Origin of the sequence: Kitasatospora sp. NPDC048296 (assembly GCF_043201815.1) — a bacterium.
Classification (GTDB): domain Bacteria; phylum Actinomycetota; class Actinomycetes; order Streptomycetales; family Streptomycetaceae; genus Kitasatospora.
Map to the genome: position 1 here is coordinate 1 of NZ_JBICZB010000054.1, position 57,671 is coordinate 57,671.

Genomic DNA, 57,671 nt, shown 5'->3' on the forward strand with positions numbered 1-57,671 from the left:
ACACCCCCCCCCCCCCCCCCCCCGGGACGGCGCCCCCCCCACCCCTCGCCGCCCGTTGCGGGCCCCAACAACCCCCCCCACCACTGGGGTCGCCGCTCGGCACGTGCCGAGCGGCGACCGTTCACCAGTGGCTCATCGCTGGACAGTCGGCGTTCGAGCGGGTTGATTTGCGGCGGCGGAAGCGGAGGCACGGGTCCGCACCTGTGCGCAGCAGAAGCACGGTACGGCGGTCCGGCGCACTGGCGAGCGCGCATCGGTAGGTACGGCGCAGGCCGTGTATCGGCTCTGCTCCGTCGACCTGGGGAGTGTTCGTGGGGCTGGACGCGTTCTGAGGGGGCCTTGACCCGACCCGAAGGCGGTCATGGTGTCGCGTGGTTCGGGTTGTCCTGTTGATCTGGGGCATCGGCCAAGCGACGGGCCTGATGCATGCGAGAGGGCGGACTACTTTGTCAGGTGATCGAACTCTCCTACCTTGGCGCCGTGCAGGAAGGCGCGGAACCTGTCAGGCGTGGTGGTGATGATGGTGTCAGGGTCGTCGCTCTCCCGGATCTTGACGGAGCCGTCGGGGGCCACTGCGAGGTAGATGCAGTTGGCGGTGTCGCCGCTGAATGAGGACTTCTGCCAGCTCTGAACGGCCATGATTGTTCCCGTCTCAAATGCTTTGGGCGATACGGCGGATGAGGTCGCGGGACGCGTCGGGCATGAGCGCACTGGCCTCCAGCCGATCCAACACGGCTCGATACTTGATCAGCTGCGGCTCGGTGTCAATGAACTCGAATCGGTCCCCATCGACCTGGACGCTGTCCAACCGTGCGACCTCGGCGGCGAAGTACACGATTCCGGCGCCGGAGCTGGGGTAGCTACCGGTGCCGAACGGGATTACCCGCAGGTCGATGTGAGGGTGCTCGCTCATGGTCAGCAGGTATTCCAGCTGATCACGGGCAACTTCTGGACCGCCGAAGCCCATGCGCAAGGCAGTCTCATGGACGATGGCCGACAACGGGATCGGTTTCTCGCCGTAGAGCACCGACTGTCGCTTGATGCGATGAGAAACGAGGTGTTCCACTTCGGGTGGCGACAAGGGCGGGACTACATCCCGGAACAGGGCGCGAGCATGCTCGGCGGTCTGTAGAAGACCAGGGATGTGAACCACCGAGGCGATCCTCATCGATTGCGTATGGTGTTCGACTTCAGCCAGGTCAAGTGCTCCGGCAGGGAGGATCTCGCGGTACTCCTCCCACCACCCCCGGGTGCGGCCGCCGGTCATACGGGTCAGCGCCTCGATCAGGGTGCCGTCCGCGCAGCCATAGAGACGGGCGAGGGCCCGTACCCGGTCCGCGCTCACCGGGTATCCCCCGGATTCGATGTTGCTGATGCGGGACTGCTGGGTGCCGTGCAGTTCCCCGGCCCGTGTGACCGACAGCCCTGCCTTCTCGCGCAACCGGCGCAACTCCGTGCCGAGTCGCCGTTGCCGGATGGTCGGCGGAATCTTGCTGGGCGGCATCCGCTGCTCCCTTACCTTCGCTCGCCGTGGCCGGCGCCATTCACCCGCAGGAGTGGTAGTGCTATGGATTCTCTATAGGCGGTGGACTACATGCTACCGACTGGCTAGCTTTGATGCTGCGTCAGAGTCGCGCGCTGCCAGAGGTGGCGTAGCGTCCAACTCCCCTTCGCACAGGAGATTTCCATGACTGCTGCGTCCTCGCAAAACACTCGTTCGCTGTTCGACCGGGAGCTGTGCGGGCTCGTGCTCGACACTGCGCCCCGGCTGTTCGCCGTCGCTCACGTGTGTGGCGATGGCGCTGGGGACGCCGACGGGTGGGTCGTGGCTTGGGGACTCGTCGACAGCGACGGGCTGACCCACGTGATCGGCGTCGACGGGCGGACGCGGATGACCCTCGCGTCGCCCGAGCGTGCCGTGCGTCATTTCGGCGGGCGGCCGGGGATCACCGCGCGGCTGGTCTGGCTCGCGCAGCCGGGCGCTGCCGCACTCGACAGGGCCGAAGCGGCCTGAACTTGCTTGCCCGTGCCTCCGGTTGTTTCTCTGTCGTCGAGTGAGGGCGGGTTGCCGCAGCCGTCGTTCTGTCTGTGGGCGGCGATAGCATCCGACTCGGCGTGAGCAGTACTGACGAAGCAACAGGAAGTGGGAGCGCTGTGGGCTTTCCTACGAGTGACATGCTCGCGGGGATGGGGAATTTCCTCATGTTCAACGCGCTCGGCGAGAGGTTCCGCACACGGCATCCCGATCTCGCTGAGCGTCTTCGGGTTCCGGACTCACCTGCGTTATATGTGCAGGTGCGGTTGACCGGCAGGAGATCCGCGGCCCTTGCCCAGGTGCGTTTTGACCGTCCGTACGACCACACCCCGGTCTGGGCGGTCATGGGGCCGAGGATCTCCGAGCCGCCCCGCATCTGGTGGGGCCTGACGGAGCCCGACGTCCTGGTGGACGCTCTCCACGCCAGGGCCGTTGCCGAGCTCGAAGGCGGCGAAGAGCAGAGCCCCTGGAGGTGGGACGAGCCCGCGACCGGCGAGGTGGTGGCGCTCGCGGATGACCTGGCGGCCCGGGGAGTGGACGTGCTGATGGCCGTCGCGCAGAACAGGTGCCGCGCGGTGGGGGCCGAACGAGGCACGAAGGCCGAGTACTTCGGGCGTGACCGAGGGGACTTCCTTGTTGTCCGCGGTGTGGGGTGTTTGATCACGGTGTCCCACAAGCCATTGTCGGGGTGGAGTGCCGACGTCCGGGCCGATGAGGGCGGGGCCTGGCAGCGGCTCGACCTGGGAGATCCCCTTCTGGGTGAGCCGTCTGTCGTCCCAGGGGTCGAGTCCAAACGTGTCGACCGGGCGAAGCTTGCGGGAGTGGTTGCGGATCTGGCCTGCCTTTCCCACGTCCCCACGGTGGATGACCGCTTCGGAGACCGGGATGACCTGTCGGCGCAGCAGTCATCGGCGGACACCCGCCCAGAGCGTTCGGTTCTCGTCGAGGCTGCCGCTCGCGACCTGGCCCGGATGGGATTCGCGGATGTCGTACCGGACAGCACGTGCAGCCGACTTGAGTCGGAAACCTTCCGTATCGAGTGGTGGAACCGGTCGAAGAGCATGGGCCTCGGCGATGTGCAGCGACTGTACGGTGCCGCCATGGTGGAAGGCCGGCGGCTGATGGTGGTGACGGAGAGCTCCGCCACACGCCCCGCGCTCGCCTTCGCGAACCAGGCGAAGGCGTTCCTCTTCGCGGTGGATCCCACCAGCCGCCGGCTCTACGCCTGCAACGACCTCGCCAGGGAGGTCGTCCTCGACAAGTCGAGCTGGGGCCCGGCGCGATCCCGGATGGATCGGCTGGGGTGAGGGAAGGCCGAGCGCTCGCCCGGTCGGGCGCCGGGTCATCTCTCTCGGCCTGCTGGGGTACCTGTCGGTGGCACAGGCCCTATTGTGCGTGCAGGATCTTCTAGAACGAGGGGTGGGAGCGGTCCGTGGAGGACGAGGTCCAGGAGTTCAAGCTGCGGTTGGCGGCCGGAGGGCCCGTCGCGCGAGGGCGGTTGCTGTCGGAGAAGGGCAGCAACGGCAGCCAGAAGTTCCTGGTGTACGCGGGGGCCCCCGCGCGGGCCAAGGTCATGCCGTCCTACGCGGAGCGGAGGGCGTCCTCCTGCCGCCTTCGGGCGCAGCTGATCGACGAGGGCAAGCTGCGACCCTCCGAGCGCTGGCCAGGGCACCTCGAACTGACCGAGGACGTGGAGTGCGGTTCCCCGTCCGCCGCCGCCGAGATCCTGCTGGGCCGATCGGCCAACGGGTGGACGCGGTGGCGAACGAAGGGCGACAGGCCACTGTCGGAGTTCATGCCGGGCGTCTGGGCCGGCCCCAATCGCGCCTGGCTGGTTCGCGGTTCCAACGTCTCAGGCCTCGACCTCGTCCAGCGGCTCTGGCTGCCGGAGGGGTTGATCACCCTCGCCGCGTCCCGGCTGCGGCAGGGAGTCGGGCAGGGTACGAGCAAGGAGCAGCTGCGCGCGTTCGTCCAGGAGGACTACGAGTCCACGGCGACGTACAGCCAGAAGCAGGACCTCGTCGAGGAGCTGCACGCCTTCCTCTCCCGGATCAAGCCCGGCGACACCGTGTGCACCATCTCGGGTGGCCTGGTGTACGTGGGCGAGGTGACCGGGCCGGTGGAGCAGACGGTCTCGGACGACGACCGGTCGAACCTGCGCCGGCCGGTGGAGTGGCAGAACGAGGGGTACCCGTACTCCGACCTACCCGAGGAGCTTCAGCAGAAGCTGTCCGTGCAGCACGACGTCGTCGACCTCACTTCCGTGCAGGCCCTGCTCAAGGGGCTCGGGCTGAGCGACCAGGAGCTGGAGGAGGAGGCCGAGGCCATAGAGCGTGACCCGAGCGCGGAGATCCTCATCGCCCGGCGTGAACTGGAGCTGCCCGCGCCGACCCCCGAGCTCGCCCGCGAACTGCTCGTCCACGACGTGCAGTGGCTCCAGGAGGTCCGCGACCTCCTCTGGGACGAGCGTCAGTTGGTGCTCTACGGGCCGCCCGGCACGGGCAAGACGTACCTCGCGCTGAAGCTCGCGGAGTTCCTGGGCGGTGGGCCCGAGCAGGTCAAACTCGTCCAGTTCCACCCCTCCTACGCCTACGAGGACTTCTTCGAGGGTTTCCGCCCCAAAGAGGACCCGGAGACCCGTGAGGTCGCCTTCCGCCTCACCGCCGGCCCGCTACGCGAACTCGCCGACCTCGCCTCCCGCGAGGGCAACCGGCACGTGCCGCACTTCCTGATCATCGACGAGATCAACCGGGCCAACCTGGCGAAGGTCTTCGGTGAGCTGTACTTCCTCCTGGAGTACCGCAACAAGTCGGTCCGGCTCACCTACTCGGGTGACGACTTCGCCCTTCCGCCGAACCTCTTCATCATCGGCACCATGAACACCGCCGACCGCTCCATCGCCCTGGTCGACGCGGCGATGCGGCGGCGGTTCGCGTTCGTCGAGCTGTCGCCGCGGACCGAGCCGACCAGCGGTCTGCTGCGACGCTGGCTCGCCGCCCAGGAGCGCGACAGCGGACCGGCGGACCTGCTGGACGCGCTCAACTCCCGGATCGACGAAGCGGATTTCCGGATCGGCCCCTCGTACCTGATGAAGCCGGGCGTCTACCGGGAGGGCGGCCTGGACCGTACGTGGAGGACCAAGATTCTCCCCCTGCTGGAGGAGCACCACTACGGCGAAGGCGTCGACATCGAGAAGCGGTACGGCCTGGCGGCGCTGCAAGCCGAAGTGAACGCGCGGTACGACAGGTTCGTCATGCAGCCGGGCGACATCGTCTGGGAGGACCAGCCCGAGCCCGGCGCCGAGTCGTGACCGTCGTCGAACTGACCGAGTACGCGCCGGCGGTGTCCGTCCCGCTCCCGGACGCCGCCGGAAGGGCACTCGCCGCCGCACGCATCCTCGACACCGCCGCCCCCGATCCGTACCGGTCGGGCCATTGGACGCTGCGGGCCGGCAGCAAGGTCGGCGCGGTGAGCGTGCCCGTGCCGGGGGGTGAACCCGTCACCGTGCGGATCACCCCCAAGGTGCCGATCGCCCGCCTCTTCTTCCTCATCGGGTACAGCCTCGACCCGCGCGGCTGGCGCGAGGGCCAGGTCGAGGTCGGCGATCACCGCGACCTGCTGCCGGCCCTCGCCCACGCCGTGGAACGCCAGGTGGACCGTGCGCTACGCCAGGGTCTCCTGCAGGGCTACCGCGCCATCGAGGACACCGCCCTGGTGGTCCGCGGCCGGATCCGCGAAGCCGAGCAGATACGCCGCCGGTTCGGGGCCGCCCTGCCCGTGGAGATCGCGTACGACGAGTTCACCACCGACATCGCAGAGAACCGCATCCTGCGTGCCGCCGTCGAACGCCTGCTCCGCCTTCCGGGCGTACCCCAGGACGTACGCCGCCGCCTGCTGCACCAGCGGGTTCGCCTCGCCGACGTCTCCCCGCTCGTACGCGGCCAGGACCTTCCCGGCTGGCACGCCACCCGCCTCAACGCCCGCTACCAGCACGCACTCCACCTGGCCCGCGTGGTCCTCGACGGATCGTCACCCGAGCACACCGCCGGCGAACTGCGCATCGACGGCTTCCTGTTCAACATGAACAAGCTCTTCGAGGACTTCGTGACGGTCGCCCTGCGCGAGGCGTTCCGCGGGACGGACCGCACCTGCCGGCTCCAGGACCCGCACCACCTCGACGAGGCCGGTGAGATCCGGATGAAGCCCGACTTCGTGCTCTACGGTCGGGAGGGCACTCCGCAGGCCGTGGCCGACGCCAAGTACAAGGCGGAGAAGGCCGGTGGCTACCCCGACGGCGACCTCTACCAGATGCTGGCCTACTGCACTGCCCTCGGCCTGCGAGAGGGACACCTCGTCTACGCCAAGGGCAATGCTCCACACGCCGCCCACGTGGTGCGGCACGCAGGCCTCGTCATCCACCAGCACGCGCTGGACCTGGACCGGCGGCCGGCCGATCTGCTCGGTGAAATCCGTTCCCTGGCCTGGCAGATGACCCCAGGGGCGACGGTATGATCACGACCGGAACAGACGCCATGGGGTAGGGAGTCCGTCGGTGCCGCAGCTCGCGTTCGCGAACAGCTTCTGGGAGAGCTACGACGTCCTGGAGAAGCCCGTCAAAGCCGGCGTCCGGAAAGCGATGCAGAAGTTCCAGCAGCTCACCGTGCCCGAGCTGCACGCGGACAAGGGTCTGCATCTGGAGTCCGTCGACAAGGCGCGTGATCCGCGGATGCGCACGATCAGGATCAACGACTTCTGGCGCGGCGTCGTCCTCGCCCCTGACGACGGCAGCGATGTCTTCCTGCTCATCAACGTCGTGCCGCACGACGACGCGTACACCTGGGCGGCCAAGCGGCTCTACACCGTCAACACGGCCACCCGTGCGCTGGAAGTCCGCAACGTCGTCGCCATCGAGCAGCTGACCCCGGCCCTGGAGAAGGCGGCGACGACCGCGCCGACGCTGTTGTTCGCGGAGTATTCCGACACTGTGCTGCGCGACCTCGGCATCGACGATCAGGTGCTGCGGGCGGTACGGACCGTGGTCGACAGGCCGCAGCTGGAGGCATTCGGGACGCTCCTGCCGGAGGACCAGTTCGAGGTCCTGCAGTTCCTGGCGGAGGGCTTCACGCCGGAGGAGGTGTACCGGGACGTCGTGGTCGAACGGCGGTCGGCGGTCCCCGTTCCGGAGTCCGAGCAGAGCCTGGCCGTGGCGATCGCCAACACCGCCAGCCGGATCACCCTCGTTTCGGGCCCGGACGAGCTGGCCGACATCCTGGAGAAGCCGTTCGCGGCCTGGCGGGTCTTCCTGCACCCTTCGCAGCGGCGGGTCGCCTACCGGGTTTCCTACCGCGGCTCCGTCCAGGTCACCGGTGGTCCGGGCACGGGCAAGACGGTGGTGGCCCTGCACCGCGTCAAGCACCTGCTGTCCCGCTCGGCCGACACACGCATCCTGCTCACCACGTACACCAACGCCCTGGCCGCGGCCCTGCGGGAGAACCTGGCGCTGCTCCTCGACGGCGACGACGAGCAGCTCGCCCGGGTCGACGTGACGACCGTGAACGCCCTCGCGCACCGGACTCTCACCGAACACGCGGGACGCGTGCCGGCCCTCGTCGGGGACCAGGAGGAGCGGCAGGTCTGGCAGCGGATCCGCAAGCGCCTTGACCTTCCGTGGACCGAGCAGTTCCTGGCCCAGGAGTACCGGCACGTGGTCCTCGCCCACGACCTGCGCACGCTCGACGACTACCTCGCCTCCGACCGTCCGGGGCGCGGCAGGTCGCTGCTGACGGGGCGGCGCAGGCTGCTGTGGCCGGCCGTCGAGATGTTCGAGGCCGAGCTGAAGTCGCGAGGGTCGGTCACGCACCTTCAGGTGTGCGCGCAGGCGGCCCGGGCCCTCGAAGGCGCGGCGGCGCGCTACGACCACGTCGTCGTCGACGAGGCGCAGGATCTCCATCCCGCACAGTGGCGGGTGCTGCGGGCGGCCGTCGCATCGGGCCCGGATGATCTGTTCATCACCGGTGATCCGCACCAGCGGATCTACGACTCACGGGTGTCGCTGAGCTCGTTGGGGATCCAGGTGAAGGGCCGGACCAGCCGGCTGCGCATCAATTACCGCAGCACGGAGGAGATTCTCGCGTGGTCGACCGGGATCATCGGCTCCGCCGCGGTTGAGGACCTGGGCGGCGAGGGCGCAGACAGTCTCGCCGGATACCGCTCGCTGCTCCGCGGTCGCAGGCCCCACGTGGAGGGCCACGGCACCGAGCAGGCGGAGATCGCCGCAATCGTGCAACGGATCGAGGGCTGGATCGCCCAGGGAATCCGTCCCGCCGACATCGGCGTCTCAAGTCGCTTCAACGTGTTGCTCGACAAGGCCCACGACCGGCTGGTCAGTAGCGGAGTGCCCGTGGTGCGCGTCAAGGACGGCCCGGCGCCGGGCACGGACGGTGTGCGGCTGGCCACCATGCACGCCATGAAGGGACTTGAGTTCCGCGCGGTGGCGGTCCTCGGGGTGAGCGCGAGTGCCGTGCCGTTCGCGCGGGAGATCACCCCGGTCGAGGTGGACGAGTCGCAGCACGAGACGGACATGCTGCGCGAGCGGTGTCTGCTCTTCGTGGCGTGCACCCGCGCGAGGGAGGCACTCGCCGTCTCGTGGAGTGGGCCTCCGAGCGGCTTCCTGCCCTCGCGCGGGTGAGGGAGAGGGTCAGTCTTCCTCGGCAGGAGGGTTCAGAGCGCCGTTCGCGAGGCCTTCGCGGGCGAGGTCGGTCGCCTGCTGACTGAGCTGCGTGAGCCGGCGGGTGCATGCCTCGACCTCCTGGAGCGCGCGGAAGGCCGCGCCGTAGCGGCGTTGAGCCTCGATGCCCATTTGGGGGATGCGAGAGCCCCGCGTGTCGGTGCGGAAGGTGCCCGTGCTGCTGGTGGAACGGCGCCTGTTGGTAGGGCTGACCAGGAACCCGTGCAGGTAGTCGGCGTCGAGGTGTTCGCTCACGGAGACCGGCTCGCCGGCGGTGTACTCGACGAGTCCGGCGCGGGCGAGGTCGGCGATGCTGACCGATGCGGTGTCGAGCGTTCCTGGCCCGCCTCCGGAGGCGAGTCGGGGCAGCAAGGCGTCCAGCGCGCGGAGTTGTTCTTGCAACTGGTTGCGGAGGGCTGCGTACTCGACGAGGTAGTCCCGGTTGATGCTGCCGATGTGGGCGCCCGGGGTGAGGTCGACGGTGTCGTCCAGCAGGTCGATGAGCGGGATGTCGACGACCTGGTCAGGCCGGGGGGAGAGGGGGTCGTCCGGTCCGTTGGCGGTGAGGTCCACCATGCGGACGGTCTGTGCAGCCTCGCCGTCGGGACGTACGAGGATCCACAGGTGGATCGGAAGTGCGTGTGACGTTGCGGTTCCGGCCGGTAGTGCGACGACCTGGGTGAGGATGCCCCGTCGGACGAGTTCCGCGCGGATGCGGCGGCCTGCCTTCCGGTAGGCGACGGAGGCCGGCATCACCAGGACGGTCGTGCCGCCGGGAGCTGTGTGGGCATACGCGTGCTGGAGCCAGGCGAGTTCGCTCTCGGCACGTGAGGGTGTGCCGAGCTCCCAGCGAGCGTCGAGGAGCAGGTCCTCACGTCCCCAATCGGGCCAGGCCACGGGTGGATCGCAGACGACGAGGTCCGCCTTGAGGCGTGGCCACTTGTCGTCGCGCAGTGAATCCCCTGCCCGGACCTCGGTGCGGGTGCGGCCGCTCAGCCTGGCGCGGAGCCGGGCGAAGTCGGCCATCGAGGCGTCGATCTCCTGACCGTACCGGGTCGGGCCGTCCGCCGGGCCGAGGGAGAGGAGCAGAGTGCCGATTCCGCAGGCCGGGTCCAGGATTGTCGCCGTCTCCGGGATCGGGCCCGTGAAATGCTGGACTGCCCGGACGGTTCGCGGGGAGGAGAGCTGGTCGGAGCCCGCACGGCGGGTGGCATCGAGGAACCGCTCCGTGAGGGCGTCCATCAGCTCGGCCTTGGACGTGCTCCGTGAGATCTCCAGCGCCTGCCGGGTGATCTCCGCCCCGAGACGAGGTGAGGGTGGACCGTCCGTGAGGAGCCGGGCGACCGCTGTCAACCCCTGGATGATGTCGTCACCGAATACGCCGCGCAGGGATTGCCACAGCCGCACTTCGTCGGACACCTCGTGTCCCTTGCGCTGCTTGGCGAGCCAGGCCTGCACATCAGCCAGGTTGAAGAGAGGACTGGTCGGCCCACCCCCGGCCGGTGCCGGAAAGTCGTCGTAGCGCCGCCGCCAGTTGGAAACCGCGGCCCGGGTCACTCCGGCCAGCCGGGCGATCTCGGCACCGGTGATCAGTGGATCAGGGGCGTGGCGAGTGTCGTCCTTCATCCGGACACCGTACACGGCGAGCATGTCATTCAGAAAGGTCATCCGTGTTGGCGGCGTACACATAGTTTTACGTAGTGTCACGTTTACGAACATGACCGGAGCGTTTCAAAGTAGCGCTTGACGGAATCCGGCCCCGGTGTCAGTTGCGCTCCGTACAGTGAACGAAGCAGAACGCACACGCCACGGGGGAGCGCGCACCTATGACGCAGACCGAGCAGCCCTACCCGGTTTCCGAGCTGCTGGCCGCCGTGCAGGCGGAGATCCGGGCAGAGCGTCGCGACGACGCCAAGGACGCGGAGAAGGCGGCACTGTCGGACGGGCGGCAGGTATCCGTAGCGGAAGGCCGGTACGAGTACCTCTTCGGCTGCCGCAGGTGGCCGGCATCCTTCGACGGCAGTCCCGTCCTCGTACGCCCCTCCCAGGCGCGCGGCGCCTGGATTCCCGGCGAGGCGTCCCCGATGCCGGACGGGAAGGTCAGGCTGGTGCTGGCCGAGGGCCTGGCGGCCGGGGTGCGCAACGTGCAGGTGCGGAAGGACGATTCGGCAGGCCTGCTGGTGCTTGCGGACCGTCTGGAGGCGGCAGGTTCGGACGACGGCGGCATCCGGGTCGAGAGCGCCGGGTGGATCGTCGGACAGGGAGCACCGGCGGTGGGTCGGGCAGCGGATCCCGAACGGTGGGTGGCGGGCTGGCACGGGCTGCAGCTCAACCCGCGTCAGCGGACCGCCGTTGCGCAGGCCCTCGCGAGTGAGGTGCTGTTCCTCTGGGGGCCGCCGGGGACGGGGAAGACCGATGTCGTAGGCCACATCGTGGAGGGCAACGTCCGCCAGGGGCACAGCGTTCTGTTCCTGGCGCCGACGAAGGTCGCCGTCGACCAGGCCCTGGAGCGGATCTGCGACCTCCTGAAGGCGGAGGCGGGCTTCGCCGAGGGCCTCGTCCAGCGGGCCGGGGAGATCGAACTGCCGTCGCTGCGCGAGCGGTACGGAGACTTCGTCGCCCCGGCCCGGATCGCGGGTCGGCTCTCGGCGCAGCTGGACGCGGCGGCGCGGGAGGCGCGGGAGGCCCTGCAACGGGCCCGAGCCGGTGTCGCCCTGCACGACGAAGCCCGGGAGCTGGAGCAGCACCTCGCCGACGATCGGAAAGCCCACCAGGGCGCGGTAGATGCGGCCGGGAACGCGGAACGGGACGCCCTGCGGGCGGAGGCCGAAGCGGCCCGGCTGCGGTTGGCCATCAGCGAGGCGGGGGAACCGAAGGGCTTCCGCGCCGGGCGGAAGGAGAAGCAGCTCGCGGCACTGCGGGGGGAGCTCGCCCAGGCCACTGAGGCCGCCTTCACATCTCAGTACATCGGAGCGGCCGCCCGGAAGCAGGCGGAGGAACTGGCTGCCCGGATCAGCACGAACAGTGGAAGCCTCGCGGGTCTCCGGCCCCGACTCGAAGGTCTTCCTGCGCACGCGGCACTGGTTCGCGAGGCCGGAAACCTGCAGGAGCGCATTCAGGACCTCGACCGGCAGCTCGCCCGCATCCAGCACACCGTACGGTCCCGGTGCCGGGTCATGGGGGCAACGGTGGCCAAGGCGGTTCAGTCGCGCAAGCTGCTCGACCGGGTGGACGTCGTGGTGGTCGATGAGGCGGGCATGGTGGATCTGCCCTCGGCCTGGCTGGCAGCCGGTCTGGCGGGCAAGCGGATCGTCGTGGCGGGCGACTTCCGGCAGCTGCCCGCGGTCACCAAGGGAGATGGCGACCGGAAGGCCACGGAGGATGAGCGCATGCATGCGCGGCACTGGGCCGCCCGGGACGCCTTCCATGCGGCCGGCCTGGTGGGCGGGAACGGCTCCGTGCGTCAGGACCCACGCCTGGTGGCGCTGGACACCCAGTACCGCATGCGCGAGCCGATCTGCCGACTGGTCAACGCCGTCGCCTATCCCGACGCGCCGCTCGCCACCGGCCGCGCCGACGGCAGCCGGATCCCGTCCAACCCGTTGGTCGACGTCCCCGTGATCCTCATCGACACCTCAAAGCAGCGCATCCCGGGCCCTGACTACCGGGCCAACACCGTCAACGAGGCCGTCGTCCACGAGCTCGTCCGCGGCCTCCAGTACGAGGGGGTGCTCCCCGGCCGCAAGTGGGAAAGGGGCGAGAGCGGAGCGGGAGAGCGGGCGACCGACCGGCTGGCGGTCATCGCGCCCTATCGCGCGCAGGTCAAAGCGCTGAAGGGAAGCCTGAAGTACCGGTTCGGAGAGGACTATGAGGGGCTGGTCGACACCATCCACCGGTTCCAGGGCAGCCAGCGCCCGGTCGTCATCTTCGACACCGCCGTCGGTGCCGGAAAGGACCCGGGCATCTTCTACGCCGGGACCGGTCTCTCCTCCCAGACCTGTCGCCTGCTGAACGTCGCGCTCAGTCGGGCCCAGGACCACCTCATCGTGGTCGCCGACGTCGAGCACCTGCGGAAACACCTCAGCGTGCACAGCGAGGCCCGGGCCATGCTCGACCACCTGGAGCGCCATGCCCAGGTGATCTCGGCCGACCAGCTGATCCCGACGCGGGACGCGGCTCAGCTCTCGGTCCTGTCCGAGGAGGAGCTGGCGCGGCCGGCCTTCTTCCCTGCTGATGAGGTGCAGAAGGCCGTGGAGTGGGACATCGCGCGGGCCCGGACCAGCATCGAGGTCTACTGCGCCTTCCTCGATCCGACACCGGTGCGCCGCTGGTCGGCGCTGCTGGGTGCCCGCGTGGCCGACGGTGTGCGGGTCGTCGTCCACACCCGGTCACCGGAGGAGCAACGGGAGGCGGCCGGGGCGGCCCGTCACCAGAAGCAGATCGACGTTCTCAGGGCGGCCGGCTGCGAGGTGGGCTTTCGCGAGCGGATGCACGAGAAGGTCCTCATCGTCGACAACACCGTGCTCTGGCACGGCTCGCTCAACCTGCTCGCGGGCAGTGGGCCGACCGACCTGATGATGCGCTTCACCGACCCCGCATCCTGTGAACGGGTCAGCCGGGTCATCGACCGGGCCCGCAAGGAGCGGGCTGCGTGGAACCCGCGGGCTGCCGGCGGAAGCACCAACAGCGCGAGGCCCGCTTCGTCCGAGCCCACTGAGTCCGGTGCGACCGATGCGGCGAGGATCCGGCCCGGGGACACCGTCAACGGCCGGCTCTACCTCAAGGTCCCTTTCGGGGAGAAGAACGAGGCCAAGTCACTCCTCAAGGCCCAGTGGGACGGGCTGAACCGGCTCTGGCACGTCGACGCCGAGCGGGTCACCCGGGAGCAGGCAGCCCGCTGGCTGCCGTGAGAACAGGACACGAGCGTCTGGGCGTTCCCGTCCTGTCAGGGCAACTTGTGGCACCTTACCGAGAGCTGACACGATTTCAGTCAGGCATCCCTCCGGGCGTTGCGGACAGGACATCGCCGGGGAGGCACGGAGAGGGGACGGGATGGCACGGGTGAACCTGCGGGCCGCGTTCATGAGCGGGCTGTCGTCCACCGTCACGGCGCAACAGGTCTTCACCAACCGGGTCGACGAAGTGGCTGCCTTCAAGCGGTCGGTGGAGGGCCTGCGTCGGACCCTGGACGAGGCCGATGTCTCGCCGGTCGTGGACCGGGCGCAGGGGCGCCGCAACGTCCTGACCCTCTACGGGGTCGGCGGCATAGGGAAGACCACGCTGTCCCACGAGCTTGAGCGCCGACTGCTCGCCGACGCTGCGGCCGAAGGGCGCGACGACGTCGTGACCGTACGGGTCGATGTCTCGGAGGACGGCGCCTGCGACATCGAGGGTCTGTTGCTGCGTCTGCGGGCCGGGCTGGGACAACTGGGCAGCCGCTGGCCCGCCTTCGACCTGGCGCTCGCCTCCTACTGGGCCCGTGCCCACCCCGGGGAAGCCCTCCAGGACTTCCTTGATGCCTCACCGGCCCTGCGCCGAGCATCCCGCAGTATCGGGCTCGGCGAGCAGATCTCGGAGACTGTGAGGGAGATCGACCCTGCAGGGCTCGGCGGTCTGACCGGGCTGGCGCAGCGCGCGGCCCTGGCCACCTATCGCGCCGTCCGGGACCGGGTGCGCGAGGGGCGCCTGCTCGCCGACTGCGAGCTGTTCGCCGAACTGATCGAGGCCGACGCCGACTACGAGACGCTCTCGTACTTCCCGTACCTGCTGGCCTGGGACCTGGACCACCTGTCCCTGCGGGGCCGACCGGCCCGGCGACCCACGGTGTGCGTGTTCCTCGACACCTTCGAGGTGGTCAACGGCAGCGCCGATCGCGCGGTGGAGCGCTTGATCCAGCGCTGTGTCTACCTGATGCCCAACGTGCTGTTCGTGATCACCGGCCGAAACCGCATCGACTGGGCCGACGCTGGCGTGGGCGGTGAGTTGGACTTCACGGGTCCGCAGCACTGGCCGAACCTGCACTTCAGCAACGACACCGTCGAGCCCCGCCAGCACCTTGTCGGCTACCTTTCGGACTCCGACGCCAACAGCTACCTCAGTGAGGCGCTCACCCGGGACGGCGAGCCCGCCATGCCCGCCGAGGTCCGTCGGCGGATCATCGCGGGCGGCCAGGGTCTTCCCCTGTATCTGGACCTGTCGGTGTCGCACTTCGCCGCGCTCCTCGCCCGCGGCGGGCAGCCGTCGGCGGCAGACTTCGGCGGATCGTTCACCGCGGTGGCCACCCGGTCGATCCGCGACCTGCCCCGGGAGGAACGTGACCTCGTCCGCACCGCGGCGCTGACCGACCGGGTCGGCGCCGATCTGCTGCGGGCCGGACAACCCAACGTCTCCGACGGCAGTGTGGCCCGGTTCCTACGCCGACCGTTCCTGACACACGACGACGCCTACGTCCTGCCGTACGCGCTGCACGCGGCGCTTCGCCACGCCATCGGCGAGGCGGACCGGACACTCCCGGACGGCTGGTCCGACCGCGACCGCAGCGAGGCCGCGGCCCGGCTGCTCGCCTGGCTCGGCGAGCGCCTCGGACCGTCCTCCGGCCGGGCCGCCATCGCCCAGGCTCTTGAGTCCGGCCTCAAGCTCTCGGCGGAGCACGGGGTCTTCGCCGACTGGATGGCCCGCGCCACGCAACGCCTCGTCGAAGCAGGGCAGTGGTCGGAGCTGGGCGCCGGACTTCCCGTCGAACGGGCCGGGACGCCGGAGTACCGGGCCGTTCTTGCCGCCATACGGGGGGTCCAACTGCGCCGCACGGGCCACGCCACGCGGGCGGTCGAGCTGCTCGGCAGCGCGGCGGAGGGCGTGCGGCAGGGCAGTCCGACGGCGCAGCTGGTGCAGGTCCACCTCGCCCACGCGCTGCGCAACCACGGCGACTACACCAAGGCGGCGGAGATCTACCGTGCCCTGGTGGGTGGCGAGTTCGACTCCGTGGCCCGGTACTGGCTCTGCGACTTCGACTACCTCAACGGGCGTTTCGGCACGGCGCTGGGTTCGCTGCGGGGGCAGCGCAGCCGCGGGCCGGAGGACGAGGGCGAACGGCTGCGGCTGATCGGGCACATCTGGCGGGTGAACGCCCGCTTCGACGAGGCGACCGCCGCGTACAACGAGGCGATCGACCTGGCCCGACGCGAGGGCCTGGCCGCCGCGGAAGCGAAGGCATTGGCCAACCTGGCGCAGACCGCCTGCTGGTCCGGCGACACGGCTGTGGTGTCGGACGCGGCGGCCCGCGCACGAGACCTGCTGGACCTGGTGCCCAATCCGGTCGAACTGGTCAAGATCCGCTCCGCCGAGGCGGTCGCGCACGCGGTGGCGGGTGACGTCGGAGCGGCGGTGAACGCGGTCGGGGGCACCCGGCGGCTGGCGGACGACATCAGCTACCGCGGCGGCCACAACCTGGCCGACGTGGCCCAGATCCTGCTCGGGGTCCTCGGCGGCGACCACAACGGCGCCCGCCGCACGCGGGCCGAACTCGATGCGCGAACCCGCAGGTCGGGCGGCAACACCTACTGGGTCCCGATCGTGACCAGCTGGATCGACGGCGTTCCGCAAGCCGTGGAGCACGACCCGCGGGTCGAATGGGTCGACGGTCCGGCCGTGTCGTTGGGCCGGTGGGCCGAGGTGGCCGCGCAACGATGAGACACGAAGGCCCGGGGCCCGGGACAGGCGTCGGACAAGGGGAAGAGATCTCATGACCGATCCGGTGTGCGTCGAGCCGGTACGTGTCGGCCTGGTCGGAGTCGGCATCATCGCCGAGACCCACCTTGCCGTCCTGGCCGAACGAGACGATGTGGCCCTGGAGTTCACGGTCGACTCCCGCCCGGTTGAGCCGGTGGAGTTCCAGGGCACCACGCCGCCTCACTACGGCAGCCTCACCCAGGCACTCGACGCACACCAGCCGGACCTGGTGGTCCTCGCCACCCCTACGGAGACACACGCCGAGCTGGCGATCCTGGCCCTCCTTCACTCAACAGCCAGAGTGCTCGTGGAGAAGCCTCTCGTCCATGACCTCGCCTCCCTCGCGGGGCTGCGCGAGCTGGAGGGGAAGGCCGACGTAGCAGGCCGGCTGTTCACCGCCCATCACTTCGCCTTCTCCCCCGAGGTCGACTGGGCGGCGGAGTTGCTCGCCGCGAACCCGGACTGGGGGCCGATCACGGCCGTCACCTCGGCCTTCTACGACCCCTACGTCCTTCGCGGCGCAGAAGCCTTCGCTTCGTACGTCTCCAGCTGGATGGACTCCGGGGTGAACCAACTCAGCATGCTCACCCGCTTCGTGGACCTCACCGGACTCACCTCCTCCCAGCAGGTGGACGGTGGCGCGAGCGCGTGGTGCACGGTGGGATTCCGCTCCCGGGGCGAGGCCGGTACAGCCCGGCTGCGCAGCAGCTGGCTGACCGGTTCCAGCAGTAAGGAGAGCAGCTTGGTGCTCGGCCGCTCCAGTGTGGAGGTCTGGATCGACCACACTGCCATGACCGGATTCGCTGCCCGGGAGGGCGAGTTGCTGGCAGCCTTCGGCAACGACGGCCGGACCGCGCGGAAGGTTGCCCACTACCGCCCGCTCTACGCCAGCCTGCTCTCCGACCGGCCCGATCCGGTGCTCGGCTTCGATGCCGCGGCGACGATCACGGCGATCCATCACGCGGTGCCAGGGGCTCGGTAGGCGCCGGGCTGTTGGCTCGTTCAGGAGCCTCAGTGAACGATCCCTGACCTGGGAAGACAGTGGCAGGCGGGCGGAAAGGCCCGGTTCGGACGAATGTCCGGACCGGGCCCTTTTGCGTGTGTGCGGGGGTGGGCTGGAGGCTGGGTGGGGCGAACTGATGGTCGGGTGAGCTGATTGACAGTCTGCAAAACCATCAGTCATGCTGACATTCAAGAATGGTGATGCACAGAGAGGGTGGCAGCTCATGGGGCACCGGTACGCGTTCCTCTTCCCCGGGCAGGGCAGCCAGCACGTGGGCATGGGGGCCGACCTGTACGAGCGGTCGCCCTTCTTCGGACAAGTGCTGCGCCGGGCCGGGGCGATGGTGGGGCAGGACATCGAGGAGGCGGTGCTGGTCGGTCCGGCCGAGCGGCTGACCGAGACGGTGCCGACCCAGCTGTCCGTGCTGGCGCTGTCGTGCGCGCTGACGGCCGAGTTGGACCTGCTCGGGCTGGCCCCGGCCGTGGTGGCCGGGCACAGCCTGGGGGAGTACTCGGCGCTGGTGGCGGGCGGCTGGCTCGACCTGGACGACGCGTTGGTGGTGGTCGCCAACCGGGCGGCCGAGATGGCGGATTGCTGTGTGGCGACGCCGGGGGCGATGGCCGCCGTGCTGGGGATGGACCCGGCGGCGGTACGGACTGCCGCCGCCGAGGTGTCCGGCACGGTGGTGGTCGCCAATGCCAACAGCCCGCGCCAGTCGGTGGTTTCCGGGGAGAGCGAGGCCGTCCGGCTGCTGTCCGGGGAGCTGCTGGAGCGGGGTGCCAAGGCGGTGATCCCGTTGGAGGTGCACGGAGCCTTCCACTCGCCGCTGATGGCGCAGGCGGAGGACCGGCTGGCCCCGCTGATCGCCGACCTGCCGCTGCACGCCGGCCACACCCCGCTGATCAGCAGCATGACCGGCCAGTTGGTCACCGACCTCGCTGACTACCGCCGCCTGTTGGCCCGTCAGATCGCCGCCCCCGTGGAGTGGGTCGGCGTGATGCAGACGCTGCGCGCGGAGGCCGTGGACACCTGCATCGAGGTCGGCCCCGGCACCGTACTGCGCGGCCTGCTGCGGCAGTTCGACCGCAAGGCGGTCTCCGCGTCCTGCGCCGGCTGGGGCGACGCGATGGCACTCACCGTGGGCGACGAGCACCTGCTGGTCGCCTAGGACCTGGCCCGACTGGCCGTAGGAGCCCGACCGGCGGCAAGAGCCCGACCGGCCGTAAAGAGCACCGAGCACCGACCACTTCACCGACCGAGAGGGACAAGGAGAGCGCGATGCGTCGAGTCGCGATCACGGGCCTGGGGGTCCTGGCCCCCAATGGCATCGGAAAGAAGAACTTCGCCGAAGGCCTCTGGGAGGGCCGCAACGGCGTCTCCCGCATCGGCTCCTTCGATGCCGCGGGATTCAACTCGCAGATCGCCGGCCAGTTGCCGCCGGTGGTCCTGCCCGGCAGCCCGGCCGAGGAGCCGGACGGCGACGACCGGGTGGTCCGGATCGCCCTGGCCGCCGCGTACGAGGCGATGGCCGACGCCGGACTGGACGGACCGGGCGACGTCGACCCGTTCCGCACCGGTGTGGTGATCGCCAACGCGATCGGCGGCACCAAGTTCATGACCGAGCACTTCCCGGGCCTGACGGCGGGCGGCACCGGCCCGATCGACGTGGCCGCCGCGCACCGCCGGCTGCACCTGTCCGCGACCTTCAACACCCCGACCGCCGCGGTCGCCGACGCCTTCGGCCTGTACGGCCCGGCGGTCACCCTGACCACCGGCTGCACCGGCGGCAACGACGCGGTCGGTTTCGCCTTCGACGCCATCCGGCGCGGCGAGGCCGACGTGATGGTGGCCGGTGCAGCCGAGGCCCCGATCACCCCGTTCGTGGTCGCCTGCTTCGACGTGATCGGCGCGCTGTCGGTGCGCAACGACGACCCGGAGCACGCCTCCCGCCCGTTCGACCGGTTCCGGGACGGCTTCGTGCTGGCCGAGGGCGCGGGCATCGCGGTGCTGGAGGAGTGGGAGCACGCCCGCGAGCGCGGCGCCGTGATCCTCGGCGAGGTGCTCGGCTTCGGCAGCAGCGCCAACGCCTTCCACATGACCGACCTGGCCGAGCACGGCACCGACCTCGCGCGCTCATTCCAACTCGCGCTGGACGACGCGAAGTTGCCCGCCGAGCGGATCGGCTACGTGAACGCCCACGGCTCCTCGACGCCGCAGAACGACGTCTGTGAGACCAACGCCGTCAAGCTGGTGCTCGGCGAGCAGGCGTACCGGACGCCGGTCAGCTCGATCAAGTCGATGGTCGGCCACGCGCTGGCCGCCGCCAACGCCCTGGAGTTCGTGGCCTGCGTGCTCGCGCTGAACGAGCACCGGCTGCCGCCCACCGTCAACCACGTCGAGCCCGGCGAGCACTGCGACCTCGACTACATCCCGAACACCGCCCGCGAGGCGACCGTGGACGCCATCGCCAGCCTCTCCAGCGGCTTCGGCGGCATCCACTCGACGGTCGTCCTCGGCCGCGCCTGAGCCACCCGACGGAAAGAGAGGACACGAGATGCGCAAGGTCGTCATCACCGGGGTGGGGCTGGCTCTCCCGGGCGCCCGCACCACCGAGCAGTTCTGGGAACTGGTCGGCGCGGCCCGCCCGGCGGTCGCCGAGATCGACCGCTTCCCGACCGAGCGGTACACCGCGCACCGCGCGGGCGTCGCCGGGGACGAGGCGGTCGCCTCGATCCCGCTGCGGCTGCGCAAGCGGATGGACCGCTTCTGCCAACTGGCCCTGGTCGCCGCGCAGGACGCGCTGGCCGCCGCCGGCCTGGACCCGGCCGAGGCCCCCGAGGGGGTCGGCGTCTACCTGGGCAACATGTACGGCGGCTGGGAGATCACCGAGGAGAGCATGCGCCGGCTCTGCCAGGTCGGCTACACCGGCGTCAGCCCGTACATCGCCTCGGCCTGGTTCCCCACCGCGCCGCAGGGCCAGATCAGCATCAAGTGGGGGATCAAGGGCTTCTCCAAGACCGTCGCGGCGGACACCGCCAGCGCCGCCGTGGCGATCGGCTACGCGGTGCGGGCGATCGCCGAGGGCCGCGCGGAGGCGATGCTGGCCGGCGGCGCCGAGGCACCAGTCACGCCGTACACCTACACCTTCTGCGAGACCAGCGGGCGGCTCACCCCGGGCGACTACCGGCCGTTCGGCGCCGGGGCGGACGGCTACCTGGTGGGCGAGGGCGCGGTGGTCTTCACCCTGGAGTCCGAGGAGAGCGCCAGGGCGCGCGGCGCCGAGATCCTCGCCGAGGTCGCCGGGTTCGCCGCCGGGCACGCCGGCTCGGACCAGGTCTTCGGTCGCACCGGCACCGACGTGCTCACCCACGTGGCGCAGACCGCGCTGAAGGAGGCCGAGGTCGCCCCGCAGGACCTCGACCTGATCGCCCTGGACGCGCAGGGCACCGTCTACGCCGACGCCGGCGAGGTCCGGGCGGTGGCGGACCTGCTCGGGGCGGGCGCGGTCGACCAGGTGCCGTGCACCACCGTCAAGCCGGTCACCGGCCACCTGCTCGGCGCGGCCCCGGCCGTGGACCTGCTGGCCGCGCTGCTGGCGATCCGCAACGGGGCGGTGCCGCCGGTGGCGGGGATCACCGCGGGGGAGCGGGAGGCGACCGAGCTGGACCTGATCGTCGACGCCCCCCGGGTGCGGCCGGTGCGCACCGCGCTGGTCAACGCGCGCGGCGCGGACGGCACCGTGGCGGCCCTGGTGCTGCGCGGGCCCGCTGTCGAAAAGAACTGACTTGCAAACTCAATGAACTGACTGATCGTCAGATAAGCGATCGCAACCAGTCGAGGGAGAAGCCCGAGATGAGCACCCAGACCCTGTCCACCTTCGACCGGCTCAAGGCCGTGCTGGTCGAACTCGGCATCGAGGCCGAGGAGATCGTCCCGGAGGCGCAGCTGCGCGCCGACCTGGACATCGACTCCGCCGAACTGGTCGAGACCGTCGCCTCGTTGGTGGGCGGCCAGGCCCCCGACGGCAAGGCGCTGAAGAACGTCCGTACGGTCGCCCAGCTGGTCGAGTTCCTGGACGGTCGGATCTGAACCGCGGCTCGCCCGCCCGCACGGTGGGCGAGACCTTCGACAGGCGAGGAGAGGAGGCGTGATGTCAGAGCACGAGGGCCCACCGCCCGCGGTGCCCGGGCTCCGGCTGATCGACCTGAGCGTCATCGTCCAGGACACCCCGAGCGAGGCGACCCCGGTCGAGGTCGAGGTCCTCGACCACGAGACCGGCGCCGTCGTGCTCGGACTCGGTCCGGACGCGTTCCCGGACGGCATGGCGGTCTCCAGCGAGACCGTCACGCTGACCACCCACACCGGGACGCACATGGACGCGCCCCTGCACTACGGGCCGCAGTCCGGCGGCGCGCCCGCGAAGAGCATCGACCAGGTCCCCCTGGAGTGGTGCTACGGGCCGGGCGTGCGTCTGGACGTCCGCCATGTGCCGGTCGGCAGCGCGATCACGGTGGACCAGCTGATCGCCGCGCTGGACGAGGCCGAGCACGAACTGGCCCCGGGCGACATCGTGTTGCTCTGGACCGGCGCCTCGAAGCACTGGGGCACCGCGGAGTACCTCACCGAGTACGCCGGCCTCTCCGGGAAGGGCACCGCCTTCCTGGTGGAGCGCGGGGTCAAGGTGATCGGCATCGACGCCTGGGGGCTCGACCGCCCGATGGCCGCGATGGTCGAGGAGTACCACCGCACCGGTGACCGCGAGGTCCTGTGGCCCGCCCACATCTACGGGCGGATCAGTGAGTACCTGCAGCTGGAGAAGCTCAACCGGCTGGAGGAACTGCCCGGGCCCACCGGCTTCATGGTGACCTGCTTCCCGGTCGCCGTGGCGGGCGCGGGCGCCGGCTGGACCAGGGTGGTCGCGATGGTCGGCCCGACCGGGCTGGCCCCCGCGGACCCCGCCGGTCCCGCCCGGCGCGCCGCAGAGCCGGACGGGCGAGAGGCGGACTGAGCCGTGGTGGTCCGCTTGGGGGTCGACGTCTCGGACGTCGCGGACTGGGCGGTACGGCTGCGGCGCACCCCGCAGGTGGCCGCGGTGGCGTTCACCGAGCGCGAGCTCGCCGCCACCGCGGCCGACCCGCGTGCGCTCGCCGAGGTGTGGGCGCTCAAGGAGGCCGTGCTCAAGGCGCTCGGGACGGGCTTCGACGGGATCGGCTGGCGCGGGATCGAGGTGGCGCCGCCCGGTGGCGGGGCCCGGGTGGTCCGGATCGCGGGCGGCCGCCACCCGCCGGGCTTTCCCCGGGTGTTGCGTGGCGCGGTGCGGGAGGTCGGGGGTTCGGTGCTGGCGGCGGTGGTCGCCGCCCCGGGCCTCGGCCACCGCCCGCCGCCGCGGCTGCGCGCCGCCCTGGTGGCCGTCCCGGGCGGCCTCCCGCGCCGGGAGCGGCAGCGGGCCCACTCGGCGGCCGCCCGGCTGGCCGGACGGCGGGCCTGGGAGGCGCTGTGCGCGGGCGCCGGCCGGACGGCCGGGGGGACCCGCTGGGGCCGTACCGAGGCGGGCGCGCCGGTGCTGCGTACGGCGGACGGGCTGCGCGTCCCGGTGGCGCTGGCCCACGGCGCCGGGCTGGCGGCCGCGCTGGTGGCGCTGCCCGCTGCCCGGGTCCCGTACGAGTCCGGGGACAACGCGGCCGGGGACAACAAGGCCGGGGACAACCGGCCCGGCGATTCGGGCCGGGGGTCTGGAAAACCATCTCTAGAGCTGACTATCATCGCGCATGACAATCTGCTCAAGGAGGTGACGGTCCATGCCTGAGACCGCGGACACCGCCACGGCCCGGCAGCCCGAGCCCGGCACCGGCCGGCTGCTGCGCCAGGCGGCCGACCGGTTCTCCGACCGGCTGGCCGGGGCGCTCGCGGACCGCGGCGTGCGGCCCAAGGACCACGCCGTGCTGGCCACCCTGGCGGCCCAGGGCCCCAGCGCCCAGCAGGCCCTCGGCGAACAGCTCGGGATCGACCGGACCAGCATGGTCGGGCTGATCGACCAGCTGGAGGAGCAGGGCTGGGTGGTCCGCCGGCGCAACCCGGCCGACCGGCGCGCCTACCGGATCGAACTGACCGAGCCGGGCGTCCGGCTCGCCGCCGAACTCGCCGCGCTGGAGCGGCAGGTGGACGAGGACCTGCTGGCCGGCCTGGCCGCCGTGGACCGCGGCGCGCTGGAGCGGCTGCTCGACCTGCTGGCGGTGTGACGAAGGCCCGGCGCACGGACGCCGGGGCACGTGGAGCTCACAGGCGCCGAAGGCTCAGAACGGGAAGCTCGGCACCGAGACGGCCGAGGCGCGGTAGACCTCGGCCCCGGGACACGCGGCCTGGACGGTGTGTCCGCCGTCCGCGGTCGGCAGGGTGACCAGCACCGGCTCGTGGCCGAACCGCCGGTGCGCCAGCTCCACCCAGTCGACGCAGGGCCAGGGCCCGACGGGCAGCCGCCCGACGGCATGGCGGCGCAGCAGCGCGAGCTGCTCGGAGCCCTGGTGCCAGGCCGTCAGCGCCCGGGTGCCGCTCGGGCCGGTCGGCGGTGCGAAGCGGGTGCGCCGGGCGCGGTGCGCACCGGGTCGTGCCGGCCGCCCGCCGGAGCCGGGCCCCGGCGGGCGGCCCAGCCGGGCGGCCATCGCCTTGAGGAAGGCGTCCTCCAGGGCGGCGCCGGGAGTCGCCCGGCCGCTCACCCCGAAGCTCGCCGCGTCGCCGTTGCCGCGGTGCATCACGACCATGCCGAGCGCGAAGCCGGCCGAGGTCCACAGGAACGCCTCCGCCGTCAGCCCCTGCGCGGGCAGAGCCCGTCGGACCTCCTCGGGTAGCCGGTCGGCCAGCAGCACGGTGGCGTCGGCCAGCCGGGTGTGCGGGTGGCGCCACCAGCGGGCGGCGACGTCGAGCGCGAGCACCTCGGCGAGTGCCGGGCCGGGTGCGGCGGCGCCGTCCAGGACGGGTTCGCGCACGGCGGCGGGGACGGGGGCGGAGAAGAAGATCCGGGCCGGCACCAGGTAGCGCAGCCCGCTGACCGCGCCGACGCCGGCCAGCGCGGGCAGCGGCGGGGCCGCGACGGGCTCCGCGGCGCCGGGGACGAAGTCCGCGGGCCGTAGCGTCCGGACCGGGCCCGGCCCGACGGCCGTCGGGCCGTTGGCGGCCTCCTGCAGGGCGCGCGCCGCGTGGTAGCGGGCGAGCGCGCCGCGCCGGGCGTCCGCCGCGGTGAAGCCGCAGGCGGAGACGGACATGGGGTGGCGGCCGCCGAGGTCGGTCACGGTCGCGCCGTGCACGGCGCCGTGCACCACGGACGTCCAGATGGTCTCCTCGACGGTCGTCGTCATCCTCGGCCTTCCTTCCCCCTGTCTTCCGCCTCAGTGTGCGGGGCTGCCGACGGGTGCTCCATCCCCAGAACTGTGCAGGGCGGCCGGGGCGTTCCGCCCCGACCTGCGTACTTCGCCGGAACGGACTTTTGGTCCTGTCGGCGTCTAGTTCGGCTCAAGCTCCCAGGCCCTGGGCTTCCTTACGCTGCGAACAGCACAGCAACGGCAAGTGGCTGCTGGAGCACGGGGCTTTACCACTGTTGCTGTTTCTCTAGGCAGGTCTCGGTGATTCGGACATTTCGACTGATTGTCGGTGCTGTCCAGTATGGTCCGGGAAGCTGCTGATTCGGCTCTGGTTGGGGGGTTCGTGCGGAAGTTCGAGGAGCGTCCTGGGTTCGTTGTTCAGGCGTACCGTTTCGCGCTGGACCCGAACGTCGAGCAGGACGGTCGGCTGCGGTCGCACTGCGGTGCGGCTCGGGCCGCGTACAACTGGGCGGTGTCGTGGGTCGAGGCGTCGTGGTGGCAGCGGAAGGCGGAGGAGTCCTATGGCATCCCCGAATCTGAGCTGACCGAGTGGCGGCCGTGGTTGCTGCCCGCGCTGCGGAGGGTGTTCAACGAGGCGAAGAAGTCCGACCCGAGGTTCGCCGGCTGGTGGGAGGAGAACTCGAAGGAGGCGTACTCGACCGGTCTGGCGAACGCGGCCGCCGCGTTCGACAACTACGCCAAGTCCAAGCGCGGTCGGCGCAAGGGCAAGCGGGTGGGGATGCCGCGTCGGAAGTCGAAGCACAAGGCCCGGCTCTCGTGTCGGTTCACCACCGGCGTCATCCGCGTCGAGGCGGACCGGCGGCATGTGACGCTGCCCCGGCTCGGGACGATCCGTACCCACGAGTCCACGCGCAAGCTCGAACGGCGGATCGCCAACGGCACGGCTCGCGTTCTGTCAGCGACCGTGCGGTACGAGCGGGGCCGATGGTTCGTCTCGTTCCAGGTCGAGGTCATGAAGCACGAGCGGAGGGCGGTGCGGCCCGAGGTCGCGGTGGGTGTGGACCTGGGCGTGAAGTGCCTGGCGGTGATGGCCGACAGCGCCGGTGAGGTCCGGTACGTGTCGAACCCGGCGCACTACGACAGTGCGCTCAGGAGGCTCAAGCGACTCTCGCGGCGCGTCTCGCGCCGCCAGGGCCCTGACCGGCGCACCGGTCGGAAGCCGTCCAAGCGGTGGCTGATCGCCGACGCCGAGCGCAACCGTGTGCACCACCGGGTCGCGAACCTGCGCGCCGATGCCCTGCACAAGCTCACCACCGGCATCACCGCCGAGTACGGCACGGTGGTGGTTGAAGACCTCAACGTGGCCGGCATGCTCAGGAACCACCGCCTGGCCCGCAGGATCCAGGACGCCGGGTTCGGCGAGATCCGCCGCCAGATCACCTACAAGACCGGATGGGCCGGAGGCCGCACAGTAGTGGCGGACCGGTGGTACCCGTCCTCCAAGACCTGCTCGAACTGCAAGACAGTGAAAGCCAAACTGCCACTGCACGTCCGAGTGTTCACCTGCGACGCCTGCGATCTGGTCATCGACCGGGACGAAAACGCGGCCCGCAACCTCGCCGACCTCGCGTCGGCCCGCACCACGGGTACCGGAGTGGCCGGAGACCCGGACGCGCAAGCGTCGAAACCGCGTGGAGCCGACCGGAAGACCCGCACCACCACCCACAGCCGCAAGGCCACGGGTGGGCGGGCAGGTGGCACAACTCTGCCGCACCAGCGGCAGAAGGAAGCGCGAGACCGTCATCAGGACACCACGGCACTCACGCTGCGGTGACACCGTTACGGACCATTCCGTACGAAAGGCCGGAATTGCTGATATTCGACTACGGAATCAGGAACGGAAGAGCGAGGGATGAGCAGGCCGACCGGAGCAAGAGGCGGGGAAGCACCGCTGGTCCGCCGCCGCCTGGTCGACGGCGGGCGGCACATCTCGTGGACGGCCGGCGGCGAGGGCCCGGCGCTGCTGGTGCTGCCCGGCTGGGTCTCGCACCTGTCGGTGGACTGGTCGGTCGGGCCGGTGGGCGACTTTCACCGCTCGCTGGCCGAGTCCTTCCGGGTGATCCGCTACGACCCGCCCGGGGTGGGGATGTCCGCCGAGGAGGATCCGGACTTCTCCCGGGAGCGTCAACTCGCCGATCTCGCGGCGGTGGTGGACGCGTGCGCGGAGGAGCGGGTGATCGTGCTGGCGAGCGGCCTGGCCGGTCCGCTGGCCATGCTGTTCGCCGCCCGGTACGCGGACCGGGTGAGCCGGCTGGTGCTGTTCGGCACCGCGCCGTCCTTCACCGCGGACCGCGACCACCCGGACGGGCTGGCGGACGACCTGCCCGGCGCGGTGGAGCGGCTGGTCCGGGCGGACTGGCACCTCGGCTCCCGGCTGGTGGCCGAGCTGCTGCTGCCGGGGACCAGGCCGGAGGAGGTCCGCTGGTACGCCGACTACCAGCGGATGTGCGCCCAGCCGGAGGCCGCCGCCGCGCTGTTCCTGGACTCCTGCGCGCTGAACGCGTGGTCGGAACTGGCCGAGGTGGCCGTTCCCACGCTGCTGCTGCGCCGGGAGGACAGCTACCTGTGTCCGGCGGCGGTCGCCCGTCGGATGGTGGAGGCGCTTCCGGAGGCGGTGAGCCGGACCCTGCCGGGCGGTGCCTCGCTGCCGTACTTCACCGATCCGGAGACGGTGCTGGCCGAGCTCGCGGCGTTCGCCAACCCCGGTCGGGGGCTGTTGACCGACCGTGAGCTGGCGGTGATCGGCCGGGCCCGGGACGGGCTCTCCAACCGGGCGATCGCCCGGATCCTGGGGATCTCGGAGCACACCGCGGCCCGCCATCTGGCCAACATCAACGTCAAGTTGGGGGTGAACAGCCGGGGCATGGCGGTGGCCAGGGCGATGGAGCTGGCCCTGATCTGACCCGTCCGCCGGGTCGCCCGGGATACTCGTATCCGATATAGTAAACGCGCATAGTAAGTGGAGGAGGGGCCCACCCATGTGGGGGATCCAGTACATGCAGACCACCGAGCAGACCCCTGTCACGGAGGGAAAGTGAGCACCGCCATGAACCAGTCCGCAGTGCAGAACCAGCCGGAGGCCGACTTCGAGCGGCCCGCCAAGCCGGCCGAGAGCCCGGGCTTCCTGCTCTGGCGCGTCACCCTCTCCTGGCAGCGGTCCATCGCCGCGGCCCTCAAGCCGCACGACCTGACGCACGTGCAGTTCGTGCTGCTGGCCGGCGCCGGCTGGCTCGGTGCCCAGGAGGGCCCGCCCACCCAGCGCCACCTGGCCGACCACTCCGGCACCGACCCGATGATGACCAGCCAGGTGCTGCGCACCCTGGAGAGCAAGGGCCTGGTCGAGCGGATCCCGGACCTGGTCGACACCCGCGCCAAGCGGGTGCAGGTCACCGAGGCCGGGGCCGCGCTGCTGGAGAAGGCGATGTACGCGGTGGAGAAGGCCGACTCCGAGTTCTTCGCCCCCGTCCCGCGCAACGCGGCGCTCGCCGTGCTGTACGCGCTTTCCGACGAGTGGGGCCAGCCGCTCGCGTCCGGACTGCCCAGCAACCGCAAGGAGGACTGAGCCATGGCCACGGAAGCGACGGCCCTGCACCTGACGGACGTTCGGCTGCCCGCCCGGGAGCCGTTCGACTTCCGGGCCTCCCTCGGCTTCATCGGCTCCTTCCCGGCGATGGCCGGCCAGCAGGGCACCGCGCAGGCGGCGCTCACGCTGGCCGTCCGGGAGGCCGGGGCGACCCTGGGCGTGCGCCTCACGGCGGCGCCCGGGGTGTCCAGGGCGTCCGGTCTGGACGCCCGGCTCGCCGCGGAGCAGCCGATCACCGCCGAGGCGGTGGCGGCGGTCACCGACCGGATCGACTTCTACCTGGGGCTCTCCGACGACCTGGCCGGGTTCTACCGGCTGGCCCGGCAGGACGAGCCCTTCGCCCGGGTGGTGGAGCGGCTGCACGGCTACCACCAGGTCAAGTTCCCCTCGCCGTTCGAGCTGCTCTGCTGGGCGATCCTGTGCCAGCGGGTGCCGATGCCGGTGGCCCGCCAGATGAAGCGGGCCCTGGTCGAGGCGGTCGGCAACCGGATCGACGTGGGCGGTGAGCGGCTCTGGGCCTTCCCGGACGTCGACCAGCTGGCCCGCTTCGAGGAGGCCGAGCTGGTCGCCCTGATCGGCAACCAGCGCAAGGCGAGCTACCTGCACCGCTCGGTGCGGCTCTGGGCCGAGCTGGACGAGCACTTCCTGCGCACCGGCCCGTACCAGGAGGTCCGCGAGCGGCTGCTGAAGCTGCCCGGGATCGGCGAGTGGTCGGCGTCCTTCCTGCTGATCCGCGGGCTCGGCCGGATGGAGCGGATCGTGCTCGACAAGGAGATGGGCCGGGCGGTCCAGCGGGTCTACGGCCGGCCCGTCGACGAGGCGGAGTTCCAGAAGCTGGCCGAGCACTACGGGGCCTGGCAGGGCTACTGGGGGCACTACCTGCGCGTCGGCGGCTGACCGGAGCGCACGGCGTCGCGCACCCGGCGTCGAGCGCCCCGCGTCGACCACCTCGCGTCGAACACCCAGCAGAGCGCCCCACCGCGGTCCGACCGCAGTGGGGCGCTCTGGATTTGACGTTCAGTCAGGTGCGTCAGTTCTTCGCGGGCCTGCGCAGTCCGACCAGGGCGATCAGCGCGCCGGCCACCGCCAGGCCGGCCGCGGTGGCCATGCCCCAGCGGTCCCCGGAAAGCAGCGCGTGGGTGTCCGGGTGCGAACCGGCCAGGTGGTGCGCCCGGGAGGTGGCCACCGTGGAGATCACGGCCAGGCCGATCGCCCCGCCGATCTGCTCGCAGGTGCTCAGCAGGCCGCCGGCGGCGCCCTGGTCCTGGTCGGCGACGCCCTCGGTGGCGGCCAGGTTGATCATCACGATCGCCACCACGCCGCTGAAGTTCACCACCACGGTGCAGGCCGACACGAACGGCTGGGTGCCGCTGGTCGGCAGGGTGGCCAGCACCCCGGTGGCGGTGGCCTGGAACAGCGCGCCGATGATCAGCACCCGGGTGGCGCCGAACTTCCGCGCCAGCGGCTCGGAGGAGGCGCCCGCCGCCAGCCCCGCCACCCCGGCGGCCGCGAAGGTCAGGCCGGCGCGCAGCGGGGAGAAGGCCATCACGTCCTGCAGGAACAGGGTGACGGTGTAGACCAGCCCGAAGAACGAGCCCATCATCAGCACATTGGCCAGGTTGGCCACCACCAGCCGGCGCAGCTTCAGCAGGGCGAGCGGCAGCACCGGTTCGGCGCTGCGCACTTCGACCGCGGCGAAGGCCAGTGCGCCGACTGCGGCCAGCGCCAGCGCGCCCAGCACCCGGGTGGAGGTCCAGCCCGTCACGCTGCTCTCGGAGAGCGCGAAGACCAGGGACACCACCGAACCGGTGATCAGGACGGCGCCGGGCAGGTCCATCCGGCGCGGCCGGCGGCCGTCCCGGCCGGGGCCGAGCAGCCGGGCGGTGAGCACGGCGAGGACGGCGCCGATCGGCACGTTCATCCAGAACACCCAGGACCAGTTGAGGTACTGGGTGATGACGCCGCCGCCGACCACGCCGGAGACGAAGCCGGCGCCGAGCACCGCGCCCCAGGCGCCCATCGCCTGCTGGCGCTCCTTCTCACCGGTGAAGGTGGTGGTCAGGGTGGCCAGCGCGGCCGGGGTGACGGCGGCCGCGCACAGGCCCTGGACGGCCCGCAGGGCGACCAGCTGCCCCGGCGAGCCGGCGAGTCCGGCCAGCACCGAGGCGCCGGTGAAGCCGGTGAGGCCGAACACCAGCAGACGCCGGCGCCCGTAGAGGTCGGCGAGGCGTCCGCCGACGATCAGGAAGCCGCCGAAGGCGAGGACGTACGCGGTGACCACCCAGACCAGGTCCCCGGCGCGGAAGCCGAGGTCGCCCTGGATCGCGGGCAGTGAGACGTTCACGATGGAGAAGTCCAGCGACATCATGAATTCGCTGAGGCAGAGCAGGAGCAGGACTATCCCGTTGGCCGCCCGGTGGCCCGGGCCGGCCGCCGCGGCGGGCGACGGCGCCCCGGGGGGCGCCGTCTCCGTGGAAGTCCTGGACTCGATGATGGACACGTGCGCCTCCTGGGGTTGAAGGGGTCGTCGGCTCAGGCCGTCAGGCCGCGGCGATCTCCGCGAGACGGGCGACGGTGGCCGGGATGTCGGCGGTGACCGCGGGGCCGACGTGCGGCGCGGCCTCGGCGGCGGCCGGGCCGGTGATCTCGACCCGGTGGGTGATCTTGGTGCGGCCGTCCTCCTGCGCCTCCAGGATGTGGATGAAGTGCAGGACCAGGCCGTTGACCACGGTCTCGTCGGTGAAGCGCTTGTTGGGCTCGGCCTCGATCAGGGTGAACGGGAAGCCGTCCTGGCCCTTGGGCTTCAGGTGGCCCTTGGTGCCCACCTCGAACGGGCCGTGCAGCTCGATCGCGTCCAGGCCCTGGTCCCAGCTCTCCCACTTGGTGGTGTCGCTGTAGAGGGCCCAGACCGCCTCAGGGGTGGTGTCGGCGATCACGCTGTGCTCGTACTCCCACATGGGGGGAAGTCCTTTCGTCGGTGATAAGGGATTCGCATCGATGATTCGCATCGATCCGGCAATTGTTGCCCGGCAATTCTTCACCGGCTTTTGCGGCAACCCCTCGAATTCCGCTCGAGCGCCACTTGAGCGCCATTTCCGGCGGCTTCGGTATGCGGGCATATCGACTGCTCAGAGGCGGTAAGCGCGCCGACCCGCCGTCGGTATGCAGCGGCCCGCTAGGGCTTGACCGGAGCGCTGCATGGTTTTGGGGATGGCTCGCTCGAATTCCATAGCGGAGTATGGGGGTTGTTCGGCGTCGACCGCCGAGAAATCCGAACGGCGCCATCCAGTGGAGCGAGGTCAGTTGCGATGAAACGGCGTCACCTGTTCGAGTTCGAGGATCTGTCCTGGTTCCCCGCGGTGCTGCGGAACCCGATCACCGACCTGCTGCGCGAGGCCATCGTGCTGCGCGGCGACGTCTACGCGCCGGTGGTGCCGTTGCTGGCCAAGCTGGTCCGCGAGCACGACATCTCCCGGATCGTCGACCTGTGCTCCGGCGGCTCCGGCCCCTGGACGGTGCTGAAGGGCCGGCTGGCCGAGGAGGACGCCGACGTCGAGCTGGTCCTCACCGACAAGTACCCCAACCGGGAGGCGCTGGCCGCGGCGGTCCGCACGATCGGCGACGGCCGCACCCGCTTCGAGGCGCAGTCCGTCGACGCGACGGCCGTGCCCGAGCGGCTGTCCGGACTGCGCACCCTGTTCACCGGCTTCCACCACCTGCGGCCGCACACCGCCCGCCAGGTGCTGAAGGACGCCTACCGCCGGCGCGAGGCCGTCGCCGTGTTCGAGTTCACCGAGCGTCGCTGGGCGCCGATCCTGCTCACCGTCCCGCTCGGCCCGCTGCTGGTCTGGGGCTGGGCGGCCCGACTGCGGCCGGTCAGCTACAGCCGGCTGTTCTTCAGCTACCTCGTGCCGCTGGTGCCGCTCGCCTTCATGTGGGACGGCATCGCCTCCAACCTGCGCACCTACACCACTGAGGAGCTTCGAGAGATGGTGCACGACCTCGACGCGTCGGACTACTCCTGGGAGGCCGGCGTTTTGAAGCCCGAGGGCCGTGGCGGACCGCCGGTCACCTATCTGATCGGCCGGCCCGTCGGCATCGAGGGCGGGAAGGGGGCGGCCCGATGACCATCGCCCCGGAGCGGCGGGCCGCCGCCGGCCCCGCGAAGACCTGGGCGGTCGCCACCGGCGGCTCCCCGCTCGGTGTGATGCGCGGCTTCTCGAAGAACCCGATCGCCCTGCTCACCGACGTGTTCCAGCAGCACGGCGACGCCGTCAAGGTGCGCTTCCTGGCCAACCAGTACTTCTACTTCCTCTCCGACCCGGACCACATCCGGCACGTGCTGGCCACCAACTCGGCCAACTACAGCAAGGCCCCGCACCCGGCCTTCCTGCTGCTCGGCCGGGTCATGGGCAAGGGCCTGGTGACCAGCGACGGAGACCTGTGGAGCCGTCAGCGCCGGCTGATCCAGCCCGGGTTCACCAAGCAGCGGGTCGCCACCTACGGCGACATGATGACCGGCGCGACGCTGCGGATGCTGGACCGCTGGCGCGAGCGCGGCGCCCGCGGCGAGGACGGCCCGGTCAACGTCGACGCCGAGATGATGCAGCTCACCCTGGACATCGTCGGCCAGACGCTGTTCAACATGGACATCATCAACGAGGCCGGCAAGGTCGGCACCGCGTTCAGCGAGGTCAGCGAGCAGTTCGCCAAGCTGCTCGGCAACCCGTTCGGCCCGCTGATGGTCAACATGCCCTTCCTGCCGCTGGTCAAGCGGTTCAACGCCAACGTCGCCGAGCTGGACGAGGTCATCCACGACATCATCGCCAGCCGCCGCGACAACCCCGTCGACACCGGCGACCTGCTCTCCCTGCTGATGGCCGTCACCGACGAGGACGGCGGCCGCGGGATGAGCGACCAGCAGCTGCGCGACGAGGTCATGACCCTGCTGCTGTCCGGCCACGAGACCACCGCCGACGCGCTGACCTGGACCTTCCACCTGCTCGCCGAGCACCCCGAGGTGCTGGAGCGGCTGGAGCACGAGGTCGACACCCAGCTGGCCGGCCGCACCGCCACCGTCGCCGACCTGCCGAACCTGCCGTACACCAAGCAGGTGGTCCAGGAGGCGATGCGGCTCTACCCGCCGATCTACCTGCTGGCCCGCTGGGGCAACGGCCCCGACGAGGTGGGCGGCCTGCCGCTGCCGAAGGACGCCAGCATCACCATCTGCCCCTGGGTCGTGCACCGCCACCCCGACTACTGGAGCGACGCCGAGCGCTTCGACCCGGAGCGGTTCACCCCGGAGAACCTGGCCAAGCAGCACCACTACGCCTACGTCCCGTTCAGCGGCGGCCAACGCCAGTGCCTGGGCGTGCACTTCGCGCTGATGGAGGCGCAACTGCTGCTCACCACCGTGGTCCAGCAGTTCCGGCTGCGCTCCGTGCCGGGCCACCGGGTGGTCGCCGGCCCGGTGATGACCCTCCGCCCCGAGGGCGGCCTGCCGATGTACGCCGAGCCGCGCAGCGCGTCCTGACGAAGCGTCAGCCGAATCCGGAGCGCCGCAGCTCCCCAGCCCGTGAACGTCCGATTGGAGACCCGAGCATGACCGCGCCCGTCACCACCCAGCCGTACCCGCAGAAGTACACCACCCCGTTCATCCTGTATCCGCCGGCGCTCTGGGAGAACCGCTCCGGCCAGGAGTTCCTGCCGCAGCTGGCGCTCGACCAGACCGGCCAGGACTACGTGATGTACCTGTCGATCCCGTTCTGCCGGGTGCGCTGCTACTCCTGCCCGTACTTCGTCGACCAGCTCTCCCCGCACGACCCGCGCAACAAGGAGGCGCGCTTCGTCGACGCGATCGTCGCCGACCTGGAGCGCTGGGCGTCCTACAAGCGCTTCCAGACCGGCAGCCTGCGCGCCATCTACATCGGCGGCGGCACCGGCTCGCTGCTCAAGACCGCGTACCTGAAGCGGATCCTGGACACCATCTTCGCCAACTACCCGGTGGCCAAGGACTACGAGCTCACCCTCGAGGGCAACGCCCGCGACTACACCCCGGACAAGCTGGACTACGTCGCCGACTCGCACATCAACCGGGTCAGCCTCGGCGTGCAGTCCTTCGACGAGAGCATCCTGCGGATCATCGGCTCCCCGCACGCCGCCCAGGAGTCCATCAAGGCGATCAACGAGCTGTCCTCGCGCGGCTTCAGCAACATCCAGATGGACATGATGTACAACCTGCCCGGCCACCGGCGGGAGACCTGGCAGCGCGACCTGGAGGTGCTGCGCGACCTCGACGTCAAGCACCTGACCACCTACCTGTACCGGATCCACCCCGGCACCCCGCAGGACAAGTTCATCAAGATGGGCAAGGTCGCCCCGCTGGTGGACAAGGAGTCGGAGTACGTCCGCAACATGTACCGCGACCTGGTCGAGGCCACCGAGAACATGGGCTTCCACAACTACATGTTCGACCACTTCTGCCGGCCGGGCTGGGAGAACGTCTACAACGAGTGGACCTTCCTGCGGAACAACGTCGAGATCCTCGGCGTCGGCCCCAGCGCCTACAGCTTCATCAACGACTACCGGGTCGGCGGCCGCAAGGACGTCGAGGGCTACATCGCCGCCGTCAACCGCGGCGAGCACTTCATCTCGGCCGTCTCCTCCCAGCTGAGCCCGCGGGTCCGCAAGGAGCGGTACGTGATGAACATCCTGCAGGCCTTCGCGGTCGACCTGAAGGAGTACGAGTTCCAGTTCGGCTCCAGCTTCCTGGAGGACTTCAAGCCCGAGGTCGAGCGGATCCTCAGCCGCGGCCTGGCCGAGCTCGCCGACGACAAGCTCACCCTCACCCAGCTGGGCCGCGAGTGGCACATGAACGTGATGCTCGAGTTCACCAACCCGGACTTCTGGGGCGAGACCACCGCGCTGGAGCACCCGCACTGGGCCATGAACACCCCGATGGTCGACCTGTTCGCCGGCCGCCGCGAGGACTGGCTCGGCGCCTGAGACCCGACCGTACGCACAACAGCCCAAGGAGCAAGCAGAGATGACCACCGTCAGCCCCACGGCGGGCCTCACCATCGACACCCACCCCGGGTTCGCCCACCGCACCGTGCAGACCCTCGTGATCGAGGCGCCGCTGGACGCCGTCTACGGGGCGCTGTTCGAGGTCCGCGCGTGGCCCCAGTACCTGCCGCACGTCCAGGAGATCGACGTCCGCTACGACGACGGGCGCTACCAGGAGTTCTTCATGACGGTCGCCTCGGAGACCGACGGCTCCCAGCTGCGGGTCCGCTCGATCCGCAACTGCCGCCCCGGGGAGATCGAGTTCTTCCAGCCCGAGCCGCCGGAGTTCCTCAAGCACCACGGCGGGATCTGGCGCTTCACCCAGGCCGCCGGCAACCCGGAGCACACCCACGTCGAGGTCACCCACGTGTGGAACCTCCACGAGGAGGTCGCCCCGCTGGTCTACCCGGCCACCGAGGAGGCGAGCACCGAGGAGCAGGTGACGACCATGCTGGCCGGCCACTCCAAGCTGGCGCTGGACTCCTGGCGCAAGGTGCTCACCGGCAAGGGCGGGGAGTGACCGCCGTGGCCGCCATCACCGAGAGCGTCGTCATCGACGCCCCGATCGAGGCCGCCTACGGCGCCTTCGCCGACCTGGACCGCTGGCCCGCGATCCTGCCGGACACCCTGGACGTCCAGGTGCTCTACTGCGACGGCTACAACCAGGAGTTCACCATGACGGTGGAGCGCCCCGGCGGTCAGGAGACCGTCCGCGGCGTCCGCTACTGCCGCGCCCCGTACGAGCTGGAGCTGGTGCAGACCACGCCGCCGCCGCTGCTGAAGCGGATGACCGGCCGCTGGACCTTCGCCGAGCAGGACGGCCGCACCACCGTCACCGCCACCCGCGAGTTCGAGCTGCTGGCGCCGCCCTCCGGCGACCCGGCCGCCGCCCCGGTGCCGGACGAGGCCGAGTTCGGCCGCCGGCTCTCCGGCCACCTGCAGCACAACCTGCAGCTGTTCCGCGAGGCGGTCGAGGCCGTTGTCGACCGCTGAGCGGGCCGAACCCCGTGAGACAGCCGAACTCGCCGACCGCAGCGACCTGCTGAGCGTCAGCCGGTCGATCGCCGCCCCGGTGGCCGAGGTCCGGGCGCTGTTCTGGGACATCGCCTCCTGGCACGCCGTCTGGGACCGGATCACCTCCGTCCGGGTGCACTACGACGACGGCGCGCACCAGGAGTTCGACCTGGAGGTGGAGCGCGACGGCCGGACCGAGTTCGTCCGCACCGTCCGCTTCCTGGCCCCCGGCGGCGACATCGAGTTCTTCAGCCCGACCCCGCCGCCCGGCATGGCCGACCACGTCGGCGCCTGGCGCTTCACCGAGCAGGACGGCGGCTGCCTGGTCACCGCCGAGCGGAACTACGAGCTGCTCCCGGCCCAGCCGGGCGGCAGCCCGTCCGACCCCGCCCACCAGGACTACCGGGACGCCTACCGGCGCCGCTTCGAGGACCGCCTCGGCCGGATCCTGGACAGTTTCGTCAGCCACTTCGAGGCGGGCGCGCAGCCTGCGCCCGCCGCCCTGGGAGCCGCCGCGTGACCACCGATGTGATCGTGATCGGAGCCGGCCCGGCCGGCTCCACCGCGGCGGCGGCCGCGGCCAAGGCGGGCCTGAGCGTCCTGCTGCTGGACCGCGCGATGCAGCCCGCCCCCCACCTGCCCGAGTCGTGGTCGGGCGAGACCCTGCCGCTGTTGCGCGGGCTCGGCGTGGAGGACGTCAAGGAGGCCTTCGGCGCCGCCACCGGCGTGCGCTTCCTCAACGCCACCGGCCGCTTCGGCCTGGAGCTGACGCTGTCCCGGGCGGCCGGCTGCGACCTGCCGGCCGTGGTCCGGCTGGACCGCTCCAAGTTCGACAAGATCCTGGTGGACAACGCGATCCGCCAGGGCGCGAGCTACCGCCCGCTGCACACCGTCACCGACGTCGAGTTCGCGGCCGACGGCAGCGGCGTCAAGCTCACCGCGGCCACCCCGGCCGGGATCGCCGAGCTCTCCGCCCGGTACGTCATCGACGCCAGCGGCAAGTCCGCCCTGGTCTCCCGGGCGCTCGGCACCCGGGAGGAGCCCGAGCAGCAACTCGACCCGCGCGAGGCGGTGTTCAGCCACTTCAAGCCCGAGCGTGAGCACGAGCTGGCGGTCGAGGGCACGATGACCATCATCGGCATCACCCACGGCTACGTGTTCGTGATCCCGATGGGCGGCGGCCGGGTCGGCGTCGGCGTGGTGGTCGGCGACGACCACGCCCAGCGCTACGGCGGCGACATCGAGTCGCTGTTCTGGGCCGAGGTCGACGAGGCCGCCCCGCTGCAGACCCTGCTGGCCGGCGCCGACCAGCTGCTGCCGGTGCTGCCCGCGCTCAACCGGCGCTTCCGCGCCACCGAGCTGGCGGGGGAGGCGTACGCGATCGCCGGCGACGCCGCCGCCTTCCTGGACCCGTTCTTCTGCAGCGGCATCGACATCGCCGTCCAGGCCGGGCTGTTCGCCGGCCAGGCGGCCGTCGACTCCCTGGCCGCCCCGGGCGCCGAGGAGCGCTCCGCGGTGGTCGCCCGCTACCAGGAGAAGGCCGGCGCGCTGATCAAGGGCGCGGACGCGGCCGGTGACGCCACCTTCGCGGACGGCGTCCACCAGCAGCTGCTGATCGGCCTCGCCGACCCGCACCTGCCCACCGTGCTGCCGCTGGCCGCCCTGCTGCAGAGCACCCTGCGGGGCAGCGCCGAGGAGCCGCCCGGCTCGCCGCGCGAGCTGATCGGCGGCGTCCGCGAGCAGTTCAGCCTGCTCTGACCGGCCGCCCCGCACCAGGAGAGCGCACGAGAGCACGAGAGGCAGCGCCCAATCACACGAGAGTGAGGACAACCGCAATGATCCCCGTGACCGGAGGCATCGACATCAGGGGCGACCTCGCCACGGTCGGCGCCTACCTCGGGCACATGCCCAACCTGACCGAGTGGACCACCTTCTTCCAGGCGGTCGACGGCGAGAAGGACGGCAGGTTCCAGGTGCAGTCCGTGATGGGCCCGATCGAGACCTGGATCACCGGCACCGAGAACGCCGGCGCCCGCCGCTACGTCATCCACTCGCTGATCCGCGGCCAGGAGGAGGAGGCCGAACTCGACCTCCAGGAGCACGGCGAGCACGTGGCCGTCCGCTTCACCGTCAACCTGCCGCCCCACGTCGACGAGGACGTGGTGGTCGGGCAGCGCAACGAGATGGCCGAGGAGCTCGTCCAGCTCAAGCGGCTGCTCGAAGCGAGCTGACCGCCCCGCTCGGTCCCCGCCGCCCCACCGGCGGGGACCGGCCGCCGCTTCCCCGCGCCTGCGCCCGTCCGCCTGTCCGTCCGTCCCAGTTGCCAACCCTTACGGAGCACCCATGGCCCGCCGCCTGTTCACCTCCGAGTCCGTGACCGAAGGCCACCCCGACAAGATCGCCGACCAGATCAGCGACGCCATCCTGGACGCGCTGCTCACCCAGGACCCGGGCAGCCGGGTCGCGGTCGAGACGCTGATCACCACCGGCCAGGTGCACATCGCCGGGGAGGTCGCGACCTCCGGCTACGCCGACATCGCCGCGATCGTCCGGCGCACCGTCCTGGAGATCGGCTACGACAGCTCGCAGAAGGGTTTCGACGGCGCCTCCTGCGGCGTCTCCGTCTCCATCGGCTCGCAGTCCCCGGACATCGCCCAGGGCGTCGACGCCGCCTACGAGGCCCGGGTCGAGGGCGCCGAGGACGAGCTCGACAAGCAGGGCGCCGGCGACCAGGGCCTGATGTTCGGCTACGCCTGCGACGACACCCCCGAGCTGATGCCGCTGCCGATCGCCCTGGCGCACCGGCTGTCCAAGCGCCTGTCCGAGGTCCGCAAGAACGGGACCGTCCCGTACCTGCGCCCCGACGGCAAGACCCAGGTCACCATCGAGTACGACGGCGACCGCGCCGTGCGCCTGGACACCGTGGTGGTCTCCTCGCAGCACGCCGCCGACATCAGCCTGGAGGGCCTGCTCGCCCCCGACATCCGCGAGTACGTGGTCGAGCCCGAGCTCGCCGCGCTCGGCATCGACACCAGCGACTACCGGCTGCTGGTCAACCCGACCGGCCGCTTCGAGGTTGGCGGCCCGATGGGCGACGCCGGCCTGACCGGCCGCAAGATCATCGTGGACACCTACGGCGGCATGGCCCGCCACGGCGGCGGCGCCTTCTCCGGCAAGGACCCGTCCAAGGTGGACCGCTCGGCCGCGTACGCGATGCGCTGGGTCGCCAAGAACATCGTCGCCGCGGGCCTGGCCCGCCGCGCCGAGGTGCAGGTCGCGTACGCGATCGGCAAGGCCGAGCCGGTCGGCCTGTTCGTCGAGACCTTCGGCACCGAGGCCGTCCCGGTGCTGACCATCCAGGAGGCCGTCACCAAGGTCTTCGACCTGCGCCCGGCCGCGATCATCCGCGACCTGGACCTGCTGCGGCCCATCTACGCCCAGACCGCCGCCTACGGCCACTTCGGCCGCGAGTCGCAGGACCTGACCTGGGAGCGCACCGACCGGGCGGCGGAGCTGCGCGCGGCCGCCGGGCTCTGACGCCCGGCTCCGCACCGACGCCGAGCCGAAGTACGAGAGGGGAAGTACGTTGACCACCATCCAGAGCGGACTCGCCGATCGTCTCGGCACCGTCGTCGGCAGCCCGACCCCGCCGCCCGCCGCGGTCCGGGCCCCGGTGCACCCCCGGACCGCGGCGGGCGGGCCGCAGCTGCGCTCCGCCGTCGAGCAGTTGGCCGCCAAGCACCGGGAGGCCTACGACGGCCCGAGCGCGGACGCCACCGAACGCCAGCACGCCCGCGGCAAGTTGACCGTCCGGGAGCGGCTGGACGTGCTGTTCGACGAGGACACCTTCGTCGAGCTGGAACCGCTGCGCCGCCACCGCGCCTCGGGCCTCGGCCTGGAGGACCGCAAGCCGTACACCGACGGCGTGGTGGTCGGCTGGGGCGAGGTGCACGGCCGGACGGTCTTCGTGTACGCCCACGACTTCCGGATCTTCGGCGGCGCGCTGGGCGAGGCCCACGCGCAGAAGATCCACAAGATCATGGACATGGCCCTGGCCGCCGGTGCCCCGCTGGTGTCGCTGAACGACGGCGCCGGCGCCCGGATCCAGGAGGGCGTCACCGCCCTGGCCGGCTACGGCGGCATCTTCCAGCGCAACACCAGGGCCTCGGGCGTCATCCCGCAGATCTCGGTGATGCTGGGCCCGTGCGCGGGCGGCGCCGCCTACTCGCCGGCGCTGACCGACTTCGTGTTCATGGTCCGCGAGACCTCGCAGATGTTCATCACCGGCCCGGACGTGGTCCAGGCGGTGACCGGCGAGAAGGTGAGCCAGAACGGCCTGGGCGGCGCCGACGTGCACGCCGAGGTCTCCGGGGTGGCGCACTTCGCCTACGACGACGAGCGGACCTGCCTGGAAGAGGTCCGCTACCTCCTCTCGCTGCTGCCGCAGAACAACATGGAGATGCCTCCGGTCGAGCCCACCGGCGACCCGGCCGACCGCCGCTGCGAGGAACTGCTCGACCTGGTGCCGGCCAACGGCAACCAGCCGTACGACATGCGCGAGGTGATCGCGGCGATCGCCGACGACGGCGAGTACCTGGAGCTCCAGGAGCGCTGGGCGAACAGCGTGATCTGCGCGCTGACCAGGCTGAACGGCGCGGTGGTCGGCATCGTCGCCAACCAGCCCCAGTCGCTGGCCGGGGTGCTGGACATCCACTCGTCGGAGAAGGCCGCGCGCTTCGTCCAGATGTGCGACGCCTTCAACATCCCACTGGTCACCATGCTGGACGTGCCCGGCTTCCTGCCCGGCGTCGACCAGGAGCACGGCGGCATCATCCGGCACGGCGCCAAACTGCTGTACGCGTACTGCAACGCCACCGTGCCGCGGATCCAGCTGATCCTGCGCAAGGCCTACGGCGGCGCCTACATCGTGATGGACTCCCGCTCGGTGGGCGCCGACCTGTCCTTCGCCTGGCCGACCAACGAGATCGCGGTGATGGGCGCGGAGGGCGCGGTGAGCGTGATCTTCCGCCGGGAGATCGCCGGCTCCACCGACCCGGTGACCACCCGGGACCTGCTCATCCAGGAGTACCGCGAGGAGCTGATGCACCCGTACTACGCGGCCGAACGCGGCCTGGTGGACGACGTCATCGACCCGGCCGAGACCCGCCGGATACTGATCCGCTCGCTGGCGGTGCTCCGCTCCAAGCACGCGGAGCTGCCCCGCCGCAAGCACGGCAACCAGCCGGTGTAGCCCCCTCCCCCCGAAACGGACGACCGCTGCCGGAGCCCCCCCGGCAGCGGTCGTCACCGTGTCACAGCCGGGCGAGGTCCGGCTGCCGCTCCACGACGTCCAGTTGGGGATCGGCGTTGAGCATCGCGTGGTGCAGCCGCTGCAGCTTGGGAGAGGGCTCCAGACCGATCGACTCGACCAGCGTGCCGTGCAGCCGCCGGTAGACGTCCAGCGCGTTGGAGGCCCGTCCGCAGCGGTAGAGCGCCAGCATGTAGTGCGCGTGCAGGTTCTGGTGCATCGGGTGGCGGGCCGTCAGCGAGGCCAGCTCGCCGATCAGGCTGGCGTGCCGGCCCAGCCCCAGGTCGGCGCTGATCCGGTCGTCGACGGTGCTCAGCCGGTTCTCCTCCAGCTGGATGGCCTCGATCGAGAGGATCTCGCCGAGCTGCAGGTCGGCCATGGCCGGGCCGCGCCACAGGTCGAGCGCGGCACGCAGCTGGATCGCCGCGGTCGCGCAGTCGCCGGCCCGCAGCGCCGACTGGCCGGCCTCCCGCAGCCGGTCGAACCGGGCCGCGTCGGTCTGCTCGACCGGGACGTCGAGCAGATAGCCGTTGTACTGGGTGCGCAGCAGCGTCTTGGGGCAGGTGCCGTCCGGCGCGAGTCCCTTGGCCAGCATGCGGCGCAGCTGCAGGATGTAGGTCTGCAGGGTGGTGGCCGCGCTGCGCGGCGGGTCGTACGACCACAGCTCGTGGAAGAGCGTCTCCACCGGCACCTTGGTGCCGGATCGGAGGGCGAGCAGGGCGAGAACCTGTCTAGGCTTCCCCGCGCTCGGCACCACCGACGTCCGTCCGAGCCTGGCGGTCAGTGGGCCCAGGATGCCGATCTCCACCGGAGTCTCCCTTCGTGCCTCGTGCTCCGTGCTGCGTTGCGAAGGCGCTGGTGTCGCGAAGGCTTTGCGTCGCGAACTCGCTGCTCACGATGGCCTTCGGACCTCGTGGACCCCAGGAGCGGGGATGCGCCTCGCAGCGTCTTCACCTTGGCACCCGGGGCGGCCCGGAACCCAGTGCCGGCCTCACCGATCGAGGGTGACTCGAGAACGGCCCGAGGCATGAGGATTTCACGGTCGATCGATGAGCGCGGCACTGTCCCGCGCTCCCGTCGCGAGCCCAGAATCCTCGTGCCGCTCCGGGAAGCCCGCAGCGGAGCCCGACGAGATCTGACGGCCCTTCACGACACCTGGGGGAGAACGTGTTCGGAACTGCCCTTCTCGACTCGCTGGACCTGATCGACCTGATGTCCCCGGCCGGGGACCACGACCTGGACCTGACGATCGTGGACCTCGACCACCCCGCCGCCGGACGCGCCGAGCTGTGCGTCTGCTTCTCGACCGACGGCCTGTAGGGGTTCTCCGGTGACCCGCAGAGCCGACTCGACCGCCGCACCCGTCGCCGACCACCGCCTGATCGGCTTCCGCAGCCATCTGCGCACCGAAGTGGTGCCCGGCGACGCGGCCTACCTGGTCTCCGACCAGGGTGTGACCGCCCTGCAAGGGGAGGGCATCGAACGGCTGGTGCCGCTGCTCGACGGCACCCGCGACCTCGCCGGCGTGCTGCGGGACGCCGCGCCCGGGCTCCCGGACGGCCGGGCCCGGCAGCTGATCGCCCGGCTCGCCCGGGCCGGGCTGATCGGCTACCACGGGGAGAGCGCCGCCGAGCCGGCCCGCCGCTCGGCGCGGGCCTACTGGGAACTGGCCGGCCTGGACGGCGCCGTCGCGCTCGGCCGGGTCGAGGCGGGCGCGGCGGTGCTGGCGGTCGGCGGCGCCGACGCGGGGGAGGTCGAGCAGGCCTGCCGGAACAACGGTCTGTCGGTCACCGCCGCGGCCGGTGCCGGGGAGCTGTCGGTGGTGGTCTGCGCCGACTACCTCGACCCGGCCCTGCGGGAGATCGACGCCGCCCACCGGGCCGCCGGGCGGGCCTGGCTGGCGGTCAAGCCCGGCGGCTCCAGCCCCTGGGTGGGCCCGGTGTTCGGCGCGGCCGACGGCCCGTGCTGGACCTGCCTGGCGCACCGGCTGCGCGCCCACCGGCGCTCCGAGGTGCCGGTGCAGCGGGCGCTGGGCCTGGCCGGCCCGGTGGCCCGGCCGGACACCTCGGTGCCCGCCGTCCGGGCGCTCGGCGCGCAGCTCGCCGCCCTGGAGGCGGCCAAGTGGCTGGCCGGCTACCGGCACCCGGGCCAGCGGGAGATCCGGGTGCTGGACAGTCTCGGCCTGGCCGTCCAGGGCCACCGGGTGAGCCGCCGCCCGCAGTGCCCCGAGTGCGGGGACCCGGGCCTGATGGCCGCCCAACTGGCCCGCCCGGTCGTCCCGGTGGCCCGGCCGAAGGCGGACGGCGCCGACTGCCACCGCGCCGAGACGCCGGAGCAGGTGTACGAGCGCTACGGCCCCCTGGTGAGCCCGGTGACCGGTGTGATCGCCGAGATCCGCCGGGACCCGCGCGCCCCGGTCCGGATCAACTGCTACCTCTCCGGCCGCAATCCGGTGGCCGGCTCCGCCGACCTCGCCCAACTGCGCGCCGGGCTGCGGCAGATGAGCGGCGGCAAGGGCGCGACCCCGCTGGAGGCGAAGGTCAGCGCGCTGTGCGAGGCGCTGGAGCGGCACTGCGGCGCGCTGCACGGCGACGAGACCCGGATCCGCGGCAGCTACCGGGAGTTGGCGGCGGAGGCGGTCCACCCGGACGACTGCCAGCTGTTCGACCCGCGCCAGTACACGGACCGGGAGCGCTGGAACGAGCGGCACTCCGTCTTCCAGTACGTGCCCGCGCCCTTCGACGAGACCGAGCCGGTGGACTGGACCCCGGTCTGGTCGCTGGCCGACGGCCGCCGGCGCCTGCTGCCCACCGGAATGCTCTACTACAGCTGCGCGGTCGGCCCGGTAACCCCACCCGCCGGCAGCCGGGCGCTGCGCGCCGACTCCAACGGCAACGCGGCCGGCAGCAGCCTGGAGGACGCGATCGTGCACGGCTTCCTCGAACTCGTCGAACGGGACGCGGTCGCGCTCTGGTGGTACAACCGCACCCGCCAACCGGCCGTCCGGATGGAGGAGTTCGGCGACATCTGGGACCGGGACGCGATGGAGCTCTACGCGGGCCTCAACCGCGAGGTGTGGGCCCTGGACCTCACCTCCGACCTCGGCATCCCGGTCTTCGCCGTGCTCTCCCGCCGCACCGACAAGCCCGCCGAGGACGTCATGTTCGGCTTCGGCGCGCACTTCGATGCCCGGATCGCCCTGCGGCGGGCCCTGACCGAGATGGGCCAGCTGCTGCCGGCCGCCCTCGGCGCGGCCCCCGACGGCACCGGCTACGACCTGGACGACCCCGAGCTGCTCTCTTGGTGGCGCGCGGCGACCGTGCGCAACCAGCCCTACCTGCTGCCCGATCCGGGGCGGGCGGCGCGCGGCCCGGCCGACTTCCCGGCCGGCCCGCGCCGTGACCTGGGCGAGGAGGTGGCCGCCTGCGTGGAGACCGTCCGCGCCCACGGCCTCGACCTGCTGGTGCTCGACCAGACCCGACCCGACATCGGCCTGCCGGTGGTCAAGGTCGTCGTCCCCGGCCTGCGCCAGTTCTGGGCCCGGTTCGCCCCGGGCCGCCTGTTCGACGTCCCTGTCGCCCTCGGACGGCTGGCCCGGCCCAGCCGCTACGAGGAGCTCAATCCGATCCCCCTGTTCGTCTGACCGACCGGTCGGACCGTCCGGCGGAGCCCCCGCCCGCCTTCAGCAATGAGGAGTCCCCCATGTCGACCAGCGACGGAATCCTCGCCGCGGCCCGTGCCGCCGGCGGAGCCCGCCCCCGCGCCCTGTGGTCCCTGCGCGAGGACGTCCTGGTCGAGCCGGCGGAGCCGGACGGTTCGCTGCTGCTGAGAGCCCGCTGGGGTGACTTCCGGCTGGACCGTCCGCACCCGCTGGTGGGGGAGACCCTGCGGCGGATGAGCCTGGGGCCGATCATGCTGGAGAACGTCTTCGCCGGGGCGATGCCCGCCTCCGGCGACGGCGAGCCGGTCCGGGACCAGGCCGGGCAGGCCGAGGTGCTGCGGGTGCTGCACCGGCTCCAGCACCTGGTGGTGCGCTCGCTCGGTCTGGAGGACGCGGCCCAACCGCTGCTGTCCGTGGTGCCGTTGGCCAGGGAGGCCCGGTTCCAGCCCGGGCCGGTCGACCCGGGCCGGCCGGTGCGGCTGTCCCGCTTCGCCTTCCTGCGCACCGAGGGCGCCGGCTTCGTGCTGGAGGCGCCCACCGCCCTGCACCGGGTCGAGCTGCACCGGCCGGAGAGCGCTCGGGTGGTCGGCATGCTCGGCCGCCCGGTGCGGCCGGCCGCGATCGTGCCGGAGTCGGGCCTGGCCGAACCGGTGGTGCTGGCGCTGCTGGCCCAACTGGCGGGCGCCGGGCTGCTCTCGGTCGCCGAGGACGGCGGGCCGCAGCCGTCGGCCTCGGTGGAGCTGATCCGGCTGTCCGCCCCCACCTTCGGCGAGGACCTCGACCCGGTGCTCGCCGCCTGGTCGGGCGTCGACCTGTTCTTCCACACCCGCAGCACCACCGGGCGCCACGACGGCCCGTACGGCGCGACCCACCCGCTGCGCGGGCGCACCGACCCCGAGCCCGCGCTGCGCCCGCTCCCGGCCGGCCGGCGCCACCCGCTGGCCCGCCCCGACCTCAAGCAGGTGCTGGCCGCGGACCCGGTGCTGACCGCGGTGATCGAGGGCCGCCGCTCGGTCCGCGAGTTCGGCACCGCCCCGTTCACCGCCGAGCAGCTCGGCGAGTTCCTGCACCGGACCGTACGCGTGCGCGGGCTGCGGCCGGCGCCCGCCGGCGACCCGACCGGCGAACCGGTCAGCGACCGCCCGTACCCCAGCGGGGACGGGGCGTACGAGCTGGAGTTCTACCCGGCCGTGCGGGGCTGCGCGGGGCTGCCGGACGGGATCTATTACTACGCACCTTCCGAGCATTGTCTGATCGCGGTCAATGAAGGTCCGGAGGAACTGGACGAACTGTTCGCCGAGGCCGCGCTCAGTGCCCGGCTGGCCACCCCGCCGGCCGTGGTCGTCGCCATCACCTCCCGGTACCGCCGGCTTTCCTGGAAATTCAGCGGCCTCGCGTACGCGCTGACGCTCAAACACGTCGGCGTGGTGACCCAGAGCATGTACCTGGTCGGGACGGCCATGGGCCTGGCCACCTGCGCGCTGCGCAGCGGCGACATCGAGCTGGCCGAACGGGCGCTGCGGGTCGACTGGCGGGCCGAGGCCACGGTCGGCGGCTTCGTCCTGGGCGCGCTCCCGGAGGGCAGCCGCCCGGCCCGGGAGGGGCGGGCGGATCCGGCCGATTTCACGGGCTGGGACGAGTGCGCGAACGAGGTGTCGGCGCGGGGATAGTCGCGCCCTATACTCCCCCCCAAGTCGCGTGGGGGGAGTACAGCTTGAGTGGAACCGTGCGTGTGCGGAACGAGCCGGACGGATCCGGAGACGCGGGGGGGCCGCCGACGAGGGAAAACAGACCGACCGGTTTCAACGCGCCCCCGCCCAGGCTGGCCTTGGCCATTGTGGTGATCGTGCAGCTCGGCTTCGTGCTGATCGGCTTTCTGAACATGGCGACAAGTCATCCGACGGACAGTCAATTCGTTGCCGCGAGCCTGACATTCACCGCCGCCTCGGCGCTCCAGTTCGTCCATTGCGCACCCCGGATGCAGCGCGTCCGGGAGCGCTACGGGCGCTGGACGCTGCTGGCGCAGGCGGTGCTGACGTACGTTCCGCTGGTGCTCTTCGGCTTCGCCTGGGGCGGGATGGCGGGTTTCCTCGGTTCCTCGGTGCTGCTCCTGCTGCGCGGCAAGCGGGCCGGGGCGGCCTTCGGGGCGGTGGTGGTGCTGTCCGGGGTCAGTGGCGCGCTGCTGGGCATCAGCGTGGCCGAGGCCGTCTACCTCACCGTGGCGACGGCGCTGACCGGCCTGATCGTCTTCGGCCTGACCAGGCTCGCCCAACTCGTCATCGAGGTGCAGCAGGCCCAGCAGGAGCTGGCCCGACTGGCCGTCACCCGGGAACGGCTGCGGTTCGCCCGCGACCTGCACGACCTGCTCGGCTACAGCCTCTCGGCGATCACCCTGAAGAGCGAGCTGACCTGCCGACTGGTCACGGCCAACCCGGAGCGGGCGCTGGACGAGCTCGGCGGGGTGCTGGAGATCTCCCGGCAGGCCCTGGCCGACGTGCGCGCGGTGGCCCGCGGCTACCGGGACATGTCGCTGGAGAGCGAGGCCGTCTCGGCGCGGTCGGTGCTCGCGGCCGCCGACATCGAGGCCCGGTTCGACCTCGGCGGCATCCAGCCCACCGGGGAGGCCGACACCGTGCTCGCCACCGTGCTGCGCGAGGGCGTCACCAACCTGCTGCGGCACAGCAAGGCGGAGTGCTGCGTCGTCAGGGGCGGTGTGGAGGGCGGGCGGCTGCGGCTCACCCTCTCAAACGACGGCGTCCCCGAGCGGGCAGCGCTCGGGGACGCGGACCGGCACGGCGGCGGGCTGGACAACCTGGAGGTGCGGCTCGCCAAGGTCGGCGGCAGGCTCAGCGCCGGGCCCGACGGGCGGGGGTGGTTCCACCTGGTGGCCGAGGTCCCGGTGTGAGCGGTGCGGCTAGAGCAGCCAGCCGGATTCCTCGGCCAGCCTGATCGCGTCGATCCGGTTGCGGGCGTTGAGCTTCGTCACGATCGTCGTCAGGTAGTTCCGGACCGTCCCGACCGACAGGTGCAGGGTCGCCGCGATCTCCGCCGCCTCGGCCCCGCCGGCGGCGGCCCGCAGCACCTCGGTCTCCCGCAGGGTCAGCGGGTTCTGGCCGCTGTCGAAGGCGTCCAGCAACAGCTGGGGGTCGATCACCCGCTGACCCGCGGCCACTCCGCGCACCGCCTCGGCGAGCTGCTTCGGCGGCGCGTCCTTCAGCAGGAAGCCGGACACCTGCGCCTCCAACGCCCGGCGCAGTGTGCCGGGCCGCCCCAGGCTGGTCAGGATCAGCGTCCGGCACTGCGGTAGTTCGGTCTTCAACAGGCGCGCGGCGGTCAGGCCGTCCATGCCCGGAAGGTCGATGTCGATGATCGCCACATCCGGCCCGGTCTCCAGCGCCTTCGGCACCACCAGATCACCGCGCTCGGTCTCCGCGACCACCTCGAGGTCGTCCTCCAGGTCCAGCAGTGCCACGAGCGCGCCTCGGACCATGTGCATGTCCTCGGCCAGCAGAATCCGTATCACCCGGTGATCCCCCCAGAGCCACGGCCGGGCGTGCCACCCGGACGGACCTCCGATGGTAGGGGAACCGGCGCCCGGGGGCGCCCGACACGCTCCGCGAGTTCGGCGGCCCCGGGCGGCCCCGCGCCCGCCGTTTCCCTCCCTCGTCCGCCCTCGTCCGCCCTCTCCCCGCCTCCGCCCCGCCTCCGCCTCGCCGGAGGCGGGGCGGTGGCTCAGCGGTGGGTGGCGGCGTGTTTGGCGAGTTCGAGCAGGGCCTCCAGGTCGTGGGCGGCTTCGGCCGTGCAGAGGGCGGTGGTGAGGGCGAGGGCGGTGAGGGCGGCGAGGGGCCAGCCGCGGGGAGTCGGGGTGGGGGCGAGGAGGGCGGTGACCCGGCGGGGGACCGGCCCGAGGGCGTGCGGGCGGAGGCGGCCGAGGATGGCGAGGGCGGCGGCCGGGATGCGGGTGCGGGCCCGGGTGCGGCGGGCGGCGAGGGCGGCCTTGCCGATGGTGCGGGCGACCTGTTCGCGGTCGCCGACGGCTGCGGCGGCGCTCTCGTCGGCCCAGCGTTCCACGGTGAAGGTGACCGTGTCGGCGAGCGGCCGCAGGAACGGGTTGGCGGCGGCGCCGAGTTGGGCGAGGGCGACGAACAGGTAGTGGCGGTGGGCGAGGTGGGCCCGTTCGTGGGCGAGCAGGACTTTCCGCTCGGCCGGGTCGAGCGCCGCGAGCATGCCGGTGGAGACCACGATCCGGCCCGGCCGTCCGGGTATCGCGTACGCCTCGGCGGCCGGGTCGTCGACCACGACCAGCTGCTGACGCCCCGGCAGGCAGGCAGCCTCGGTGGCCGCCCGGGCCAGGGTGCGGGCGCGCCGCCACAGCATCCGCCCTGCTGTCGCGAGGGCGGCGGTGAGCAGGGCGCCGGCGAGTACGGCCACCGAGAAGGAGGCCGGGTCGTGGTGTTGGGCGGCGGGCGCCGACCAGTGGTCGTGGGCGAGCCGGGCCAGCAGCGGGATCCGGATCAGCCCGGTGACGGTGAGCATGCCGAGCGCCGCGGTGCTGGCGGCGGCCAGGACCAGCGAGCCGACGGTGAGCAGCCAGGTGGCCGGCCGGGGCGGCAGCCGTTCGCCGACCGGCCGGGCGAGGAGTGCGGCGAGCAGGGGGAGGAGCAGCGGCAGGTAGACGGCGATGCGCATCGGGCCGGCTACGCTCCGGGTCCGAGCGCTCCCGGGCCGAGCAGTCGGCGCAGGAACTCCTCGTCGTCGTCGGAGAGTTCGTCGATGAAGTGGGTGAGGACGGCCTCGCGGTCGCTGCGTCCGTCGAGCATCCGGCTCATCTTGCGGGCGGCGAGTTCGGACTCGTCGGAGACGACGGTGTAGGCGTAGGCGCGGCCGCGCTTGGCCCGGCTGAGCAGGCCCTTGTCGTGCATGCGGGTGAGGGCGGTGACGACGGTGGAGTACGCGAGCCGGGCGTCGACCCGTTCGAGTGCCTCGCCGGGGGTGAGCGCCTCGGGGGCGGAGTGTCGGAGGGCGGCCAGGATCTCGGCTTCCAGCTCGCCTTTGGCTCGACCTTCGGTCGGGGTGGGTTCGTGTACGCCCACGGACTTGGTCACCTCCCGCGCTATCTTCTACATTCCACGTAGAAGTTCTACGTCTGATCGTAGAAGTTTCTGCCTGCCCAGAGTCTGTCATGCCCCGCGCCGCGCGCGAGTGGCGGGCAGCGTACCGAGGAGGACGTGCGGTGAGTACATCAGCGGCGGCCGAAGCCCCACCCCAGACCACCACGGCCGCCCGCGCCGAGGCCCTGACCAAGGCGTACGGCTCCGGCGAGACCAGGGTGGTCGCCCTGGACGCGGTCGACGTCGCCGTCCGGCGCGGCGAGTTCGTGGCGATCATGGGACCGTCCGGCTCCGGCAAGTCCACCCTGATGCACTGCCTGGCCGGCCTGGACACCGCCACCTCCGGGCAGATCCTCATCGGCGACACCGAGATCACCCGGCTCAAGGACAAGAAGCTCACCCAGCTGCGCCGCGACAAGGTCGGCTTCGTCTTCCAGGCGTTCAACCTGCTCCCCACGCTCACCGCGCTGGAGAACATCACGCTGCCGATGGACATCGCGGGCCGCAAGCCCGACCAGGCCTGGGTGGACAAGGTGATCGACACCGTCGGCCTGTCCGGGCGCCTGAAGCACCGGCCGACCGAGCTGTCCGGCGGCCAGCAGCAGCGCGTCGCGTGCGCCCGCGCGCTGGCGAGCCGGCCGGAGATCATCTTCGCCGACGAGCCCACCGGCAACCTCGACTCCCGAGCCGGAGCCGAGATCCTCTCCTTCCTGCGCCAGTCCGTCGACGACCTGGGCCAGACCATCGTGATGGTCACCCACGACCCGGTCGCCGCCTCCTACGCCGACCGCGTCCTCTTCCTCGCCGACGGCCGGATCGTGGACGAGCTCCCGGAGCCCACCGCCGACTCCGTACTGGACCGGATGCGCCGGTTCGACGGCGCCGGGCGCAGGAGCTGACGACGTGCTCAAGGCAAGCCTCCGCAACTTCCTGGCCCACAAGGGCCGCATGGCACTGTCCACCCTCGCCGTCCTGCTCGGTGTCGCGTTCGTCTCCGGCACGCTCGTCTTCTCCGACACCATCAACGTGGCGTTCACCAGCATCGCCGGCTCGACCGCCGCCGACGTGACGATCAAGCCGAAGCAGGCGTTCACCCCCGAGGTCGAGGACCGCGGCCTGTCCGGCGAGACCCCGACCCTGCCCGCCGCCGTCGTGGCCAAGGTCGCCGCCGTCCCGGGCGTGCGGGCCGCGCACGGCCAGGTGAGCCTGCAGAACCTCACCGTCGTCGACAAGGACAACAAGCCGGTCGGCCCGACGACGGGAGCCCCGACGCTCGGCCAGAACTGGTACGACGACCCGCAGGTCCACCTGGTGCAGGGCCACGCCCCGGCGCACATCGGCGAGATCGTCCTCGACCAGGCCAGCGCCCGGCACAAGGGCATCCACCTCGGCGACCCGCTGCACGTCCTCACCCCGTCCGGCTCCACCCCGGGCACCCTGGTCGGCGTCGTCACCTTCACGACCGGGCAGAAAGAATCGTCGGGGGCGGGCGTGACCATGGCCTACCTCGACACCGCCACCGCCCAGGCCCAACTGCTCGGCAAGCCCGACCAGTTCACCGGCGTCACGGTCGACACCGATCCGGGTGTCGGCCACGCCACCGCCCAGCAGCGGATCAAGGCGGCGCTCGGCGAGGGCTACTCGGTGGCCACCAAGGAGGAGCAGGCGCAGACCGCCGCCCAGCAGATCAGCTCCTTCCTCAGCGTGGTGACGCTCGCCCTGCTCGGCTTCGCCGGACTGGCGGTACTGGTCGGGATCTTTCTGATCCTCAACACCTTCGCGATGCTGGTCGCCCAGCGGACGCGCGAGTTGGGCCTGCTGCGCGCGTTGGGCGCGGGCCGGGGCCAGGTGCTGCGCTCGGTGCTGACCGAGGCGCTGCTGCTCGGCGTCATCGGCTCCACGCTCGGCCTCGGGGTCGGCATCGGCCTGGCGGCCGGCCTGAAGTCGCTGATCTCGCAGTTCGGCGTCGACCTGTCCGGCACCGCGCTGGTCGTCGACCCGGTGACCCCGGTGGCGGCGTACGCCGTGGGCGTGCTGGTGACGCTGATCGCCGCGTACCTCCCGGCCCGGCGCGCCGCCCGGATCTCCCCGATGGCCGCCCTGCGCGAGGCCGCCGTACCCGTCGCGCCGAGGCTCGGCCGGCGGACGGCACTCGGCGCGGTGCTGCTGGTGGCGGGGCTGGGTCTGCTGTACGGGGCCGCCACGCACCACGCCACGATCATCACGGCGGGGGCGCTGCTCGGCGGCGGGATCGTCGCGTCGCTGCTCGCGCTGGTGGTGCTCGGCCCGGCGCTGTCACGGGTGGTCGTGTACGGGCTGGGCGCGCCGTACCCGGCGCTCTTCGGCACGGTCGGGCGGATGAGCCGGCTGAACGCCGTCCGCAACCCCCGGCGTACCGGGGCGACGGCGGGCGCGCTGATGATCAGCCTGTCGCTGGTCGGCGCGGTCGCGGTGCTGGCGGCCTCGCTGACGGCGTCCGTGGACAAGGACGTCGACAACACCTTCGGCGCCGACTACGTACTCTCCGGCAACGGTGCCACGCCGATCGGGCACGAGGTGACGGACCGGGTCAAGGCCATCCCGGGCGTGCAGGCCGTCACCCGGCAGCGGTACGCGGTGGCGCACCTGAACGGGTTCCAGCTGGTGCTGTCGGGCGTGGACGTCGCGACCGTGGACCGGGCCGTCAAGCCCCAGTACGTCGCGGGTTCCACGGCGGACGTGGCGGCGGGCAAGGTGATGGTCGACCAGACCACCGCCGGCGCCGACCACCTCTCGGTGGGCTCGCAGGTCGAACTCCACTTCCTGAACGGCCGGATGGGCACGCTGACGGTCGGCGCGATCAGCAAGCCACCGGCGGGCGCGGGCAAGGACGGCGGCAGCTGGGAGGTGTCCCTCGACACCCTCGACAGGTTCGCCCCCGAGGCGCAGGACTTCACGCTCTACCTCAACACCGCGGCCGGTGCTGACCGTTCGAAGGTCCAGGCCGGTCTGGACGCGGCGCTCGCGGGGTACCCGCAGGTGACCGTGCAGAGCCAGGCCGACTACAAGAAGTCGATCACCGGCCAGGTCGACACGGTGTTGTACCTGGTCTACGCCCTGCTCGCGCTGGCGATCGTCATCGCGGTGCTGGGAGTGGTCAACACCCTTGCCCTGTCGGTGATCGAGCGCACGAGGGAGATCGGCCTGCTGCGCGCGATCGGCACCTCACGCGGGCAGGTCGGCCGGATGGTCCGGCTGGAGTCGGTACTGATCGCCGTGCACGGCGCGCTGCTGGGGCTGGGCCTGGGCCTCGTCTGGGGCGTCGCGGGCCAGAAGGTGCTGGAGCTGTACGGCATCACGGCGCTGAGCATCCCGTGGACGACGATCCTCGCGGTGCTGGTCGGCGCGGCCGTCGCCGGACTGGCCGCGGCGGTGCTGCCCGCGGTGAAGGCGGCCCGGATGCGGGTGTTGGGGGCCATCGCCACCTCGTGACGGCAGCGGCGGGGGGGGGGGGGGGGGGGGGGGGGGGGGGGGGGGGGGGGGGGGGGGGGGGGGGGGGGGCGGGGCGGCCCGCCCCCCCCCCCCCCCCCCCCGGGGGGGCGCCCGCCCCCGCGGGGGCGCCCCCCCCCACCGCCGTGATCATTCCCGTGGGCGGCTTCCACCACGGCGCCGACCCGCCGCCCGTCCAGGTTGACCGCATGACCGAGGCCCTGATGAACGATGCTCGCTACCTCCGGCGACCGCGGCGGCGGGCGAACTTCGTCTCCGCCTTGAGCAGCAGGGGCATCAGCGCGTAGCTGACGACCGGGACGACGAGGGCGGTCATCACCAGGGTCCGCAGCGGCAGCGGCAGATGGCCGAGGTAGGGGCCGAGCAGGACGAAGGCGGCGGTGATGGTCGGGTAGACGGCGAGCCAGGTGAGCAGGGCCCGGCGGTGCGCGGACGGGGCTGCGGGTGCCGGTGCGGTGATGCTGTCGGTGCTCATGGTGCTCATGGCGCGTTCCTCCCCTTGGCGATCGGCTGGAGCCAGAATCTCCAACCCTTCGGTTGGAGATTCTGGCAGAGGCCTGCGCGGATGTCCAACTATCGGGTTGGAGATTCGCGCTATGGTTGAGCCATGGCCTGGGACACCGCACGCACGCAGCAACTCCTCCTCGATGCCGCGGTCGAGGAGTTCGCCGAGTTCGGCCCGGACGGTGCCCGGATCGCCCGGGTGGCCACCCGGGCGGGTGTGAACAAGGAGCGGATCTACCAGTACTTCGGCAACAAGGAGCAGCTCTTCTCCGCGGTGCTGACGTCCGAACTCGGCAAGCTGGCGGAAGCGGTGCCGCTCGTCCTGGAGCGGGGGCGGGACCTTGGCGACTATGCCGGACGCGTCTTCGACTATCACTCGGCCAACCCGCACTTCTCCCGCCTGCTGGCCTGGGAGGGCCTGCAGCGTGGCACGGCGTCCCAGGAGTTGGCGGCCGGGCCCGAACGCACCGCGCACTACGGCGAGAAGGTCGCCACCCTTGCGGCCGCGCAGCAGGCCGGCGAGCTGGCCGAGGACGTGGATCCGGCGCGACTGATGTTCGCGGTGATCGGCCTGGTGAACGCGTGGTTCACGCTGCCGCAGATGGTCCGCCTGCTCATGCCCGGCACGAGCGACGCCGCAACGGACCGGGAGGCCGTCGTCACCCTGGTCCGCCGCCTGACGAAGCCCGCCGCCTGACGAACCCACCGCCGGCTGTGCCCAGCCCGGGCCCCCGGCGGCCCGAGTATTTGACCCGCAGGTCAAATTATCGCTACGGTAGTGGCATGGGCAGGCCGAAGAGCTTCGAACCGGACGTGGTCATCGCGCAGGCGATGGAGACGTTCTGGACCAAGGGCTACGCCGGCACGTCCCCCGCCGACCTCGCCGAAGCGACCGGAGTGGCCAAGGGCAGCCTGTACCACTCCTTCGGCTCCAAGCGGGAGTTGTTCGCCAAGGCGTTGGACCTCTACGGCCGGATGGGCTCGGAGGTGACCGAGGAGTTCCTCTCGCGGCCGGGCACCACCAAGGAGCGCATCCGTGCGTACTTCGTGCTGCTCGTGGACATGGACCTGGACGGGCCGGTCCGTCGCGGGTGTCTGGCCCAGAACACGGTCGAGGAGCTCGGCGGGCGGGACGAGGACGCCACTCGCAAGGTGCACCGCATCGAGGAGCGCATGATCGAGCTGTTCGCGGCCCGCATCGAGCGGGGGAAGCGGGACGGCGACGTCGACCGAGGTGTCGACGCCAGGACGCAGGCGCTGTTTCTCCAGACCACCCTTGCGGGGCTGCGGGTCATGGCCAAGACGTTCGACCGGTCGGTCCTGTACCGGATCATCGACACGGCCTTGGTGGGCCTCTGAGGCGCAACACCTCGCGGGACGGCATTTTTTGTGCCCTCATTTTAGACCTTCAGTTCAAGAATCAGTGAATCAAGAAGGAGAGACCATGGACCTCGGCATCAGCGGAAAGACCGCGCTGGTCACCGGCGCGAGTCGCGGCATCGGCCTCGCGATCGCGCAGACCCTGGCCGCGGAGGGTGTCCGGGTGGTGGGTGCCGCCCGGACCGTCACCCTGGAGCTGGAGAAGGTCGCCGCCGCGGCCGTGTCCGTCGACCTGAGCACCCGCGACGGGGCGCGGTCGATCGTCGATCAGGCGCTCGCCGCGGTCGGCGGGATCGACTTCCTCGTCAACAACGTCGGCGCGGGCGACCCCGAAAACCTGTCCCTCGACGGGTTCCTGGACGTCGACGACGAGCAGTGGCAGACGATCTTCGACCTCAACCTGTTCAGCGCGGTGTGGACCACCAAGGCGGCGCTGCCGAGCATCCTGGAGCGCAAGGGCGCGATCGTGAACATCTCCTCGATCAATGCCCGCATGCCCACCGGCGCGCCGATCGGCTACGCGGAGGCCAAGGCCGCGCTGAACCAGTTCGGGAAGCGGCTCAGCGAGGAGCTGGCGCCGCGTGGGGTCCGCGTGAACACCGTTTCCCCGGGCCCCACGGCCAGTCCGCTGTGGACCGACCCGGACGGGTTCGGCGGCAAGGTGGCCGCCGCGTCCGGGGTGGGCCACGGCGACTTGCTCGCAGGCCTGCCCGGGCAGTTCGGCATCGCCTCGGGGCGCTTCACCGCACCCGAGGAGGTCGCGGACCTGGTCGCCTTCCTGCTCTCCGAGCGTGCCGGCAACATTCACGGCGCCGACCACGTGATCGACGGCGGCGCCCTCAAGACCGTCTGACAGGGCTGCGGTGGCCACTCGGCGTAGTCGGCAGACCGGCACGACAGCGGCAAGTGAGGGATCAGCCCCTGTCAGGCGGGCGGACAGGCTTCGAGCAGGGCGTCCACCACGACGCCGATCGAGGGGCGCGCGGCCGAGGTGGATCGCCAGATGGCGAAGACGCGGCGGCGCGGGGCGTCCGCCAGGGGCACGAACCGCACCGGCGCGTTCGTCGCCTCCCGTCCCAGGCGCGGGATGATCGCGATGCCCAGTCCTGCCGCGACCAGCGCGATCTGCGTCGGGTGTTCCGAGGCGGTGTGGGCGATGCGGGGCTTCTGGACGCTGCGCACCAGCCGTTCGTGGCACAGTTGCCCGACGCTTGAGGTGATCCAGTCCTCGTCGCCGAGATCGTCCAGCCTCAGCGTCGGACGGTCGGCGAGCCGATGGTCCGAGGGCAGGGCGATGTCGTAGGTGTCGTCGAGGAGGGCGCGGTGGTCCAACCCCTGGGGCAGGGCGAGCGGATCATCGATCCAGTCCTCGACGACCGCCAGGTCGAGCAGCCCGCGCCGCACCGCCGGGATGGCCTCGTACGGTTCCTGCTCCCGCGCCGAGACCGTCAGATCCGGGTACCGCGACCGCAGGGCCCGCAGCGCCGGGGGGAGCAGCCCGCGCGCGGCGGTCGGGAAGGCCGCGACCGTGAGGTGGCCGCTCACCACTCCACGGTGCTGCGCCATCGCCGCCATGACGCGCTCCGCCTGCGCGAGCAACTCCTCGGCCTGATCGGCGAGTAAGGTGCCGGCCTCGGTGAGGCGGATGCCGCGGCCTTGACGTTCTGTGAGATGCGCCCCGGTCTCC

General features: G+C 71.5%; 50 protein-coding genes (1 of these 50 running past the window's edge). 38 read left to right on the top strand and 12 right to left on the bottom strand.

Annotated features, from left to right (window positions below; genetic code table 11):
* Positions 1-441 precede the first annotated feature (441 nt).
* Positions 442-639 carry a DUF397 domain-containing protein gene (locus ACGF12_RS27030; protein ID WP_393035168.1) on the bottom strand — a complete coding sequence of 66 codons (198 nt, stop codon included), beginning with the start codon at positions 637-639 and terminating at the stop codon, positions 442-444.
* Positions 640-652: 13 nt separating this feature from the next.
* Positions 653-1,504, bottom strand: a complete 852-nt coding sequence (locus ACGF12_RS27035) for a helix-turn-helix domain-containing protein (protein ID WP_393035170.1) — start codon at positions 1,502-1,504, stop codon at positions 653-655.
* Positions 1,505-1,687: 183 nt separating this feature from the next.
* Here ACGF12_RS27035 and ACGF12_RS27040 point away from each other — a divergent pair, with 183 nt between their 5' ends.
* The 5 genes from ACGF12_RS27040 (at position 1,688) to ACGF12_RS27060 (ending at position 8,723) form a co-directional block, all read left to right on the top strand.
* Complete coding sequence (locus ACGF12_RS27040) at positions 1,688-2,014, top strand: hypothetical protein (RefSeq protein ID WP_393035173.1); 327 nt, start codon at positions 1,688-1,690, stop codon at positions 2,012-2,014.
* Between the two features lie 188 nt (positions 2,015-2,202).
* Positions 2,203-3,342 (top strand): hypothetical protein, encoded by a 1,140-nt coding sequence (locus ACGF12_RS27045; protein ID WP_393035175.1) that lies wholly within the window; start codon positions 2,203-2,205, stop codon positions 3,340-3,342.
* A gap of 125 nt (positions 3,343-3,467) precedes the next feature.
* Entirely contained in the window at positions 3,468-5,345 is a 1,878-nt protein-coding gene (locus ACGF12_RS27050) for a DUF4357 domain-containing protein (RefSeq protein WP_393035178.1), read from the top strand.
* On the top strand, positions 5,342-6,547 hold the full coding sequence (locus ACGF12_RS27055) for an McrC family protein (RefSeq protein ID WP_393035180.1): 1,206 nt from the start codon (positions 5,342-5,344) through the stop codon (positions 6,545-6,547). Before ACGF12_RS27050 ends, ACGF12_RS27055 begins: the two co-directional genes overlap by 4 nt.
* Positions 6,548-6,587: 40 nt before the next feature.
* On the top strand, positions 6,588-8,723 hold the full coding sequence (locus tag ACGF12_RS27060; RefSeq protein ID WP_393035183.1) for a UvrD-helicase domain-containing protein: 2,136 nt from the start codon (positions 6,588-6,590) through the stop codon (positions 8,721-8,723).
* A gap of 9 nt (positions 8,724-8,732) precedes the next feature.
* Here ACGF12_RS27060 and ACGF12_RS27065 read toward each other — a convergent pair whose 3' ends face one another.
* On the bottom strand, positions 8,733-10,388 hold the full coding sequence (locus tag ACGF12_RS27065) for an N-6 DNA methylase (protein ID WP_393035300.1): 1,656 nt from the start codon (positions 10,386-10,388) through the stop codon (positions 8,733-8,735).
* Between the two features lie 200 nt (positions 10,389-10,588).
* Here ACGF12_RS27065 and ACGF12_RS27070 point away from each other — a divergent pair, with 200 nt between their 5' ends.
* The 10 genes from ACGF12_RS27070 to ACGF12_RS27115 all read left to right on the top strand — a co-directional run bounded on the left by ACGF12_RS27070 (position 10,589) and on the right by ACGF12_RS27115 (position 23,732).
* The gene (locus ACGF12_RS27070; protein WP_393035186.1) at positions 10,589-13,672 is read left to right on the top strand and encodes an AAA domain-containing protein; all 3,084 of its coding nucleotides are present in this window, start codon (positions 10,589-10,591) and stop codon (positions 13,670-13,672) included.
* 142 nt (positions 13,673-13,814) lie between these two features.
* The gene (locus ACGF12_RS27075; RefSeq protein WP_393035189.1) at positions 13,815-16,451 is read left to right on the top strand and encodes a tetratricopeptide repeat protein; all 2,637 of its coding nucleotides are present in this window, start codon (positions 13,815-13,817) and stop codon (positions 16,449-16,451) included.
* 52 nt (positions 16,452-16,503) lie between these two features.
* The gene (locus ACGF12_RS27080) at positions 16,504-17,472 is read left to right on the top strand and encodes a Gfo/Idh/MocA family protein (protein ID WP_393035192.1); all 969 of its coding nucleotides are present in this window, start codon (positions 16,504-16,506) and stop codon (positions 17,470-17,472) included.
* Positions 17,473-17,716: 244 nt separating this feature from the next.
* Entirely contained in the window at positions 17,717-18,661 is a 945-nt protein-coding gene (locus ACGF12_RS27085) for an ACP S-malonyltransferase (RefSeq protein ID WP_393035195.1), read from the top strand.
* Positions 18,662-18,771: 110 nt separating this feature from the next.
* Complete coding sequence (locus ACGF12_RS27090; RefSeq protein WP_393035197.1) at positions 18,772-20,019, top strand: beta-ketoacyl-[acyl-carrier-protein] synthase family protein; 1,248 nt, start codon at positions 18,772-18,774, stop codon at positions 20,017-20,019.
* A 28-nt stretch (positions 20,020-20,047) separates the two neighbouring features.
* On the top strand, positions 20,048-21,277 hold the full coding sequence (locus tag ACGF12_RS27095) for a beta-ketoacyl-[acyl-carrier-protein] synthase family protein (protein WP_393035199.1): 1,230 nt from the start codon (positions 20,048-20,050) through the stop codon (positions 21,275-21,277).
* Between the two features lie 68 nt (positions 21,278-21,345).
* Positions 21,346-21,582 carry a phosphopantetheine-binding protein gene (locus tag ACGF12_RS27100; protein WP_350743348.1) on the top strand — a complete coding sequence of 79 codons (237 nt, stop codon included), beginning with the start codon at positions 21,346-21,348 and terminating at the stop codon, positions 21,580-21,582.
* Between the two features lie 61 nt (positions 21,583-21,643).
* A complete protein-coding gene (locus ACGF12_RS27105; RefSeq protein ID WP_393035201.1) occupies positions 21,644-22,501 on the top strand; it encodes a cyclase family protein in 858 nt (285 codons plus the stop codon).
* Between the two features lie 3 nt (positions 22,502-22,504).
* On the top strand, positions 22,505-23,299 hold the full coding sequence (locus ACGF12_RS27110; RefSeq protein WP_393035204.1) for a 4'-phosphopantetheinyl transferase superfamily protein: 795 nt from the start codon (positions 22,505-22,507) through the stop codon (positions 23,297-23,299).
* Positions 23,292-23,732, top strand: a complete 441-nt coding sequence (locus ACGF12_RS27115) for a MarR family winged helix-turn-helix transcriptional regulator (RefSeq protein WP_393035206.1) — start codon at positions 23,292-23,294, stop codon at positions 23,730-23,732. The genes ACGF12_RS27110 and ACGF12_RS27115 overlap by 8 nt, the downstream gene beginning before the upstream one ends.
* Positions 23,733-23,786: 54 nt before the next feature.
* Here the strand turns inward: ACGF12_RS27115 and ACGF12_RS27120 are convergent, their stop codons facing one another.
* Positions 23,787-24,845 (bottom strand): hypothetical protein, encoded by a 1,059-nt coding sequence (locus ACGF12_RS27120; protein WP_393035209.1) that lies wholly within the window; start codon positions 24,843-24,845, stop codon positions 23,787-23,789.
* Between the two features lie 346 nt (positions 24,846-25,191).
* Here ACGF12_RS27120 and tnpB point away from each other — a divergent pair, with 346 nt between their 5' ends.
* The 4 genes from tnpB (at position 25,192) to ACGF12_RS27140 (ending at position 29,349) form a co-directional block, all read left to right on the top strand.
* The gene (gene tnpB / locus ACGF12_RS27125) at positions 25,192-26,643 is read left to right on the top strand and encodes an IS607 family element RNA-guided endonuclease TnpB (protein ID WP_393035212.1); all 1,452 of its coding nucleotides are present in this window, start codon (positions 25,192-25,194) and stop codon (positions 26,641-26,643) included.
* 78 nt (positions 26,644-26,721) lie between these two features.
* Entirely contained in the window at positions 26,722-27,771 is a 1,050-nt protein-coding gene (locus ACGF12_RS27130; RefSeq protein ID WP_393035215.1) for an alpha/beta fold hydrolase, read from the top strand.
* Between the two features lie 144 nt (positions 27,772-27,915).
* Positions 27,916-28,431: a MarR family winged helix-turn-helix transcriptional regulator gene (locus tag ACGF12_RS27135; protein WP_393035218.1), complete on the top strand. Its 516-nt coding sequence runs from the start codon at positions 27,916-27,918 to the stop codon at positions 28,429-28,431.
* Between the two features lie 3 nt (positions 28,432-28,434).
* Positions 28,435-29,349 carry a DNA-3-methyladenine glycosylase family protein gene (locus ACGF12_RS27140; RefSeq protein WP_393035221.1) on the top strand — a complete coding sequence of 305 codons (915 nt, stop codon included), beginning with the start codon at positions 28,435-28,437 and terminating at the stop codon, positions 29,347-29,349.
* A 133-nt stretch (positions 29,350-29,482) separates the two neighbouring features.
* On the opposite strand, the gene ACGF12_RS27145 is transcribed toward ACGF12_RS27140, so the two are convergent.
* Positions 29,483-30,952 (bottom strand): MFS transporter, encoded by a 1,470-nt coding sequence (locus ACGF12_RS27145; RefSeq protein WP_393035224.1) that lies wholly within the window; start codon positions 30,950-30,952, stop codon positions 29,483-29,485.
* Between the two features lie 40 nt (positions 30,953-30,992).
* Complete coding sequence (locus ACGF12_RS27150) at positions 30,993-31,409, bottom strand: SRPBCC family protein (protein ID WP_380613141.1); 417 nt, start codon at positions 31,407-31,409, stop codon at positions 30,993-30,995.
* Positions 31,410-31,760: 351 nt separating this feature from the next.
* Between ACGF12_RS27150 and ACGF12_RS27155 the strand changes: the two genes are divergently transcribed.
* The 10 genes from ACGF12_RS27155 (at position 31,761) to ACGF12_RS27200 (ending at position 41,782) form a co-directional block, all read left to right on the top strand.
* Positions 31,761-32,579, top strand: coding sequence for a hypothetical protein (locus ACGF12_RS27155; protein ID WP_393035227.1), 819 nt, complete (start codon positions 31,761-31,763; stop codon positions 32,577-32,579).
* On the top strand, positions 32,576-33,985 hold the full coding sequence (locus tag ACGF12_RS27160) for a cytochrome P450 (protein WP_393035230.1): 1,410 nt from the start codon (positions 32,576-32,578) through the stop codon (positions 33,983-33,985). Before ACGF12_RS27155 ends, ACGF12_RS27160 begins: the two co-directional genes overlap by 4 nt.
* Positions 33,986-34,053: 68 nt before the next feature.
* Entirely contained in the window at positions 34,054-35,457 is a 1,404-nt protein-coding gene (locus ACGF12_RS27165) for a coproporphyrinogen-III oxidase family protein (RefSeq protein ID WP_393035233.1), read from the top strand.
* A gap of 40 nt (positions 35,458-35,497) precedes the next feature.
* Positions 35,498-36,037: an SRPBCC family protein gene (locus ACGF12_RS27170; RefSeq protein WP_393035236.1), complete on the top strand. Its 540-nt coding sequence runs from the start codon at positions 35,498-35,500 to the stop codon at positions 36,035-36,037.
* 5 nt (positions 36,038-36,042) lie between these two features.
* Positions 36,043-36,510, top strand: a complete 468-nt coding sequence (locus ACGF12_RS27175; protein WP_393035239.1) for an SRPBCC family protein — start codon at positions 36,043-36,045, stop codon at positions 36,508-36,510.
* Entirely contained in the window at positions 36,497-37,051 is a 555-nt protein-coding gene (locus tag ACGF12_RS27180; RefSeq protein ID WP_393035241.1) for an SRPBCC family protein, read from the top strand. Before ACGF12_RS27175 ends, ACGF12_RS27180 begins: the two co-directional genes overlap by 14 nt.
* Positions 37,048-38,289 carry an NAD(P)/FAD-dependent oxidoreductase gene (locus tag ACGF12_RS27185; RefSeq protein ID WP_393035244.1) on the top strand — a complete coding sequence of 414 codons (1,242 nt, stop codon included), beginning with the start codon at positions 37,048-37,050 and terminating at the stop codon, positions 38,287-38,289. Before ACGF12_RS27180 ends, ACGF12_RS27185 begins: the two co-directional genes overlap by 4 nt.
* 77 nt (positions 38,290-38,366) lie before the next feature.
* Positions 38,367-38,762: a hypothetical protein gene (locus ACGF12_RS27190; RefSeq protein ID WP_393035247.1), complete on the top strand. Its 396-nt coding sequence runs from the start codon at positions 38,367-38,369 to the stop codon at positions 38,760-38,762.
* A 112-nt stretch (positions 38,763-38,874) separates the two neighbouring features.
* On the top strand, positions 38,875-40,068 hold the full coding sequence (gene metK, locus ACGF12_RS27195) for a methionine adenosyltransferase (protein WP_393035250.1): 1,194 nt from the start codon (positions 38,875-38,877) through the stop codon (positions 40,066-40,068).
* A gap of 169 nt (positions 40,069-40,237) precedes the next feature.
* Positions 40,238-41,782 (top strand): acyl-CoA carboxylase subunit beta, encoded by a 1,545-nt coding sequence (locus ACGF12_RS27200; RefSeq protein ID WP_393035302.1) that lies wholly within the window; start codon positions 40,238-40,240, stop codon positions 41,780-41,782.
* 61 nt (positions 41,783-41,843) lie between these two features.
* On the opposite strand, the gene ACGF12_RS27205 is transcribed toward ACGF12_RS27200, so the two are convergent.
* Positions 41,844-42,647: a BTAD domain-containing putative transcriptional regulator gene (locus ACGF12_RS27205; protein WP_380613130.1), complete on the bottom strand. Its 804-nt coding sequence runs from the start codon at positions 42,645-42,647 to the stop codon at positions 41,844-41,846.
* Positions 42,648-43,006: 359 nt separating this feature from the next.
* Here ACGF12_RS27205 and ACGF12_RS27210 point away from each other — a divergent pair, with 359 nt between their 5' ends.
* The 4 genes from ACGF12_RS27210 to ACGF12_RS27225 all read left to right on the top strand — a co-directional run bounded on the left by ACGF12_RS27210 (position 43,007) and on the right by ACGF12_RS27225 (position 48,405).
* Entirely contained in the window at positions 43,007-43,159 is a 153-nt protein-coding gene (locus ACGF12_RS27210) for a hypothetical protein (RefSeq protein ID WP_393035253.1), read from the top strand.
* Positions 43,160-43,169: 10 nt separating this feature from the next.
* Positions 43,170-45,482, top strand: coding sequence for a TOMM precursor leader peptide-binding protein (locus ACGF12_RS27215; protein WP_393035256.1), 2,313 nt, complete (start codon positions 43,170-43,172; stop codon positions 45,480-45,482).
* A gap of 59 nt (positions 45,483-45,541) precedes the next feature.
* Positions 45,542-47,170, top strand: a complete 1,629-nt coding sequence (locus ACGF12_RS27220) for a SagB family peptide dehydrogenase (RefSeq protein ID WP_393035259.1) — start codon at positions 45,542-45,544, stop codon at positions 47,168-47,170.
* Between the two features lie 167 nt (positions 47,171-47,337).
* On the top strand, positions 47,338-48,405 hold the full coding sequence (locus tag ACGF12_RS27225) for a sensor histidine kinase (RefSeq protein ID WP_393035305.1): 1,068 nt from the start codon (positions 47,338-47,340) through the stop codon (positions 48,403-48,405).
* A 9-nt stretch (positions 48,406-48,414) separates the two neighbouring features.
* On the opposite strand, the gene ACGF12_RS27230 is transcribed toward ACGF12_RS27225, so the two are convergent.
* From ACGF12_RS27230 to ACGF12_RS27240, 3 genes are all read right to left on the bottom strand, one after another.
* Positions 48,415-49,023, bottom strand: a complete 609-nt coding sequence (locus tag ACGF12_RS27230) for a DNA-binding response regulator (RefSeq protein WP_393035262.1) — start codon at positions 49,021-49,023, stop codon at positions 48,415-48,417.
* Between the two features lie 209 nt (positions 49,024-49,232).
* Entirely contained in the window at positions 49,233-50,189 is a 957-nt protein-coding gene (locus ACGF12_RS27235) for a M56 family metallopeptidase (protein ID WP_393035265.1), read from the bottom strand.
* An 8-nt stretch (positions 50,190-50,197) separates the two neighbouring features.
* Positions 50,198-50,593: a BlaI/MecI/CopY family transcriptional regulator gene (locus ACGF12_RS27240; RefSeq protein WP_393035267.1), complete on the bottom strand. Its 396-nt coding sequence runs from the start codon at positions 50,591-50,593 to the stop codon at positions 50,198-50,200.
* Between the two features lie 89 nt (positions 50,594-50,682).
* Here ACGF12_RS27240 and ACGF12_RS27245 point away from each other — a divergent pair, with 89 nt between their 5' ends.
* Together ACGF12_RS27245 and ACGF12_RS27250 are read left to right on the top strand one after the other, a co-directional pair.
* Entirely contained in the window at positions 50,683-51,510 is an 828-nt protein-coding gene (locus ACGF12_RS27245; protein WP_393035270.1) for an ABC transporter ATP-binding protein, read from the top strand.
* 4 nt (positions 51,511-51,514) lie between these two features.
* Positions 51,515-54,082: an ABC transporter permease gene (locus tag ACGF12_RS27250; RefSeq protein WP_393035273.1), complete on the top strand. Its 2,568-nt coding sequence runs from the start codon at positions 51,515-51,517 to the stop codon at positions 54,080-54,082.
* Between the two features lie 235 nt (positions 54,083-54,317).
* On the opposite strand, the gene ACGF12_RS27255 is transcribed toward ACGF12_RS27250, so the two are convergent.
* Positions 54,318-54,584: a hypothetical protein gene (locus tag ACGF12_RS27255; protein ID WP_393035276.1), complete on the bottom strand. Its 267-nt coding sequence runs from the start codon at positions 54,582-54,584 to the stop codon at positions 54,318-54,320.
* A 123-nt stretch (positions 54,585-54,707) separates the two neighbouring features.
* On the opposite strand from ACGF12_RS27255, the gene ACGF12_RS27260 reads away from it, so the two are divergent.
* The 3 genes from ACGF12_RS27260 to ACGF12_RS27270 all read left to right on the top strand — a co-directional run bounded on the left by ACGF12_RS27260 (position 54,708) and on the right by ACGF12_RS27270 (position 56,837).
* On the top strand, positions 54,708-55,301 hold the full coding sequence (locus ACGF12_RS27260; RefSeq protein WP_393035279.1) for a TetR family transcriptional regulator: 594 nt from the start codon (positions 54,708-54,710) through the stop codon (positions 55,299-55,301).
* An 86-nt stretch (positions 55,302-55,387) separates the two neighbouring features.
* On the top strand, positions 55,388-55,963 hold the full coding sequence (locus tag ACGF12_RS27265) for a TetR/AcrR family transcriptional regulator (protein ID WP_393035282.1): 576 nt from the start codon (positions 55,388-55,390) through the stop codon (positions 55,961-55,963).
* A gap of 85 nt (positions 55,964-56,048) precedes the next feature.
* Positions 56,049-56,837, top strand: a complete 789-nt coding sequence (locus tag ACGF12_RS27270) for an SDR family oxidoreductase (RefSeq protein WP_393035285.1) — start codon at positions 56,049-56,051, stop codon at positions 56,835-56,837.
* Between the two features lie 71 nt (positions 56,838-56,908).
* On the opposite strand, the gene ACGF12_RS27275 is transcribed toward ACGF12_RS27270, so the two are convergent.
* Positions 56,909-57,671, bottom strand: partial view of a LysR family transcriptional regulator gene (locus tag ACGF12_RS27275; RefSeq protein WP_393035288.1) — the 3' portion only. 125 nt of this gene lie beyond the right edge of the window; 763 of the gene's 888 nt are visible here — the last part of the coding sequence; its start codon lies beyond the right edge, outside the window; its stop codon occupies positions 56,909-56,911.

Bases quoted from the DNA above. Each gene is read 5' to 3' on its own strand.
- ACGF12_RS27030 (WP_393035168.1), bottom strand. From the start codon at position 639: ATGGCCGTTCAGAGCTGGCAGAAGTCCTCATTCAGCGGCGACACCGCC.
- ACGF12_RS27035 (WP_393035170.1), bottom strand. From the start codon at position 1,504: ATGCCGCCCAGCAAGATTCCGCCGACCATCCGGCAACGGCGACTCGGC.
- ACGF12_RS27040 (WP_393035173.1), top strand. From the start codon at position 1,688: ATGACTGCTGCGTCCTCGCAAAACACTCGTTCGCTGTTCGACCGGGAG.
- ACGF12_RS27045 (WP_393035175.1), top strand. From the start codon at position 2,203: ATGTTCAACGCGCTCGGCGAGAGGTTCCGCACACGGCATCCCGATCTC.
- ACGF12_RS27065 (WP_393035300.1), bottom strand. From the start codon at position 10,388: ATGAAGGACGACACTCGCCACGCCCCTGATCCACTGATCACCGGTGCC.
- ACGF12_RS27070 (WP_393035186.1), top strand. From the start codon at position 10,589: ATGACGCAGACCGAGCAGCCCTACCCGGTTTCCGAGCTGCTGGCCGCC.
- ACGF12_RS27075 (WP_393035189.1), top strand. From the start codon at position 13,815: ATGGCACGGGTGAACCTGCGGGCCGCGTTCATGAGCGGGCTGTCGTCC.
- ACGF12_RS27080 (WP_393035192.1), top strand. From the start codon at position 16,504: ATGACCGATCCGGTGTGCGTCGAGCCGGTACGTGTCGGCCTGGTCGGA.
- ACGF12_RS27085 (WP_393035195.1), top strand. From the start codon at position 17,717: ATGGGGCACCGGTACGCGTTCCTCTTCCCCGGGCAGGGCAGCCAGCAC.
- ACGF12_RS27090 (WP_393035197.1), top strand. From the start codon at position 18,772: ATGCGTCGAGTCGCGATCACGGGCCTGGGGGTCCTGGCCCCCAATGGC.
- ACGF12_RS27095 (WP_393035199.1), top strand. From the start codon at position 20,048: ATGCGCAAGGTCGTCATCACCGGGGTGGGGCTGGCTCTCCCGGGCGCC.
- ACGF12_RS27100 (WP_350743348.1), top strand. From the start codon at position 21,346: ATGAGCACCCAGACCCTGTCCACCTTCGACCGGCTCAAGGCCGTGCTG.
- ACGF12_RS27105 (WP_393035201.1), top strand. From the start codon at position 21,644: ATGTCAGAGCACGAGGGCCCACCGCCCGCGGTGCCCGGGCTCCGGCTG.
- ACGF12_RS27115 (WP_393035206.1), top strand. From the start codon at position 23,292: ATGCCTGAGACCGCGGACACCGCCACGGCCCGGCAGCCCGAGCCCGGC.
- ACGF12_RS27120 (WP_393035209.1), bottom strand. From the start codon at position 24,845: ATGACGACGACCGTCGAGGAGACCATCTGGACGTCCGTGGTGCACGGC.
- ACGF12_RS27130 (WP_393035215.1), top strand. From the start codon at position 26,722: ATGAGCAGGCCGACCGGAGCAAGAGGCGGGGAAGCACCGCTGGTCCGC.
- ACGF12_RS27135 (WP_393035218.1), top strand. From the start codon at position 27,916: ATGAACCAGTCCGCAGTGCAGAACCAGCCGGAGGCCGACTTCGAGCGG.
- ACGF12_RS27140 (WP_393035221.1), top strand. From the start codon at position 28,435: ATGGCCACGGAAGCGACGGCCCTGCACCTGACGGACGTTCGGCTGCCC.
- ACGF12_RS27150 (WP_380613141.1), bottom strand. From the start codon at position 31,409: ATGTGGGAGTACGAGCACAGCGTGATCGCCGACACCACCCCTGAGGCG.
- ACGF12_RS27155 (WP_393035227.1), top strand. From the start codon at position 31,761: ATGAAACGGCGTCACCTGTTCGAGTTCGAGGATCTGTCCTGGTTCCCC.
- ACGF12_RS27160 (WP_393035230.1), top strand. From the start codon at position 32,576: ATGACCATCGCCCCGGAGCGGCGGGCCGCCGCCGGCCCCGCGAAGACC.
- ACGF12_RS27165 (WP_393035233.1), top strand. From the start codon at position 34,054: ATGACCGCGCCCGTCACCACCCAGCCGTACCCGCAGAAGTACACCACC.
- ACGF12_RS27170 (WP_393035236.1), top strand. From the start codon at position 35,498: ATGACCACCGTCAGCCCCACGGCGGGCCTCACCATCGACACCCACCCC.
- ACGF12_RS27190 (WP_393035247.1), top strand. From the start codon at position 38,367: ATGATCCCCGTGACCGGAGGCATCGACATCAGGGGCGACCTCGCCACG.
- metK (WP_393035250.1), top strand. From the start codon at position 38,875: ATGGCCCGCCGCCTGTTCACCTCCGAGTCCGTGACCGAAGGCCACCCC.
- ACGF12_RS27220 (WP_393035259.1), top strand. From the start codon at position 45,542: ATGTCGACCAGCGACGGAATCCTCGCCGCGGCCCGTGCCGCCGGCGGA.
- ACGF12_RS27235 (WP_393035265.1), bottom strand. From the start codon at position 50,189: ATGCGCATCGCCGTCTACCTGCCGCTGCTCCTCCCCCTGCTCGCCGCA.
- ACGF12_RS27245 (WP_393035270.1), top strand. From the start codon at position 50,683: ATGCCCCGCGCCGCGCGCGAGTGGCGGGCAGCGTACCGAGGAGGACGT.
- ACGF12_RS27255 (WP_393035276.1), bottom strand. From the start codon at position 54,584: ATGAGCACCATGAGCACCGACAGCATCACCGCACCGGCACCCGCAGCC.
- ACGF12_RS27260 (WP_393035279.1), top strand. From the start codon at position 54,708: ATGGCCTGGGACACCGCACGCACGCAGCAACTCCTCCTCGATGCCGCG.
- ACGF12_RS27265 (WP_393035282.1), top strand. From the start codon at position 55,388: ATGGGCAGGCCGAAGAGCTTCGAACCGGACGTGGTCATCGCGCAGGCG.
- ACGF12_RS27270 (WP_393035285.1), top strand. From the start codon at position 56,049: ATGGACCTCGGCATCAGCGGAAAGACCGCGCTGGTCACCGGCGCGAGT.